49 protein-coding genes, 1 tRNA gene and 3 pseudogenes (2 of these 53 cut by a window edge) are annotated in these 57671 nt (G+C 59.4%); 20 read left to right on the top strand and 33 right to left on the bottom strand.

Features of this window, described 5'->3' with window-relative positions:
• The 5 genes from pstB to mshD all read right to left on the bottom strand — a co-directional run.
• Positions 1–91 carry the start of a phosphate ABC transporter ATP-binding protein PstB gene (gene pstB, locus ABRP95_RS02970; protein WP_005279626.1) on the bottom strand. It extends 683 nt beyond the left edge of the window, so only the first 91 of its 774 coding nucleotides appear in the window; it begins with the start codon at positions 89–91; its stop codon lies off the left edge, out of view.
• A gap of 52 nt (positions 92–143) precedes the next feature.
• The gene (pstA, locus tag ABRP95_RS02965) at positions 144–1058 is read right to left on the bottom strand and encodes a phosphate ABC transporter permease PstA (protein ID WP_284770385.1); all 915 of its coding nucleotides are present in this window, start codon (positions 1056–1058) and stop codon (positions 144–146) included.
• Between the two features lie 12 nt (positions 1059–1070).
• Positions 1071–2123, bottom strand: a complete 1053-nt coding sequence (gene pstC, locus ABRP95_RS02960; protein WP_284770384.1) for a phosphate ABC transporter permease subunit PstC — start codon at positions 2121–2123, stop codon at positions 1071–1073.
• Positions 2124–2258: 135 nt separating this feature from the next.
• Positions 2259–3365 carry a phosphate ABC transporter substrate-binding protein PstS gene (gene pstS / locus ABRP95_RS02955; RefSeq protein ID WP_284770383.1) on the bottom strand — a complete coding sequence of 369 codons (1107 nt, stop codon included), beginning with the start codon at positions 3363–3365 and terminating at the stop codon, positions 2259–2261.
• A gap of 224 nt (positions 3366–3589) precedes the next feature.
• Complete coding sequence (mshD, locus tag ABRP95_RS02950; RefSeq protein ID WP_349838935.1) at positions 3590–4492, bottom strand: mycothiol synthase; 903 nt, start codon at positions 4490–4492, stop codon at positions 3590–3592.
• Positions 4493–4525: 33 nt separating this feature from the next.
• On the opposite strand from mshD, the gene ABRP95_RS02945 reads away from it, so the two are divergent.
• The gene (locus ABRP95_RS02945; RefSeq protein WP_284770382.1) at positions 4526–5350 is read left to right on the top strand and encodes an LmeA family phospholipid-binding protein; all 825 of its coding nucleotides are present in this window, start codon (positions 4526–4528) and stop codon (positions 5348–5350) included.
• Here ABRP95_RS02945 and ABRP95_RS02940 read toward each other — a convergent pair.
• A complete protein-coding gene (locus tag ABRP95_RS02940; protein WP_410756190.1) occupies positions 5347–6372 on the bottom strand; it encodes a diacylglycerol/lipid kinase family protein in 1026 nt (341 codons plus the stop codon). The genes ABRP95_RS02945 and ABRP95_RS02940 overlap by 4 nt on opposite strands.
• Before the next feature lie 65 nt (positions 6373–6437).
• Here ABRP95_RS02940 and ABRP95_RS02935 point away from each other — a divergent pair, with 65 nt between their 5' ends.
• On the top strand, positions 6438–7133 hold the full coding sequence (locus tag ABRP95_RS02935) for a heme-binding beta-barrel domain-containing protein (protein ID WP_284782723.1): 696 nt from the start codon (positions 6438–6440) through the stop codon (positions 7131–7133).
• Positions 7134–7141: 8 nt separating this feature from the next.
• On the opposite strand, the gene ABRP95_RS02930 is transcribed toward ABRP95_RS02935, so the two are convergent.
• Positions 7142–8011 (bottom strand): aminodeoxychorismate lyase, encoded by an 870-nt coding sequence (locus tag ABRP95_RS02930; RefSeq protein WP_284770380.1) that lies wholly within the window; start codon positions 8009–8011, stop codon positions 7142–7144.
• Positions 8012–8041: 30 nt separating this feature from the next.
• On the opposite strand from ABRP95_RS02930, the gene ygfZ reads away from it, so the two are divergent.
• Complete coding sequence (gene ygfZ, locus ABRP95_RS02925) at positions 8042–9106, top strand: CAF17-like 4Fe-4S cluster assembly/insertion protein YgfZ (protein ID WP_296088968.1); 1065 nt, start codon at positions 8042–8044, stop codon at positions 9104–9106.
• A 140-nt stretch (positions 9107–9246) separates the two neighbouring features.
• Positions 9247–9444, top strand: a complete 198-nt coding sequence (locus ABRP95_RS02920; RefSeq protein WP_023023830.1) for a DUF3073 domain-containing protein — start codon at positions 9247–9249, stop codon at positions 9442–9444.
• Between the two features lie 65 nt (positions 9445–9509).
• Here ABRP95_RS02920 and purM read toward each other — a convergent pair whose 3' ends face one another.
• Genes purM through ABRP95_RS02905 form a run of 3 tightly spaced genes read right to left on the bottom strand, consistent with a single transcriptional unit; the run spans position 9510 to position 12498 of the window.
• Positions 9510–10562 (bottom strand): phosphoribosylformylglycinamidine cyclo-ligase, encoded by a 1053-nt coding sequence (gene purM / locus ABRP95_RS02915; RefSeq protein ID WP_284770378.1) that lies wholly within the window; start codon positions 10560–10562, stop codon positions 9510–9512.
• Positions 10563–10586: 24 nt separating this feature from the next.
• Positions 10587–12083: an amidophosphoribosyltransferase gene (gene purF / locus ABRP95_RS02910; protein ID WP_349838932.1), complete on the bottom strand. Its 1497-nt coding sequence runs from the start codon at positions 12081–12083 to the stop codon at positions 10587–10589.
• Positions 12084–12093: 10 nt separating this feature from the next.
• Positions 12094–12498 (bottom strand): sterol carrier family protein, encoded by a 405-nt coding sequence (locus tag ABRP95_RS02905; protein ID WP_239268336.1) that lies wholly within the window; start codon positions 12496–12498, stop codon positions 12094–12096.
• Positions 12499–12531: 33 nt separating this feature from the next.
• Here ABRP95_RS02905 and ABRP95_RS02900 point away from each other — a divergent pair.
• From ABRP95_RS02900 to ABRP95_RS02890, 3 genes and pseudogenes are all read left to right on the top strand, one after another.
• Positions 12532–13542: pseudogene (locus ABRP95_RS02900) on the top strand (acyl-CoA thioesterase).
• A gap of 89 nt (positions 13543–13631) precedes the next feature.
• A complete protein-coding gene (locus ABRP95_RS02895) occupies positions 13632–14861 on the top strand; it encodes an asparaginase (RefSeq protein WP_349838931.1) in 1230 nt (409 codons plus the stop codon).
• 38 nt (positions 14862–14899) lie between these two features.
• The gene (locus ABRP95_RS02890; RefSeq protein WP_349838930.1) at positions 14900–15448 is read left to right on the top strand and encodes a Panacea domain-containing protein; all 549 of its coding nucleotides are present in this window, start codon (positions 14900–14902) and stop codon (positions 15446–15448) included.
• Between the two features lie 72 nt (positions 15449–15520).
• Here ABRP95_RS02890 and trhA read toward each other — a convergent pair whose 3' ends face one another.
• The 3 genes and pseudogenes from trhA to ABRP95_RS02875 form a co-directional block, all read right to left on the bottom strand.
• The gene (gene trhA, locus ABRP95_RS02885) at positions 15521–16180 is read right to left on the bottom strand and encodes a PAQR family membrane homeostasis protein TrhA (RefSeq protein WP_232215157.1); all 660 of its coding nucleotides are present in this window, start codon (positions 16178–16180) and stop codon (positions 15521–15523) included.
• 167 nt (positions 16181–16347) lie between these two features.
• Positions 16348–21354 (bottom strand): annotated as a pseudogene (locus ABRP95_RS02880) (DEAD/DEAH box helicase).
• Between the two features lie 154 nt (positions 21355–21508).
• Positions 21509–22402, bottom strand: a complete 894-nt coding sequence (locus ABRP95_RS02875) for a LysR family transcriptional regulator (RefSeq protein WP_485874862.1) — start codon at positions 22400–22402, stop codon at positions 21509–21511.
• A 181-nt stretch (positions 22403–22583) separates the two neighbouring features.
• On the opposite strand from ABRP95_RS02875, the pseudogene ABRP95_RS02870 reads away from it, so the two are divergent.
• Together ABRP95_RS02870 and ABRP95_RS02865 are read left to right on the top strand one after the other, a co-directional pair.
• Positions 22584–23048, top strand: a pseudogene (locus ABRP95_RS02870) (SLAC1 family transporter); the annotation flags it as partial.
• A 77-nt stretch (positions 23049–23125) separates the two neighbouring features.
• Positions 23126–23590 (top strand): SLAC1 family transporter, encoded by a 465-nt coding sequence (locus tag ABRP95_RS02865; protein ID WP_349838928.1) that lies wholly within the window; start codon positions 23126–23128, stop codon positions 23588–23590.
• A 26-nt stretch (positions 23591–23616) separates the two neighbouring features.
• Here the strand turns inward: ABRP95_RS02865 and ABRP95_RS02860 are convergent, their stop codons facing one another.
• From ABRP95_RS02860 to purS, 7 genes are all read right to left on the bottom strand, one after another.
• Complete coding sequence (locus ABRP95_RS02860; RefSeq protein ID WP_349838927.1) at positions 23617–24795, bottom strand: alpha/beta hydrolase fold domain-containing protein; 1179 nt, start codon at positions 24793–24795, stop codon at positions 23617–23619.
• Between the two features lie 96 nt (positions 24796–24891).
• The gene (locus ABRP95_RS02855) at positions 24892–25617 is read right to left on the bottom strand and encodes a type IV toxin-antitoxin system AbiEi family antitoxin domain-containing protein (RefSeq protein ID WP_349838926.1); all 726 of its coding nucleotides are present in this window, start codon (positions 25615–25617) and stop codon (positions 24892–24894) included.
• Positions 25618–25772: 155 nt separating this feature from the next.
• A complete protein-coding gene (locus ABRP95_RS02850; RefSeq protein ID WP_239268362.1) occupies positions 25773–26021 on the bottom strand; it encodes a hypothetical protein in 249 nt (82 codons plus the stop codon).
• A gap of 113 nt (positions 26022–26134) precedes the next feature.
• Positions 26135–27340: a glycosyltransferase family 87 protein gene (locus tag ABRP95_RS02845; protein WP_349838925.1), complete on the bottom strand. Its 1206-nt coding sequence runs from the start codon at positions 27338–27340 to the stop codon at positions 26135–26137.
• Positions 27341–27563: 223 nt separating this feature from the next.
• A complete protein-coding gene (gene purL, locus ABRP95_RS02840) occupies positions 27564–29873 on the bottom strand; it encodes a phosphoribosylformylglycinamidine synthase subunit PurL (RefSeq protein WP_349838924.1) in 2310 nt (769 codons plus the stop codon).
• 13 nt (positions 29874–29886) lie between these two features.
• A complete protein-coding gene (purQ, locus tag ABRP95_RS02835; RefSeq protein ID WP_023029203.1) occupies positions 29887–30570 on the bottom strand; it encodes a phosphoribosylformylglycinamidine synthase subunit PurQ in 684 nt (227 codons plus the stop codon).
• Positions 30571–30813, bottom strand: coding sequence for a phosphoribosylformylglycinamidine synthase subunit PurS (gene purS, locus ABRP95_RS02830; RefSeq protein ID WP_005279580.1), 243 nt, complete (start codon positions 30811–30813; stop codon positions 30571–30573).
• Positions 30814–31092: 279 nt separating this feature from the next.
• Between purS and ABRP95_RS02825 the strand changes: the two genes are divergently transcribed.
• Positions 31093–33831 (top strand): ExeM/NucH family extracellular endonuclease, encoded by a 2739-nt coding sequence (locus ABRP95_RS02825; protein ID WP_349838934.1) that lies wholly within the window; start codon positions 31093–31095, stop codon positions 33829–33831.
• On the opposite strand, the gene ABRP95_RS02820 is transcribed toward ABRP95_RS02825, so the two are convergent.
• From ABRP95_RS02820 to purD, 7 genes are all read right to left on the bottom strand, one after another.
• Positions 33812–34477: a PIN domain-containing protein gene (locus tag ABRP95_RS02820; RefSeq protein WP_284796545.1), complete on the bottom strand. Its 666-nt coding sequence runs from the start codon at positions 34475–34477 to the stop codon at positions 33812–33814. The genes ABRP95_RS02825 and ABRP95_RS02820 overlap by 20 nt on opposite strands.
• Complete coding sequence (locus ABRP95_RS02815) at positions 34474–34923, bottom strand: excisionase family DNA-binding protein (RefSeq protein WP_284770360.1); 450 nt, start codon at positions 34921–34923, stop codon at positions 34474–34476. Before ABRP95_RS02815 ends, ABRP95_RS02820 begins: the two co-directional genes overlap by 4 nt.
• 92 nt (positions 34924–35015) lie before the next feature.
• Positions 35016–35699: a DUF2334 domain-containing protein gene (locus ABRP95_RS02810; RefSeq protein WP_005279578.1), complete on the bottom strand. Its 684-nt coding sequence runs from the start codon at positions 35697–35699 to the stop codon at positions 35016–35018.
• 89 nt (positions 35700–35788) lie between these two features.
• The gene (locus ABRP95_RS02805; RefSeq protein ID WP_284770358.1) at positions 35789–37912 is read right to left on the bottom strand and encodes a S9 family peptidase; all 2124 of its coding nucleotides are present in this window, start codon (positions 37910–37912) and stop codon (positions 35789–35791) included.
• A 63-nt stretch (positions 37913–37975) separates the two neighbouring features.
• Positions 37976–38866, bottom strand: a complete 891-nt coding sequence (locus ABRP95_RS02800) for a phosphoribosylaminoimidazolesuccinocarboxamide synthase (RefSeq protein WP_284782684.1) — start codon at positions 38864–38866, stop codon at positions 37976–37978.
• Between the two features lie 63 nt (positions 38867–38929).
• Entirely contained in the window at positions 38930–40369 is a 1440-nt protein-coding gene (gene purB, locus ABRP95_RS02795) for an adenylosuccinate lyase (protein WP_005279575.1), read from the bottom strand.
• Positions 40370–40402: 33 nt separating this feature from the next.
• Positions 40403–41677 (bottom strand): phosphoribosylamine--glycine ligase, encoded by a 1275-nt coding sequence (purD, locus tag ABRP95_RS02790; RefSeq protein WP_349838923.1) that lies wholly within the window; start codon positions 41675–41677, stop codon positions 40403–40405.
• Positions 41678–41711: 34 nt separating this feature from the next.
• Between purD and ABRP95_RS02785 the strand changes: the two genes are divergently transcribed.
• Positions 41712–42140 (top strand): HIT family protein, encoded by a 429-nt coding sequence (locus tag ABRP95_RS02785; RefSeq protein ID WP_023017943.1) that lies wholly within the window; start codon positions 41712–41714, stop codon positions 42138–42140.
• Here the strand turns inward: ABRP95_RS02785 and ABRP95_RS02780 are convergent.
• The 3 genes from ABRP95_RS02780 to ABRP95_RS02770 all read right to left on the bottom strand — a co-directional run bounded on the left by ABRP95_RS02780 (position 42137) and on the right by ABRP95_RS02770 (position 46342).
• A complete protein-coding gene (locus ABRP95_RS02780) occupies positions 42137–43663 on the bottom strand; it encodes a sensor histidine kinase (RefSeq protein ID WP_349838922.1) in 1527 nt (508 codons plus the stop codon). The genes ABRP95_RS02785 and ABRP95_RS02780 overlap by 4 nt on opposite strands.
• A 14-nt stretch (positions 43664–43677) precedes the next feature.
• Complete coding sequence (locus ABRP95_RS02775) at positions 43678–44382, bottom strand: response regulator transcription factor (RefSeq protein WP_005279568.1); 705 nt, start codon at positions 44380–44382, stop codon at positions 43678–43680.
• Between the two features lie 214 nt (positions 44383–44596).
• Entirely contained in the window at positions 44597–46342 is a 1746-nt protein-coding gene (locus ABRP95_RS02770; RefSeq protein WP_023029543.1) for a pyruvate dehydrogenase, read from the bottom strand.
• Positions 46343–46501: 159 nt separating this feature from the next.
• Between ABRP95_RS02770 and ABRP95_RS02765 the strand changes: the two genes are divergently transcribed.
• Entirely contained in the window at positions 46502–48016 is a 1515-nt protein-coding gene (locus ABRP95_RS02765; RefSeq protein ID WP_349838921.1) for an MFS transporter, read from the top strand.
• A 483-nt stretch (positions 48017–48499) separates the two neighbouring features.
• On the opposite strand, the gene ABRP95_RS02760 is transcribed toward ABRP95_RS02765, so the two are convergent.
• Both ABRP95_RS02760 and ABRP95_RS02755 read right to left on the bottom strand, forming a co-directional pair.
• Positions 48500–49195: a DUF3800 domain-containing protein gene (locus ABRP95_RS02760; RefSeq protein WP_349838920.1), complete on the bottom strand. Its 696-nt coding sequence runs from the start codon at positions 49193–49195 to the stop codon at positions 48500–48502.
• A gap of 89 nt (positions 49196–49284) precedes the next feature.
• Positions 49285–49357, bottom strand: a tRNA-Thr gene (locus ABRP95_RS02755).
• Positions 49358–49509: 152 nt separating this feature from the next.
• Between ABRP95_RS02755 and thrE the strand changes: the two genes are divergently transcribed.
• The 5 genes from thrE (at position 49510) to otsB (ending at position 54488) form a co-directional block, all read left to right on the top strand.
• Positions 49510–51240 carry a threonine/serine exporter ThrE gene (gene thrE, locus ABRP95_RS02750; protein WP_005284730.1) on the top strand — a complete coding sequence of 577 codons (1731 nt, stop codon included), beginning with the start codon at positions 49510–49512 and terminating at the stop codon, positions 51238–51240.
• A 62-nt stretch (positions 51241–51302) separates the two neighbouring features.
• Positions 51303–51659 carry a hypothetical protein gene (locus ABRP95_RS02745; RefSeq protein ID WP_005279562.1) on the top strand — a complete coding sequence of 119 codons (357 nt, stop codon included), beginning with the start codon at positions 51303–51305 and terminating at the stop codon, positions 51657–51659.
• A 14-nt stretch (positions 51660–51673) separates the two neighbouring features.
• Positions 51674–53143 carry an alpha,alpha-trehalose-phosphate synthase (UDP-forming) gene (locus ABRP95_RS02740; RefSeq protein ID WP_349838919.1) on the top strand — a complete coding sequence of 490 codons (1470 nt, stop codon included), beginning with the start codon at positions 51674–51676 and terminating at the stop codon, positions 53141–53143.
• Positions 53143–53718 carry an META domain-containing protein gene (locus ABRP95_RS02735; protein ID WP_349838918.1) on the top strand — a complete coding sequence of 192 codons (576 nt, stop codon included), beginning with the start codon at positions 53143–53145 and terminating at the stop codon, positions 53716–53718. Before ABRP95_RS02740 ends, ABRP95_RS02735 begins: the two co-directional genes overlap by 1 nt.
• Before the next feature lie 11 nt (positions 53719–53729).
• Positions 53730–54488: a trehalose-phosphatase gene (otsB, locus tag ABRP95_RS02730; protein ID WP_349838917.1), complete on the top strand. Its 759-nt coding sequence runs from the start codon at positions 53730–53732 to the stop codon at positions 54486–54488.
• Here the strand turns inward: otsB and ABRP95_RS02725 are convergent.
• Positions 54460–55614, bottom strand: a complete 1155-nt coding sequence (locus tag ABRP95_RS02725; protein ID WP_349838916.1) for a LacI family DNA-binding transcriptional regulator — start codon at positions 55612–55614, stop codon at positions 54460–54462. The two genes, otsB and ABRP95_RS02725, sit on opposite strands and share 29 nt — an antisense overlap.
• Before the next feature lie 39 nt (positions 55615–55653).
• Between ABRP95_RS02725 and ABRP95_RS02720 the strand changes: the two genes are divergently transcribed.
• The 3 genes in view from ABRP95_RS02720 to ABRP95_RS02710 are tightly spaced (each overlapping or abutting the next) and all read left to right on the top strand, a layout consistent with a single transcriptional unit that may run on beyond the window.
• A complete protein-coding gene (locus ABRP95_RS02720) occupies positions 55654–56664 on the top strand; it encodes a metal ABC transporter solute-binding protein, Zn/Mn family (RefSeq protein WP_349838915.1) in 1011 nt (336 codons plus the stop codon).
• Positions 56664–57365, top strand: a complete 702-nt coding sequence (locus ABRP95_RS02715) for a metal ABC transporter ATP-binding protein (protein ID WP_237792356.1) — start codon at positions 56664–56666, stop codon at positions 57363–57365. The genes ABRP95_RS02720 and ABRP95_RS02715 overlap by 1 nt, the downstream gene beginning before the upstream one ends.
• Positions 57358–57671: the beginning of a metal ABC transporter permease gene (locus ABRP95_RS02710; RefSeq protein WP_284624692.1), read on the top strand. It continues 586 nt past the right edge of the window; 314 of the gene's 900 nt are visible here — the first part of the coding sequence; it begins with the start codon at positions 57358–57360; its stop codon lies off the right edge, out of view. The genes ABRP95_RS02715 and ABRP95_RS02710 overlap by 8 nt, the downstream gene beginning before the upstream one ends.

Genomic DNA, 57671 nt, shown 5'->3' with positions numbered 1-57671 from the left:
CGGCTTGTGCCGGGATCTGCATATTTACGTTCTGTACGGCGTGGAAATCACCGTAGAAAATATCGACGTCATTGAGCTCGAGCTTAGACATTGTGGAGGTTTCTCCTCTAGAAGGGGTGTATAAGTGGCGGAATCGTGTGCGGCTATTTCTTGACCGAGAACTTCGCGGAAATTACTCGCGCCGCAATATTGAGGATGGCGATGAGGATAACCAGCGTCAGCGCTGCGCCCCACAGCTTATCCAGCACGGCGGGCTGCGCGCCGGCCTTGTACATATCAAGCATCATCAGCGGCAGCGAAGATTGCGAGCCCTTAAACGCGTCCCAGTTGATGACCGAGGAGGAACCAACCAAGACCAGAACTGGGGAGGATTCACCCATCACGCGGGCAATGGCCAGCATGATGCCGGTCACGATGCCGGATAGGGCTGTCGGCAGCACGATGCGTGCGATGGTCTTCCACTTGGGCACGCCGAGGGCATAGGAAGCCTCGCGGAGGTCCATGGGGACCACGCGCAGCATCTCTTCGGTATTGCGCACCACGATGGGGATCATCAGCAAGACCAAGGACAGGGCGACGGCCAAGCCGGAGCGGCCAAAGCCGAAGAGCGTGATCCACATGGCGAAGATGAACAACGCTGCCACGATGGAGGGCACGCCGGACAAGATGTCCACCATGAAGGTGGTGGTACGGCCGAGCCAACCACCCTTGGAGTATTCCACCAAGTATATGGCGGTAAAGATACCGATCGGAATGGACAGGATGGAAGCCAGGGCGGTTTGCACGAAGGTACCGACGATGGCGTGTGCGGCACCGCCGCCTTCGGCACTATTCATCACGCCGCGCTGGGACAGCGTCCACCAGTCAGCGGAGAAAATCACGCCGCTACCGCGAGAGATGAGCTCCCACAGTACCCAGATCAAAGGGACCATCGCCAAGGCCATAGCGCCCCATACAACGACGGTGGCAATGCTATTGGCCGCTTTGCGGGAACCGGAGATTTCCAGGAAGGTTGCCCCGCCAGCGGAGGCGGGCTTGTTATTTGTCGTAGTAGTCATTGTTGTCCTTCCTTACTTGCTCTTCACGATGGCGCGGGCAATGGCGTTGACCACAAACGTCAGCAAGAACAGCATCAAACCGGCGGCGATATAGGCACCGGCGCGCGTCTCGTTACCGAACTCGGCCGCGGCGAGGGCGATGGCGGTAGCGAAGGTGGTACCGCCATCGAAAAGCGAGAAGCGGAAGTCCACCAGCGGCGAGACCACCATGTACAGCGCCATGGTCTCACCCAGAGCGCGGCCCAAGCCCAGCATGGAGCCGGCGACGTAGCCGGACATGCCGAATGGTAGGACGGTCATGCGGATGACTTCCCAGCGCGTAGCGCCCAGCGCCAAGGCGGACTCGATCTGGCCCGGAGGGGTTTGCACGAATACCTCGCGGGCGGTAGCGGCGATGATCGGCAGAATCATCACGGCTAGCACGATGCCACCGGTAAAGAGGTTGCGGCCGGTAGCAAAGGCGGGCGAATTATCGTATTGGGTAAACAGGAAGAACCCGCCGGCCCAGGATTCCAACCATGTGTAGAAGCCGGACAGGGCCGGTCCGAGGACCTGCCAACCCCATAGGCCGTAGACGATGGACGGCACTGCGGCCAGCATGTCCACCAAGAAACCCAGCGGCTTAACTAAGCGGGCTGGGGCGTAGTTGGACAAGAAGATGGCAATCGCAAGTGCGACTGGCATGGCCAGAAGCAGGGCGAAGACCGAGATGAGGACGGTAGTGCCGAACATGGTCGGGATACCGAACTTCATCGCGGAAGTATCGGTGGTCTCCCAGCGTTCACCGTGGGTGAAAAAGCCCAATAGTCCATTCTCGTTCACGCTGAGCGCAGGAACGGCACGCCAGATAAGGAAGGCGGCAATCGCCGCGATCATCACGGTAATCAGCGTGGCAGAGGCCGTGGAGAGGAATTCGAAAATGCGGTCACCGGGGCGCTTGACGGAGCTACCGGAGCTGGAGGTAGCCAAGTCATTCTCGTTATCGCCACGGGTATGAGGCTGTTCGGCGCCAGAGACAGGAAGGGCCTCCGAGGTCGATGCCTGGGTGAGATTATTGTCTGCCATGAGACGTACTAATCCTTATTTGAAGTGGAACAAAGGGACATACGATGTACATGCCTGCGCCCCCAAAGCGCGTCTCGAGGGCGGCAGTGGGGGCGGGCGGAATGTTATTTCTCGAGGTAAAGCGGAGTTTACGCGTTACTGCAGTGCGTCAACAGCGCTCTTCAGGCGGTCAAGGTGGTCGCCCTTAACCGGGATGAAGCCCTGCTCTGCCAACTGGTCATCCTGGTGGTCCAAGACGTTGGTGAAGAATCCCTTGACCAGTTCAGCGGTCTCGTCATCGTAGCCGGCGGAGCAGACGATGTTGTAGGTGGTCAAGATGAGCGGGTATGCACCCTCAGCATCGGAAGCGAAGAGAGCCTTGGAGTCAACGACCATGTCATTCTCAGAAGCGGTGTCCTTGAACTCCAGGTTCTCCAGTGCCTTGTTGACGGTATCGTCATTCAGCTCAACCGGGCCGTTGCCAAAGTCGATATTGGCCTTCTTGACACCGTCAGCTTCCTTCTGGTCGGCGAAGCCGGCCTCAACGTAGGTGATAGCACCCTCGATGTTTGCTACCTGGTCAGCAACACCGGCGGAGCCGTTTGCGCCCTCACCTACAGCGTCAGGGAACTGCTTGCCTTCGCCGTCCCAGTTACCAGTGGAGGCGTTGAGGAACTTCTGGAAGTTATCGGAGGTACCGGACTCGTCAGAGCGGAAGATGACGTGGATGTCGGTGTCCGGCAGGTCTGCGCCTTCGTTATCAGCGGCGATGGCCTCGTCGTTCCACTTCTTGATCTCGCCCTTGAAGATCTTGGCAAGGGTATCGGTGGAGAGGTTGATCTCCTGATCACCCAGGTTATAAGCAATGGCAACCGGGCCGATGGTGGAAGGCAGGTGCCATGCGTCGTTGCCATCGCAACGCTCCTTGGCGGCCTCAATTTGGCCGTCGTCTTCCTTCAACGGGGAGTCAGAACCAGCGAAATCTGCCTGGCCGTTGATGAAAGCCTCAACACCCTTACCGGAACCGGAAGCGGTGTAGGACAGGTTTGCGTCTGGGTTGTCCCCTGCGAAGGCGGTGCCGAAGTAGGACATTGCGTTCTGCTGGGAGGACGCGCCCTCACCAACAAGCTCGCCAGCAACACCGCTGCCGTCGGAGGAACCCGAGGAGTCAGAGGAGGTGTCCTCAGAACAAGCTACGAGAGCGGTAGAGGTAGCGGCCACGAGGCCGAAGATAGCGGCAGAGCGCTTGAAGTTGCGAATCACGGGAAAACCCTTTCCGGTGCAGATCAGAGATTGATTGTCCGAGGAAACCGCATCCCCAGAAAAGGGGAACCTACATCCCACGTCCGCTTTTCGGGAGCGGGGTGCAGGTGCGCAGGTGCGGCTTTCTCACAATCAGTAAAGCTAACCGGAGGAATTAACCAGCAGGGTGCCGTGAGGTAAACAATTAATGAACAAGCTAGAAAGGTGACATGACCTTAATCACACTAACCCCAGACGACATGCTCTTCATCAACGGAAAAGCCTAGACGCTTGTAGGCCTTGAGCGCCGGTTCATTGTCCGCTTCCACGTACAAAATGACCCGCTGAGCCCCCTTTTCTACCATGCGGCGCAGGCCAATCTGCAGCAATGGTCCGCCTAATTTTTGGCCACGGTACGCCTCTGCAAGGCCCACCACGTAGACCTCACCAAAACCGGGATCTTCCTCGTCGTGCCACTTTGTCCAGTGGAATCCGGCAAGGGTCGGGTGCCCCTGCTCTTTCTCATCCCAGAAGAACAAGACATCTTGAGGATCGAACCACTCGGCCTCCATGCCGCGGTGCAGGCGCTCTAAATCCCAGCCGCCTTGCTCTGGGTGCCAAGAAAAGGCCTCGTTATTAACACGCAGCCACTCCTGTTCCACGGTGTCCTTACCCCACTTGTCCACTGCCTCGCTGTAATTGGCGGCCTGCAGCGGTAACTCGCCCACTTGTGCCGCGCTATCCAGATCCGCGCCATCGATACCCATGACCACAAGGGTGCGGGTGACTTTCAGGTCGCGGGAGTTAGCCAGGGCCTGGGCCGGCTTGCCATTGCCATGTGCCCAAGTCTCGAGGTTAGTGGTGGCGTTAGCAGTGGCATCGTAAAGCGCGGTGCCATAGCCTTTACCACGATAGTCTGGGGCGATAAAAAGCTCCGCGGTGGAATCCTCGCGGCTCGATACGCCAATAGGGGCGCCGTCCAACCAGGCCACCAAGTGCTTGTGGTGCAAGCGCTCATCGCGCAGGCCGTTGAGGAATTGCTCTGAAAGCGGGGCGATGCCATCGGCCTTTTCCGCGTGCGCTGCTAGTTCTTCCAGGGTGCCCGCCAACTCTGGGGAGGCGGGGAGGTTTTCTTCGGTGATATTCATGGTGTCCATGATACGTAGGCTAAATTTGAAGGTGTGAGTGTAGTCAAAGTCGACCGGCGCATTGTGCACGTCCTCATCCTGGTGGGCGTGGTCTTTGCTGGATGGGTGGCCGATGCCTGCGTGGCCATGCATTCTGAGCACAAGATTGCCCAGGAGGTAAAGGAGAACTCCCGGCTGGAAAACTCCCCTCAGGTGTATATCGGCGGCACCCCGTACCTGTTGGCGGCAGGCTCTAAAGAAATCCCCTATTTGCAGGTCAAGGCCCTCGACGTGGAGGTTCCCAAGCTGGGCATGGTCAATGCCTCGACCGTGCTGCGCGATATCACCGTTACCCCTGAGCAGGTAGTAAACGGCGATATTGAAGGCGCACCAGTATCCACGTATTCGCGCGGGATCTCCCTGGACGGCGTTGCGCTGGGACGCCTTTTGGGCATTACCGATCTCTCCATTGCCAACCCGGATGATATTTCGCCCTCCGGCGGCGTTTCTGCCGAGGCGGAGCTTACCGGCACTCTGCCCGGCGATAAGGAAAAATCCACCGCCATGGTCACGCTGCGCCTAGTAGGCCCGGAGTTTCGCATGGAGGTCTACGGCACCGATGATCCGCGCCTCAAGGAGGCGTTTTCCCTCAACTTCGATACGCGCGAGCTCCCCCTGCCGGCGCAGGCCACGATGGTAAGGCTGCAGGGCGGCACCATTTACTTTGAGGTCCAGCGCCGCAATATCAAGGTCCAGATGGCCCAGCTTTCCCCGCTGGAAATCGAGGGTTCGGAGCAACGGGCCGTGGAAGAGGCCGAAAAGAAGGCGGCCGATACCGCCAATAAGGTAGGTCCTGCCCCAGATGAGGACGAATCCTAACGAAGGCGAATAAAGTCCCGCAGCACTTCCTGCACGGAGCGCTGGGCCACCTGCCGCCTGTCTTGCGGCGCGTAGACCTCAATGGCATCGGCCACAGAGGTCAGCGTTACATGGCGGAAGGTCCCCTCGGATTCGCCATCGGCCTGGAAGCGCTGCGGGGTATGGCAATCGAGCTCGACGCGCTTGGCATCATCAAAGCCCAAGGTCTTTTCCTTCACCAGGCGTTTGAGCCAGCCGTGCTTATCGGCACCAAAGAGGTGCAGCAGGCCAATGACCCCACGCACGCCGCTGAGCTTCTCCAGCCCAAAAAGGGCTAGGCCCTCATCGAAGGAATTGCGCGGGTTGGTCACCACCGGCAAGGGGCCCAAGAAAGTCCAGGGGTTGGTATTAGAGGTAAATAAGAGTGGGAAGTCCTTCTTATGGAGCGTCTGCCCCAAACGGGATTCTGCGTACACCGTGATCTGCGGCGGGTTGCGGCGCGCGCGCAGCCAAGCCCGAATAGCCACGTTGAGGTAGCGCAGCGGGGTGGCGGAAAAGCCTTGTTCGCGGGCGCGGTCCACGCGTGCGAGGACGTCCGCGTCCATGCCAAAACCGGCGTTGACGGCAAACCAGCGTTCGTTCCAGGTGCCCAGGTAAATGGTGCGGCGCAGATCGCGCTCTAGCATGCGGGCCAAGACGTGGGTGGCCTCAACCGGCGTATTGGGAAAGCCGAGGGCGCGGACGAAGACGTTCGCGGAGCCGGTGGGAATGACGGCGAGCGCCGGGACCTCGTGCGGGCTGGGGAGATCTTCACCGGCCGACCCCAGCAGGCCATTGACGATCTCATTGACGGTGCCATCGCCACCCACGGCAATGATGACATCATAATCATCCCTGGTCAGCCCCCGGACGATGTCTTCTGCATGCCCTGGGTAATGGGTGAATTTCACCAATAGGTGCATGCCTTCTACGGCCCGCAGGGCGGGTACGATTTGGCGAAAGAGCCCGTTGGATTGCGAGGTCGAATTGGGATTGGAAATCATCAGCGCATGCACAACTGACTAGTCTAGTAGTTAAAGCACCCCCAGCACGACTAGGCTGGACGCCCATGAGCGAAAATACCGAGAACACCAATACCCCGAACGTCGAGACCGCCGCCGCGTCCCACCCGGAAAACACCTCCGGCGCGCTCAATGGCAATGACGCGGTCAACCAGGCCGCCGAGCAGTGGAAGGATGCGGCCAGCCACAATATCCCCGCCATCGAGCTTGGGGATGTCCCCGTCCCCGCAGATACCGCCAATCTGCGCCAGGGCCCTTCGCTGCACGATGGCCTGCTGGGGCTGCTCCCCCTCGTAGGCGTCTGGCAGGGCGAGGGCCAGGCCCACGACACCGATGGCAGCGAATACACCTTTGGCCAGCAGCTGGTCGTCGCCCACGACGGCGAGAATTACCTGACCTTTAGCTCGCGCACCTGGAAGATCGATACCGAGGGCAAGCCGCAAGGCCCGTCTACCCGTGAGACCGGTTTCTGGCGCATCTCCGCCAAGGATGAAATCGAGGTCACCTACACCTCTTCCACCGGCATCGTGGAAATCTTCTACGGCGAGCCCTTCAACGAGCGCGCTTGGCAGCTCGAATCCGCTTCCACCATGGTCACGGAGACCGGCCCGAAGAACCTGGGCCCCGGCAAGCGCATGTACGGCCTCATGCCCAATAACAACCTGGGCTGGGTAGATGAGCGCATAGTCGATGGTGAGATGCGCCCCTACATGTCCGCCGAGCTCACCCGCATCGCAGGCTAAGCAGCTGGCTAAGCCCCTAGCGCGGCATCGATAAGGCCTCGGATTTCTTCCTCGTTATCCGGGGCTTTTAACGTTTTTTCATTCAGCTTGGTCACCCGCACCGCCACGCGCACGGAAGAGACCAACCACACCGAATCGGATTTTTCTAAGTACTCCACCGTCAGCGGCTTGGCCTTGCAGCGGTAACCGCGGTCCTGGGCGTAATCAAAGAGCGCTGCCTGCGTGGTGCCGGGCAAAATGCCGCGGCCGGCGGCGGTGCGCAGTTTCTTTCCCCGCACCGCCACCACGGTGGAGGTAGCGCCCTCTAAGATTTCGCCGGTATCTGGATCCGTCAAGATGAGATCGTCGTAGCCCTTGTCCTTGGCCATGCGCAGCATCGCCATCGTCGCGGCGTAGTTGAGCGTCTTGGCCGGTAGCTCTTCGGCCACGTGCCACAGGCGCGGGCTCGTCATGACGGTGACGCCGGTGGCGCGTTGGCGCAGCGGGACATCGCCAAGCGGCTGCACCGTCACCCACGCGGTGGGCACGCCGGTCGAGGCCCGGCCGCGGGTATAGGTCCAGGTGCATTTGGCATCGGCAAGCTCGGTATCGGCGCCGCAATAATCCGCAATTGCCAGCCGGGTCGCCTCTTCCCACTTATTCATCGGCGGCTCCGGCAGGTCGAGCGCCCGCGCCGAATCGCGGAAGCGCTGCGCGTGACGAGCAAGGTTGGCCGCCTTCCCGTCCCGGACCAACAGCGATTCAAAGATGCCATCGCCGCGGGTCACGGCGGCATCATCGGCATAGACCAGCGGCAGGGAGGGCGAATGCTTGCGCACCGACCCACCAAAAGGTTCCACGACGTAGATGACCGGCTCTTTTCGCGGGGAAGGTTTCATACGCTCGATTATGCCCTACCATCGGTAGATGTGAGTTATTCTTCGCCACTTCTTCAACGCGCCGGTGCCGCCGAGCACCAGGACGCGACTGTACTCGATGCCCAAGGTGTGGCCTGGCACTATGGCAATCCCCTCGGGGAACAGCGTGCGGCCGAGACCAGGACCATCGCCATCGACCGCTCGCAGCGCCGCGTGCTGCGTGTAAGCGGGGCTGATGCGCCGGGATTTCTTAATAACCTGCTTTCGCAGAAGCTTGACGATGCCCCCTCCGGCTTCTCCGCCGGCGCCCTCGACCTGGATATCCAAGGCCACATTTTGCACCACATGGATATCACCCGCGAGGGCGAGGACTTCTACCTCGATCTGCCCGCCGCGCAGTTCGAATCCGCCCAGGACTTTTTTACCAAGATGGTCTTTTGGTCTGAGGTCACGGTCGAGGAAGCAGACATCGCCATCGTGACTTTGCTGGGTGAGGCCGATATTCCTACCCCACCCACCGTGGCTTTTTCCCGCGAGGTGCTATGGCCGGGAATCAAACGCATTGACCTGGGTATTCCGCGCGAAAAATTGGTGGAATCCATGGCTGACCTAGAGGCAGAGGGCGCGCGCTTGGCTGGGCTCATGGCCTTTACTGCCGAGCGCGTGCGCGCCCGCGAGCCGGAGCTGGCCGCCGACTTGGATAAGAAATCCATCCCGCACGAGGTTCCGCAGTGGATTAGCCGCAGCGATGCCGACCCCGCCCACGTGCACCTGAATAAGGGCTGCTACCGCGGCCAAGAAACCGTGGCGCGCGTGGAGAACCTGGGCCGCTCTCCCCGCCTCTTAGTGCTCCTCCACCTCGACGGATCCGCGCCGGAGCGGCCGAATGTGGGCGATGACATTTCATTTAATGAACGTAAGGTAGGTCGCATCGGCACCATCGTGGATGACTGCGATTTCGGCCCCATCGCCTTAGGCTTGGTCAAGCGTTCTGCGCTGGATGCAGGCACATTGGATATCGGCGATACCGCGGCGTCCATTGATGCCTCCTCCATCCCCGAAGATGAGGGCCCCAAGGCCGGGCGCGAGGCGGTAAACCGGCTGCGCGGGCGATAGATTTTCCACTCATCGGGGGCCGGTGCGGAATTTTTTCGTCACACGCGCTATTGTGTCTTACAGGAAGATACACAATTGACAAGCCGATGGGGCGCCCAAGAATCCCTGGAGCGCCCTACTAGCCCAAGGGGGTCATGCACATGGGACGCGGACGCGCTAAGGCAAAGCAGACCAAAGTTGCACGCCAGCTCAAGTACAACTCACCCGAGATGGATATCGAGTCCCTTCAGCGGGAACTCGCTGCTCAGCAGGAGGGTGACTCCCACGACTACGAAGAGGATGATCCCTACGCCGAGTATGTCGACGAATGGGATGAGGACAACGACGACGAGCGCTAATCTTCCGCTCGCCGGATAGATCCACAAAAGGCCTTAGGTTTTAACCTAAGGCCTTCCTCTTGTACCTAGAAGTTGGAGTGTTCGCCGTGCATGATAACGCGCGGTTCTTCGCCGTCTGCTTCGCGGACGCTGCCCAGCTCCCACGCATCGATGTGGCGGGCGGTAAGCATGGCCAGCGCGCGGTCACGGTCCTCCGGGTTGACCACGGCAATCATGCCCACGCCCATGTTGAAGGTCTTTTCCATCTCTGCCAGCTCAACCTTGCCCATGGAAGAAATGAGCTTAAAGATCTGGCCCGGATTCCACGTGGAGCGGTTGACCTCAGCGCTCAGACCCTCTGGAATAACGCGCTCCAGGTTGCCGGCCAACCCGCCGCCAGTAACGTGGCAGAAGGTGGATACGGAGCATTCCTGCGCCAGCGCTAGGCATTCCTTGGCGTAGATGCGGGTGGGTTCCAAAAGCTCCTCGCCTAGCGGGCGGCCGAGCTCTTCCACATAACCATCTAGCGGCATGCCCGCCTGCTCCAGCAGGACGTGGCGCGCGAGCGAATAGCCGTTGGAGTGAAGCCCAGATGAGCCCATGGCGATGAGCACATCGCCCTCGCGCACGTTTTCTGGGCCCAACACGCCATCGGCCTCGACCACGCCGACGGCGGTGGCGGAGACGTCGTATTCGTTCTCCCCCATCATGCCTGGGTGTTCCGCGGTCTCGCCGCCGAGCAGAGCAGCGCCTGCCTGCACGCAGCCCTCTGCAATGCCCTTAACTACCTCGGCTACCTTTTCCGGCACGACCTTGCCCACGGCAATGTAGTCCTGCAGGAAAAGCGGCTCGGCGCCGCAGACGACTAGATCGTCGACGCACATGGCCACCAGATCGATGCCGATGGTGTCGTGCTTATCCATGGCCTGCGCCACGGCGAGCTTGGTGCCCACGCCATCGGAGCCAGCCGCGAGAATCGGTTCCTTGTAATCGCCCAGCTTGAATAGCCCTGCAAAGCCGCCGAGGCCGCCCATGACCTCCGGGCGGGTGGCGCGCTTGGCGTGTGGGGCAAATAGGCTTACCGCGCGGTCGCCTTCTTCGATATTGACGCCGGCTGCGGCGTAGGTGTTGTCACTCATGTTTTAGAAGTTCCTTAGAAGTTTTTATTCGGTTCCGAGCAGGGTGCGCACGGCATCGGCATTGGGGTTTCCTGCGGGAAGACCCAGGGGATATTCGCCGGAGAAGCAGGCGGTGCACAGCTCGGAGCGGGGCTGCTCGGTGGCGGCGACCATTTCATCGATGGAGACAAAGCCCAAGGAGTCAGCGCCGATGGTCTCGCAGATGGTGGAGCAAATCTCGTCCGGATCATCGGACGGGCTGGCGTTGGCAATCAGCTCGCCGGGCGAGGCGAAGTCGATGCCATAAAAGCACGGCCACTTCACCGGCGGGGAGGCGATGCGTACATGGACCTCGGCGGCGCCGGCCTCGCGCAACATGCGGATAAGCGCGTGCTGGGTATTGCCGCGCACGATGGAATCATCCACCACGACGAGCTTCTTGCCGTCGATGACCTCGCGCAACGGGTTGAGCTTTAACCGGATGCCCAGCTGGCGCAGGGTCTGCGTGGGCTGAATAAAGGTGCGGCCCACATACGCGTTTTTCACCAAGCCGTGGGCGAAGGTGATGCCGGATTCGCGGGCGTAGCCCACCGCGGCCGGGTTGCCGGATTCCGGTACGGGGATGACCAGGTCTGCATCCTCAACCGGGTATTCGCGGGCCAGGCGGCGGCCGATCTCCACGCGGGAGGCGTTGACGGAGCGGCCCTTGATATCGCTATCCGGGCGGGCCAAGTACACGTACTCGAAAACGCAGCCGCTGCGCTTGACGGGTGCGAAGTTTTCAGAGCGGATGCCGGCCTCATCAATGGCGACGAGCTCGCCCGGCTCGATTTCGCGAATAAATTGCGCGCCACAGATATCCAGCGCACAGGTTTCAGAGGCAACGACCCAGCCCTTGGCCAGCCGGCCTAGCACCAGCGGGCGCACGCCCTGCGGGTCGCGCGCGGCGTACATGGTGTGGCCATCAGTAAAGGTCAAGCAGAATGCGCCCTTCACCCGTGGCAGGAGCTCGCGGGCGGAGTCGAAGACGGAGGTGGTGTCATCGACGCCATCGGCAAGCAGCATGGACAAACACATCGAGTCAGAAACCGATTCCTCGTGCGGCTTAATCAGGCCGCGCTCGACGGCCTCTGCGCGCAGCTCGAGGTAATTGACTAGGTTGCCGTTGTGGCCCAAAGCAATGTCCACGCCCGTCGAGGAGGTGGAAAACATCGGCTGCACGTTGGACCATTCCTTGCCGCCGGCCGTGGAATAGCGCGTGTGGCCCACCGCCACGTTGCCGGTTAAGGCAGAAAGGGTCGATTCATCGAAAATATTGGCCACCAGGCCCATGTCTTTGAAGACGACGATGCGGTCATCATCGCCCACCGCAATGCCGGCGGCTTCTTGGCCGCGGTGCTGGAGAGCAAAAAGGCCAAAGTAGGTAAGTTTGGAGACTTCCTCCCCGGGAGCCCAGACGCCAAAGACGCCACACTCTTCGCGGGGTTCCTCCTCGTTACGATCGTCAAGGTCAGTGATACTAGGAGTATGTACTTCTACCACGGCGTTTATATTAGCGCGTTGGGCCGTCGAAAACTAACGGAATGATGGGCAGCCACTGCGCAATCTCCCCTGAACGCGACCCGGAAGCATCGATGCGACCTGTGTTTTTGACCTCGTCCCAGTCCGTGACACCGGTGGCCAAACGCAGCCAAGTCTCCGCATCCATTTCCACCACATTGGGTGGGGTGCCGCGCGTATGACGAGGGCCTTCAATGCACTGCACCGCAACAAATGGGGGTACGCGCAGCTCCACCGAGTGCCCCGGCGCGTCGGCCTCGAGGGTGCGGGCGGTGCGACGGACGGCATCGGCAAGCAGGGCCCTGCCTGGCTTTTGTTGCCCGTCCGGGTCCTGAATCCAATCCTTGATGGCGATGACTGCCGCGCGCGTGGCAGCGGGATCTACGGGTTTAGGCATAGCCACAGCATAGCTACTGTTATCTTATTGTTTATGTCACCTACTGACGCTGCTGCGGAAACCCAAAAGTCCCCTACCCTGACGCTGCGCTTTATGGCATCGCCAACCGATGTCACCATGGCCGGCGCCCCCGGCATCAACGGCGGGCGCGTGCTGGAGTGGATCGATAAGGCCGCCTACGCCTGCGCCGTGCAGTGGTCTGGGCAGTACTGCGTGACCGCCTATGTGGGCCATATCCACTTCACCCGGCCCATTCCCTCCGGGCACATCGTGGAGGTGCGCTCGCGCATCGCGATGACCGGCCGGTCCTCCATGCACATCATCAACGAGGTGCTGTCTGCTGATCCCCGCGAGGGCATTTTCACCCGCGCCTGTGATTGCCTAGTCATCTTTGTGGCCAAGGATCCCGAAAGCGATAAGACCACCCCGGTTCCCACCTTCGTTCCCGATACCGATGAGCACCTGCGCGTGGCCGAGGCCGCGAAATCCCGCATCGAGCTGCGCAAGGCCATCGAGCTCGAGATGGACAAGCAGACCTACGATGGGCCTTCCGATGCCCCACGCATGGTCAACCGCTTCCTAGCCAAGCCCACCGACGTCAACTGGGGCGGCAAGGTACACGGCGGCACCGCGATGCAATGGATCGATGAGGCCGGCACCGCCTGCACCATGGAGTAGTCCGGCGAGCGCACCGTCGCCGTCTACGCCGGTGGCATCCGCTTTTATAAGCCCATTTCCATCGGCGATCTCATTGAGGTCGATGCCCGCATGATGCGCACGGACCGCCGCTCCATGCAGATGTCCATCCACGTCCGCGCCGGCGATCCCCGCGGCGGCCGCGATAACCTCAAAACAGCCATCCACGCCACCGTGGCCTATATTGCCCTGGACCGCGACGGGCAGCCGCTGACCGCGCGCACCTTTACCCCACAGACGGAAGAAGATATCCGCCTGGCCGAGCACGCCAATATCTTGCGCGAGCTGCGCGGCGAATATTCCCCGAAGCCGCTCATCGTGGCCCCGCACTACCAGCACGTGGATTAAATTTTCAGCACAATTTCTTTTGCGCGGCGCCCGCGCATCAGCGTGGTATTAAATTGGTTACTGAGACCACGCTAGAGAAATGAGTTGATATGTCTAACCCACGCCTGCGCCGCAGGGTGCAGTACTCCGCCGCATTAATTGCCTCCGCAGTGCTGCTGGCCTCCTGCCAGAACCCGGCCAACCAGGAGGATAAAGATGAGGCTTCGGCTACGCCGACGACCACCTCTTCTTCTACCTCCGCAGAAAAGACCTCAGAAGCATCTTCCACGGCATCGAGTTCTAGTTCCGCTACCAGCTCCAGTAGCGCCAGCAGCTCCGCCACTAGCTCTTCCACCACTTCCGCCAAGTCGAGCGGTACCCACGCAAAACAGCGCTCCGAAATCGAAGGACATGTGGTGGTGCTTTCTACCGGCGGCACCATCGCAAGCACCCACGATGACAAAGGCGCGGTGGTGCCCACCGTAAAGGGCTCTGATTTGGTAGACCCGCTGTACTCCGAGTTCGACAAAGACAAGCTGGAGCTCGAGGTCAAAGACATTGCCAACCTGGATTCTTCTGCGATGACTTTGGCCGATACCGATAAAGTCATCACTGCTGTACAAGAGCAGCTAGAACGCGATGACGTCGATGGCGTAATCGTCACCCACGGGACCGATTCCATGGAAGAAACCGCTATTGCGCTCGATACTTTCCACGACAGCGATAAGCCCGTCGTACTCACCGGTGCGATGCGCCCGTTCGATGACGATGATCCAGACGGCCTGGAAAACCTCGCTACCACGGTAGAGACCGTCACCAACCCGGACTATGCCGGCCACGGCGCATTCATCGCCTTTGGCGGCAAGGTTATCCCCGCCCGCGGCGCGTTCAAATCTGATACGGAAAAGGCCGATGGCTTTGCTACCAATAGCCAGGAGAAATTCCCAGAACGCCCCGAGCCGCTGAAGTACGCTCCGCTTGGCGATGTCCGCGTGGACATCATCGCCGCCTACCCCGGCGCCCCAGCGGATCTCATTGAGCAATCCTTGGCCAAGGGCGCGCAGGCCATCGTCATAGAGGGCATGGGTTCAGGAAATATCGGCCCCGATCTGGCTACCGCCGCCATGGAAGCCGCCAAGTCCGTTCCCGTCGTGCTTACTACCCGCGTGGATCACGGACCCGTCGAGGGTATCTACGGCGGCACCGGTGGCGGTGCCACGCTTGCCGATGCCGGCGTCATCCCTTCCGGTAACCTCCGCGCACCCCAGGCCCGCATGCTGCTCGCAGCCGCAGTTGCCACGGGAACGGATGCACAGAAGCTCTTTCCAACTGCAAAATGAGGCCGTATACTTTAGCGCGACGCTGAAAGGAGGAAAGCATGGCTGAAATTTTTGACGTTGGGCAATACATAACTGAGCGCATTCCCAACGTGGACAAGCTCAAGCTGTACAAGCTGTGCTACTTCTCCCAAGGCTGGCATCTGGCGTGGACGGGCCGACCATTATTCCAAGCGGAGTTTCAAGCGTGGCGGCACGGCCCTGTTTCCCGTGAGCTGCACATTCAAACCTGGCAGGTAGCGGGGGATGAAAACCCCTGGCCAGTACCCTATGTTCCCGGTGGTCAGTCCGACAATCTCAGCACATACGAACGTGAAGTAGTAGATAGCATCATTGCGTTCTACGGCGGAGTTGAATCGACCCGGCTTTCTGATTTGAGCCACGGCCTTGCCTGGAATGAGCTCCTCCAAGAGTTCTCCCAGGCGATGATCTCCAGCGAGCCCACCCCACGACCTCCGCTACAACCAGCAGAAGTTCTTTTGCCTAATGTTGACCTCGACGGAGACGTGGATGAAATCTTATCCTCACCACTGGCCAAGGAAATCGAACAAAACTGGTGGGAGACTTTCCGGATTCTCGCTGACCGTTAACCAGACGGGTTTGCGGCAAGAATTGATCATCCTGGCTCATGCCGCCCTGTTCAATAACACGGCAATTGCGGTCTAGGCAGCGCCAACGACCACTTGCCATACCGCCACGAGGTGCACCACTGCCGCCGCGATGGTCGCGGTGTGGAAGTGCTCGTGATAGCCGTAGTAGCGCGCATTACGTCCGGGCCACTTAAAGCCATAGACCAGCGCACCTACGGAGTAAACCACGCCGCCGGCCAGCAATAGCCAAACCACCGCTGCACCGGCATCACTCCACAGCGTGGGTAGTAGCGGCAGCACCAACCAGCCCAGCGCTAGGTACACCACGACGTCGAGCCACCGCGGATGCTCAATCCACACCAAGTTCAAAATCACGCCCAAGATAGCGCCCGCCCACGCAATGGCCAGCATCCACGCGGCCTGCGCTGGGGATAACGCAATCAAACACAACGGGGTGTACGTAGCGGCAATGAACACCGCAATCGTGGCATGGTCCGCCCGCCGCCACCACCGCACCGCCCGGGGGCTAGCCCACGGGTAGCGGTGGTAGAGCGCCGAGACGCCAAAAAGCCCCACCAAGCCTAGGCCATAAACGGTAACGCCCAGACCCTGCCACCAGTGCAGTGTCATCCACGCATATGTGATGAGAACGGTGGAGGCGATCACCGATAGCAACGCCGCCAACGCATGACCCCATCCACGGGTCAGCGGCCGCTCGCCACGATCCGCCATCCAATAGGTGCGCTGCACCAAACCTTCTTTCAAGGGATGCTCCCCCGCCTCTTGAGTTCCTTCAACATGTATCTGAGCCACAGCGATACTTCTTTCTCCCACCAGAGCTAAGTTACGTTACCGTAAGTCTACTGAGGGGAGTAAAGAGCTTCAAGGAAAAGGAGAATCTAATCCTTTTCGCCAGAATCCAGCCCGTCTACGATTCGCACGGTTTCCATTGCCACACGAGTAACCTTGCCAATTAAATCGACGATATAGCACGGGTTGCCTACTTCATCGGCCCAATCATTCGGGTCATTCTGGATTCCGGAAGCATCATCCGTTTTATCCCGGTACCGGTCAATCAACCATGCCAACGCCGAGCGCGAGCCGAGCATGTACTGGTCCGCTTCCGCCGGAATACCGGAAATGGTCACCTGCTCGTTGTAGATCAGCTTCGTCATATCATTGACGTTCTTGCCCGTTTCCGGATCCTTGCGCTTGGCCCACTTCATCTTGTCCACACGCCAAGTCTCCCGGTCAGTCTCATCGCCCTTGACCTGAATATCCAGCGGCCACGGTTCCACGGACTCATAATCTACGTGCAGCGCCATCAGTTCTTTGCCGGCCGCAGCAAAGTTATCGAACTCCGCACGCGAAGACGGTGTTTCAATATGAGGCAACACCTTCTTCAAATCCACTGCATACTGAGTGCGGTAGTTAGGGTCATGGAGCTTGCCATAGACAAAGTGGAAGATGTCATCACCAGATACATCACTGCCCAGAGCATCTCGGTAAATCTGCTTAATTTCATCGGTGATGTTGTCAACTCGCACATACCCGTCAATGACCTCGCCAATCTGCCCGTAGACACTGGCTTCATCTCGCTTAACGACGTTTCCTTCACCGAAGAGACTTCCATCTTCAGTATCTACCGAAGTCCAGGTAAAACGAGGAAAGAACTGGCCCGATCCTGATCCGCTAAGGCATAAATCAGGAAGTAAGTCAGTAGCAAGTGCATTGAAGTCGCGAGATGCACTACTAGCTGCCGGAAGATAGAAACCAATATTTTGATGCAAAGGTGTTGGGAAGATCGACGGCAGTTGATAACGCTCATGGTTTAGAAGGACATCAAAATAAACAAACTGAGAGCAGAAAGGTCGATACAGCCCAGTAACAACCCTGGAAATATCGAAATCGAATTCTTTATTTTGGTAGGCAGAATTTCTTAATGACCGACTCCATTTAATCTCCTTAGAATCAGCAAATTCAGGTTTACGTTTTAAGTAATCCGATACCTGTGCTTCGCCTTTTCCTCTCGTATGATTATTCTGACTATGGAATGCTTCACGGGTTCGCTCGTATGCCCTCCCTAAAGTTTCTACCTGACGCTCAATCTGATCTTTATTAAACGAATAGACCCAAACATCCCGGTTCGTCTGCAATCCAGCGGAAAATGTCGAAAAAATACGCGTTGATTTTCCCTTTTTCTCACCAACTACGGGCCATTTTTCAAACTCCTCGGATCGTTGGTTTAGCCAATCACCCTGTTTATTAGGCTCAATGGGTCGCCATTCAATGGTTTCAATCGCGGAGGAATCTACGATCTCGAGCTTTTCTTCAGCAGAGAGGTAGTCGCCGATATCTCGGTAGTACAGCTGAAAACCGGACTTTGTTGAATCCTTGATACCAACCATGACTGCAATGGTTGTGCGACCACCATCCCGGAAGACGTTTCCGGACTCTTTACGGCGCTGTTCACCTGCTGTGCGAGCATTTCCGCGCAAGTTAAATAAATAAAGATCGGTGAAGTCCTCAGCCATCGACAATCGCACGCCGTCGCCGGTATTACCGTCAATCCAGCCGCCGTTTGATACAAATGCCACGATTCCCTGGTCACCGATGCGGTCGGTGGCCCATCGGAAAGCGCGCAGGTAGGAATCGTACAAGGAATTCTTATTGGTAGCCGTGGACTTAGCCGCGTAGGTATCCGCAATGCGTTTATCCAGGCTCGGGTACTTCTGGTTGGCGTTGAGATCATTCGCCGATTTTTGTCCCGCAGAATACGGCGGATTGCCAATCACGACGTTGATCGGCGCGTTCTTCTGGCGCTCGATAGTGGCGTTGTTTTCGCGGAAGATGTTGAGGTCTGGAACATCGCCTTCTTCGTGGACCTGGAAGGTATCGGCAAGCGCGATATTCGTGAACGGTACATATTCCGGAGCCGGCTCGTCGTTGCGCTGCGCGGTCTCCTCACGCAGGGCGTTGTAGGTGGTCTCAATATTAACGGCAGAGACGTAGTACGCCAGCAACATGATCTCGGTGGCGAATAGTTCATTGGCATATTTGCGCGCCAGGTCTTCCGGCTTGATGAGGCCAGATTGCAGCAAGCGCACCATGAATGTCGAGGTACCGGCGAAGGGATCGAGGATGCTCACGCCTTCATCGCTAAGCCCCTTGCCAAAGTGCTTGCGGGAAACCTCATCAGACGCACGCAGTATGAAGTCCACAATCTCTACTGGGGTATAGACAATGCCGAGGGCCTCGGCCTGCTTCTTGAAGGCCTTGCGGAAGAAGCGCTCGTAGAGTTCCTTAATCACTTGCTGCTTACCGGAAGCGGAGGTCACCTCAGACGCGCGAATGCGCACGGATTCGTAGAACTTCTCCAGCGATTCAGTCTCCGTGTCTAGGTTGGCCTTGGATAGAGCTGCCACCATCTTCTCCATGACCTGGGCTACCGGGTTGTGGGTAATGAAATCATGGTTTTCAAAGAGGGCATTGAACACCGGTGCAGTAATCAGGTGTTGCGAGAGCATAGAGATGGCATCATCAGCCGAAATGCCATCATTCAAGTTATTGCGCAGGCCCTCAACAAACTCATCGAATTCTTAGCGCAGGTCCTCATCAGCGTTTTCTACCAGCGTGGTAATGCGGGTGATTTGGTTTTCTGCAATAGTGGCAACATCATCGGCCCAGTCCTCCCAATAGGTGCGGGTGCCGACCTTATCCACCAGCTTGGTGTAGATTGCCTCTTGCCATTGCTCCAAAGAGAACAAGGCAATCTTCTGGGTCATCGCGGAAGAATCATCCTCAAAGGCCTCAGGAGACTTGGTGCGTTCTACATCCTTCAGCTTTTCATTATCGCTTTTCTCCTTGTCCCCAGGGACATGGTTGACATCAATGGGTAGTTCTTCTTGTGCGTTGGCTCCGTTGAGCGCGATGGAATTGATCTTGGCGTTAAAGCGATCATCGTGTGCACGCAGCGCGTTAAGGATCTGCCAGACCACCTTGAAGCGCTGGTTATCATTGAGCGCCTCCGAGGGCGAGACATCTTGCGCGACGGCGACCGGCAAGATGATGTAGCCGTAATCCTTGCCCGCAGATTTACGCATTACACGGCCCACGGACTGGACCACATCCACCATGGAATTGCGCGGGTTGAAAAAGATCACCGAGTCCAGGGCAGGCACATCCACGCCTTCCGAAAGGCACCGCGCGTTAGTCAGTATCCGGGCTTCATTTTCGGCCGCGGGCGATTCAATCCAGGACAGTTTGGTGCCGCGCTCCATGGCGTTCATGCCGCCATCGACGTGCTGGGCAGCGACTTGAAGATCAACATTGGTCAAGGAGACATCATTAAGCACCGCCTTATCCTTCAGCAGCTCCTGGTGAGTCCTAATCAGGGAAGGAAAGCTCTCCGCAATCTGGGTAGAGGTCTTAATATCCTTGGCAAAGGCCACCGCGCGCTGCATGGGGTTGGCGTTTTCATCGAATCCACCCTTCTTTCCTTGCAGCTCACCAGAACGTTTGGCCAAGCCATTCCACGCGCCGATCATCGCGGAGGCAAGCGAGAGGTTGATCTGATTGTCTTCGCTATGGGCCATAGCGTTGGCAGCCACGGATTCATCGACGGTCATGACCAAGACTTTGTAATCCGTCAGCAGGCCCTTGTCCACGGCCTCGCCAAAGCCCAGCCGGTAGAACTCGGGGCCATAGATGCCCTCATCGTCCATAGAGGTCAGCTCGGCAGAGTGCTCTGCGGCCTTGCCTTTCACGGCGTCATCGAAAAGCCGCGGCGTTGCAGTCATGTACAAACGCTTAGAGGCCTTGATGTAGTCCGCGTCGTGCACGCGCACGAAGTTACTGGAATCCTCGCCGGCCAGGGTGATGCCGGTGGTGCGGTGGGCCTCATCGCAAATAACCAGGTCAAAGTCATCTAGGCCCTGCTGCTGTGCCTCGTGCACTGCCGCCAAGGATTGATAAGTGGAAAAGACGATGTTGAGCCCCTTGGCGCGTTTTCCAGACTCAAAACGCCGCGCAATATCCGCGCCCTCAGTAGAGACGGGAACTTCCAAGTCATAGACCGCGATATCCTCAGCTTTCTTGGATACCTTCGAATCCGAGCACACCGCGAAGGCGCGCATATCGAGGCGCCCTTGCGCCGTCCATTCCTTCAACGTCTGCGAAAGCAGCGAGATAGAAGGAACCAGGAACAGGATGCGCGCCTTGCCTCCCCTATCTTCGGCCACGCGCTCTGCGAGGCGCAGCGCAGTAAACGTCTTGCCGGTACCGCAAGCCATGATGAGCTTGCCGCGGTCATGCGTCTGAAATCCCTCGATGGCCCTGTCGATAGCCGTTTGCTGGTGCGGGCGCGGCTCGAAGGTCTTGCGCTGCGAGAGGTTGATTTGAATGTTTTTATCCTGCACCTCGGAGCCTGGAAAGGCGACGTCCCAGTTAATGGGCGATTCTGCGATGGCAGAAATACCAATGCGGCTGGTGGGGATAATCTGGTTGGCCAATGCTTCCTCGGCGTGCGAGGACCAGTGATCCGTGGTGGAAATGATCATCCGGCTACCGAAGTGCTCGCGGCCATGTTCCGTTTCAAAGGAATGCCCCGAGGCCTCAAAGAAGGAATCCAAGTGCGATTTCTGGATGCGCGCGGTGGACGCATAGAACTTGCACTGGATAGCGGTCCACGTCCCGTCATCGCGGCGGCGGGCCACCAAGTCAATTCCGGTATCGGCCTTGCCGCCGTTATAGCGCCAGTCAATCCACCGGCTGACCTCATCAAACTGTGCTTTGAGAGTGGGATCAGTCTGAAAATAGTTGACCATCAACTTTTCAAAGGCGATGCCATACTTCGCCTTTGGTTGGTTTTCGCGCAGCTGTTCCAGGACCTCAGAGAACTTTGACATAGAAACATTATGCCTGAGGGTGCTTCAGGTTTCCTTCGTTATTGCTGCATTTCGCTAGCTGTAGCCCGATGAAATGGCTTACTCAAGTGGTCAGCCCCGTTTACATAGGGAAATGATTGCCCAGGGTTGGATATATCTTGAGTCTTTACGCGTTTTAGTCCTTGCGCCCGTCCGCATAGTCCACAAGGAAGCGCAAAAAATATTGAGCCGGATCAGAAAGACGATTCTGCGCACTCCACACCACCCGTAGCGGCCGGTCAAAGCTGATTCCCACCACCGGAACCTCTACGTATTCACCTGTGGCCAGCTGTGGCTCCACCGCTCGCCGTGCGATAATCCCCGGCGCACCCAGAGCTCCTATCGCAGTACGTTGAGCTCCCAGAGACCCGAACTCCCCTGCCGGCGGGGCGAGCGTTCCCAGAATATCCGCCACCACTTCTCGTGTGCCGCTTCCCTGTTCACGCAGCACCAAGGGCGTGGATTGCAGCTCCTCCTTCGTCACCGGAGCTACCCTCGTTTCCGATGCAGACGCTGAGGGGCTCGCTGGCTGATTGTGATTGTGTGGCTTCGCCCAACGATGTTCTGCGGGGACAACAACCACGAGTTCATCGTGTCCGACCACACGCTCGTGCAGTTCGTGGGCCACCCAGTGGCCCTCAATAATCGCTAGTTCTGCCTGGCCTTCAACCACGTGGCGCTGCGCCTCTCGGCTGTTGAGCTGGCGCATGTGCAGATAAGCATGTGGGTGAGCGCGTTGGTAGGCCGCGGCCCAGCGGGGGTAGTCCACTTCGGCCACAGTATGAGAAACCACCAAGTTAATGTCTTCGGTGACCCCAACCCCAACGGCTGTTTCGAGGCCACGCGCGCATTCGTTCAGGGCGCCTTCTAGTCCCTCGAGTACACGGACGACTTGGCTGCCCACTTCTGTGACGGAACTACCCGCGGCTCCGCGCCAAAAAATGCGATTATTGAGGCGTTTTTCAAACTTGGCGATGCGCGTACTAACCGTTTGTTGGGAGACATTCAGATGTTTCGCAGCCTGGTTCATACCCCCATATCGAGCTACAGCAAGGACGGCATCAACTGTGAAAGCATCGGGAACGTAGCTGCGTCGAACGGGAGAGAATCCATCGTTACCATCTTCTCGTGAGGGGTACATTCATTTATTGTAACCCCGTTCGGATTATGCGCTCTCCCGCGCACATCAAGCAGTGCCTAACCTGAAAAATATGTTAAAGGTTCGCAATGAAATAGAACTTCCTCCGCTGGGTCCTGGCTGGGCCGGAGCAGTAATGGGGCTCGGAATCTCCTCGTCTCTCATCGATGCTCACCTGAGCCCAACCCTGGGCCACCTTCCCGCAGAAATCATGCTCGGCGTCGCAACGCTTGTCGCCCTAGCGCTCTCAATAAGTTTCATTAAGTACCGTAAGCCAGGGTTTAACGCCAAAGCCATGCCTGCGTGGGGCATGGTCTCCATGGGCATCCTGGCTTTGGGTAGTGCCTACTCCCTCATCTTGGATGCCTGGCTGATCCACACAGTGTGTTGGGCAATAGGAGGCGCTCTTAGCGTAATTACCTGTATAAAGTATCTAAAGTTCCTTGTCCTTGAACGCCCCGACTCTCCGGCGTTTACCTGGGGACTGCCACTAGTAGCGCCCATGGTTACTGCAACTTCCTCGGCGCAGCTGGCACCGCATGCAGGTGAGTGGGGTTGGATTGTCCACGGTATTGGCGTGTTCTGCTTTTCCTGGCTTTGGTCACAGGACTGCCCATGTTCGTCCTCGTTTATCGGCGAACCTTTCCCACGGTTCCCACTAGCTTGGCTGCCACCACCTGGATCCCACTGGGTCTTGTCGGCCAATCCACCGCGGCAGCCCAGCTACTCGCCGGCGACCAATGGCACTTCCGCGCCATGGTCTACGGTGTCGCGATGCTCAGCGTCGGTGTCCCTCTATCGATCTATGCAATTATCAAGCATTGGGGAACAACCCTTGGTAACACCCCAATGTCCTATAACCCCACGTGGTGGGCCAGCACCTTCCCCGTGGGCACCTGCTGCCTCGGTACACAGACCTTATCCACGCAACCCGCCGCGCTCGAGTGGGGTATGGGGTGGATGAATACCGTCAGCGCCGCCCTGCTAATTCTGCTCCTCCTCCACGTCACCTGGGCAGCTTTTGGAGCCATCAAGGTCAGCACTCTGAACCACGGGCACTCTTCCCTTCAGGCGGCCTAAACACGAAACCAAGGTTTACCAACCAATCATTGTTTCTTCGGGTCGTGCTCGCTGAAAAACGCGGGCATCGCCTGGAGAAGATGCTGGTTCCACACCTCGTGCGCGCTAAGGGCGGAAGCATGATCGGCGTGCGGACGCACATACTCGCTAAGCTCTACTCCTTTGTCCTTCGCCCGCTGGCGAAAGTCATCATAACTAGCCGGTGGAACAAGGCGGTCGTGGTCACTGCGTACGATCATGATAGGCGGCATATCCGAGGTCAGATGCGTCGCTGAAGTCACGAAGTCCGCGCGGTCGGGATATTCCTCGGGCGTTCCACCCAGGTATTTCTGCACGGTATCGCGGGAGCCCTGCGCGGCATAGGGATCGTCAGAATCATAGATGTGGCGGACATCGAGGGCTGGTGAATCCGCATACACGGCACGAGGAACGGCCGGCGTGCCGGGACAGTCGGTGGAAGGCAGCTGGGTGGGGTGTGCGGCGGCATCGGCAGTCGCGTTCAGGACCAACTGCCCACCGGCGGATTCACCATAGGTAAAGAAGCGCTCCGGGTCGCCGCCATAATCCGCGGCATGGGCGTTGACCCAGTTCATCGCGCAGCCCACCTGCCCCGCCGCGACCTTCCACGTGGGCTGTTCCCAGCTAGACAACGTGTAGTCAATAGATAATACGAGGTAACCGCGCTGGGCCATCTGCCGCATATTGAAAGCCTGAGAGCGCTTAGTCATCTGGTCCCAGCCGCCGCCGTGGACATACAGCATCACCGGGTGGGGCCCACTTTCTTGTGGCGTGTAGATATCCAAATCTAGATCGTCGCCGTGGAAGGAATCGTAGGCCACCGTATGGTCGGGGCCTTCGTCGGTGCTTTCCACTCCGGCCCAGCTAAAGGCAGCGGGAATATCAACATCGGTTCCCTGCCCCTTCGCGGCGTGAATCTGCGTGCCGAAAAGCACAAGCCCGGCGATGAGGGCGATCGCCGCGAATGCACCCGGCACATAGCAGCTGCGCGAGGCGAATCTTCCTAACACCGCAAGCAGCAAGAGAATAAGGGAAAAGATAATCACCGGCCCTACGTACTGAGGCCCGATAAGTGCGCCCGCGCCCCAATACGGGATATGCGGCGTAAACGGTGCAACCGCAAGCCACAGCGCGAGGAAAGCGACAAGCGCAAGCGGGACGGATAACAGCCGGGCAACGATCTTCATACCGGCAACGGTAGTCCTAGTTTCTGGGAATGCGTGGTGGAGATTGCAGCTCCAGTGGGCGTATTTTCTTCTATGACGTTTCACTGCACTCTGCGGCTAACGAGAGTCTCTAAAACTCCTTGTCTCCACACCAGTGCCCGCGCTGATAAAGAAGCGATCTCGGAGCTCTTCATTATCTTCGTCAGCCCCTGCTTCTTCCCAACACGCAGCCAAAAGATCGTTACCAGAATTGAATCCATAAGCTGCTGACACTGGGTCAAGCCGCTTTGCCAAGCTCTTTAATCGAACGCTTTCTTTTCGCAAGGAGTCCACGACGAGAGTCGCCAAATAATCGAATTCCATTATTTGGGAGGCCAGGTCCTCCACCGTCTTTTCTACTGATGTTACGGGCAATCCGTCTATACTTTCTATATCCCCGACCCCCATCTCACGATCGTCATAAATGTGGATATCATTCTGACTGGTTTGTTTCCGCAAGGAAGCCGAGAAAGTCTGTGTATTCGGAATCAAATCACCAATGCTATGGATAAGTGCTGCGGACTCATGAGACACAACGATCTTATTGTCGGCGTCTATACGTTCTACCGCAAATAGGTTTGGTTCAAGGGATATCCAGGCTTCCCTGACATCCGTTAATGGACCAAGCTGAACTGAGGGAAGAAAGTAGATGCCCCTGCGTGCGCGCGTTAGAATCTCGCTCCCTGCCAAGCGATTTATGTGGAGGCGAGAAATACCTTCGCGTTGAGCCTGAGCCGTAGTGATAATGCCCCACTGATTTGCTGCTAAGGATTCTAGCTGCGCCAGAATTTCTACAGCTTTCATTTCGACACCGAACCCCTCTACCCTTAACCTCCTTCTTTACTTGTATCAACCTGAGGGATACAAGTAAAGACGGATTGAGTACCTACGTTGCACAGCCTTGAAAGCAAAACGCCCGGCTGAAGCCGGGCTTGAGCTAGGCGATGCCAGAGGCTGGCTTACTCCGCAACAGAATTAGCGCCCACGACGGCGTAGCCGAAGAGCTCAGGCAAGGTGGAGAACCATGCTTCAACCAGCTGGGAGATGGCCACGGATTCACGGCCCAAAGTAAGCGCGCCGGTTTCGGTGGTCTCACCCACGATGGCCGCGATGGCGGCGCCCTCGTGCACGGCGGAGAGATCGAAATCGAGGTCGAGGTCGGCGGCATCGGCAAGCGCGTTCAGCACCATATGACCGGCCGTGGGCATACATCATCACTGAGTGGGTACCAGAATCATTGGGTGGATAGCGGCCGAGCAACGATCTTCAAGTCCTCGGTTCCGGAAAGACGTGGTGGCGGCTTTAGTGGAGAAACCCCCTACTAACTAGCCTTTTTGAAGGAAAGGCGGCGGTCTCGCAGAGGCAAGGCGTCCTTCCGGCTTAGCTCCGCGATACATAGTGCGATTACAAAGCCCACCAAGACGATCAATGAGGACCATGACAACCACATTTCAGAATCTGCCTTGGCCAGCGGTGGGAATGAGAAGAGACCCAAGACCGGCACAACATAAATGATGCGATTCTGCCCGCGGGCCAGAACGCCCAGCAGTGGCAATACGGCGCACAAGACGTAATGGTCCCACAAGATATTGGAGGTAGCCGTAAGAACCGTAAAGATGCCGACGGCAGCAATGCGCCACGGCTCCTGTGACCGCAAAGCGGTAATAATAACCAGCGCAATCAATGCCAGGGCTACAAAAGGCGGAATAAGGCTGGCAGCCAGTGAAGGATCATGAACGATAGTGACAAGAATGCTGTCATCTTCAACCCGATTGGTGCTCAGTTGGGAAGCAATCGACCCGTTGACAGGAGCGACCATTATTGCCGCCTTGATGTCCTGCAGGGTATCCCACCAAGAGGTAAACACGTCCCAGCCAGAAACGACGATTGAGTAGAGCACAGCAACGGCTCCTGTCCCGAGTGCTACCAATCCCGCTTTGCGCGCCCGCGGAAAGACCACACAGATGAGCACGAGGATAATGGGGGTTAGCTTTACTGCAGATACAAGTCCTAGTGCAATTCCTGCGCGTACTGGGTGCACGCGAGCAGCAGCAAGGCCGTATGCAACGCCCGCAAAAATCAGCGGGCTCGTCTGGCCAAGAAATAACGATGATTGAAAAGCTATCGATGCCCAGCCCAAGAGGATTCCGAAAAGCAAGGTAATGGTCGCTATCTCTTCCTCAAACCACAAGAACCAGGCGGAGACTATCAGCACCACCAACGCCCAACCGGAAGCAATCGCGAGCAATATCACGGAAACATCAAAACTCATGACTCGCACGACCAAGCTCATCACATCCGCGAGAAATGGGACGTGAACATAAGGGTGCGGGAATTCAGTGACATCAGAGTGGGCGATGGTGTCTAACCACACATCACCACGTGGCAGTGCGAAATCGCGTTCATCGATTCTATATAAATGCTCCCGATTTCCATCGCGGACGAGCAATCCAGCAATCCATAGCGCACCCCAGTCACCGTAATTCAGTTTTCCGGCGGAAATTACGGCAACCACGAGGCCAAACACCAGCCCAATACCATGGTGGTACCACCGCAGCACTGTTGTTGCGGGCGCGGAGGCTTGATGGCGGGAATGCGCGCTCATGGGACTCCTAATATAAAAATTACGATTCGAGACAGAGAGAAAGGGCGATGCTCATTGGGCAGCGACCCCGACCATCGAAGATAGTCTAAATGCTCCTCAAGCCCGGCCAAAGCCGGGCTTGAGCTAAGCGGTGACAGGGGCTGGCTTACTCCACAACGGAGTTAGCGCCCACGGCGTGACCGAAGAGGTCAGGCAAAGTAGCAGACCATGCCTCAACCAACTGAGAGATGGCCACGGATTCGCCACCCAAGGTAAGCGCACCAGTTTCGGTGGTCTCACCCACGATGGCTGCTGGGATGCCAAGCTCAGCGGCACGGGCGAGCACCTTATCGGCGCGGTCAGCGGTGGTGGCCACGAGCGCGCGGGAAGCGGACTCGGAGAAGGCCGCGGTGAAGGCGTCCTCGTGCAAGGCGGTGAGATCGAGGTCGAGGCCGAGGCCGGCGGCATCGGCAGGCGCACCGGCACGCTTGGCCATCTCAAAGGCGGCAACGGCCAGGCCGCCCTCGGAGACATCGTGCGCGGCGGTGAGCAAATCGTTGCCGTCGAAGAAATCCGCGAGGCGCTTCTCATTGGCCATGTCCACCTGCGGCGGCAAGCCGTTGAGGTTGTCCTTATCGGCGCCCTCGGCGCTCACCAGCTGCCAAATGGAACCGCCAAACTCATCCTTGGTCTCACCCAAGGCGATGAGGACTTCCTTCTCATTGACGGTGCCCAAGTTATTGCCAATGGCTTGGTGCACATCGTCGATAACGCCGAGCACGCCCACGACAGGGGTGGGCAGGATGGGCTCGGAGCCGGTCTGGTTGTAGAAGGAGACGTTGCCGCCGGAGACGGGGATGGAGAGTTCAACGGCGGCATCGGCAAGCCCATGCACGGATTCGCGGAACTGCCACATCACGTCCGGGTTTTCCGGCGAACCGTAGTTCAAGCAGTTGGTAATCGCAACGGGCTTCGCGCCGGTAACCGCGACGTTGCGGTAGGCCTCCGCCAAGGCCAGGCGCGCGCCCATGTTCGGATCCAGCTTGGTGTAGCGGCCGGAAGCATCGGCGGAAACGGCGACACCGCGGCCGGTCTCCTCATCAATGCGCAGCACACCCGCGTCCGCGTGGTGGGACTGGACGGTATTGCCACGCACGTAGCGGTCATACTGATTCATGATGAAATCGCGCGAGCACAACGAAGGCGAGGAAATGAGCTTCTGCAGGGATTCCACCAGGCCGCGCTTGTCCGTGCCCTGGTATTTCTGCAGCTCATCCTGCCACTCGGGGCGGGCGTAGGGGCGCTCGTAGACGGGTGCTTCATCCGCGATGGTGCCAGCCGGCGCATCGACGACGACCTCACCCTGGTGGCGGATGACCAAGTGGTCACCTTCAGTAACCTCACCGATTTCGGCGCAGGTGACCTCCCAGTGCTCGCAGATTTCGCGGAACTTCTCCACGTTTTCCGGCGCCACGACGGCGCACATGCGCTCCTGGGACTCGGAGGCAAGGATTTCCGCTGCGGTCATGTTTTCCGCGCGCAGCGGTACCGCATCGAGGTTGACCTCCATGCCGCCATCGCCGGAAGCTGCCAGCTCAGAGGTGGCACAGGCCAGGCCAGCGCCGCCCAAGTCCTGGATGCCCACCACAACGCCGGCGTGGTAGAGGTCCAGGCAGCATTCGATGAGCACCTTTTCCGCGAAGGGGTCGCCCACCTGCACGGCCGGCAGCTTCCGCTCCGCGCCGTCCTCAAAGGTATCGGAGGCCAGCACGGATACGCCGCCGATGCCATCCAGGCCGGTGCGGGAGCCAAAGAGCATGACCTTATTACCCTTGCCGGAGGCGAAGGCGAGTTTCAGGTCATCGACCTTGAGCGTACCCACACACAGGGCGTTGACCAGCGGGTTACCGGCATAGGTTTCATCAAAGACGGTCTCGCCGCCAATATTGGGCAGGCCCAAGGAGTTGCCGTAGCCGCCCACGCCAGAGACGACGCCGGGTAGCACGCGCTTGGTATCGGGGGCATCGGCAGGCCCAAAGCGCAGCTGATCCATCACGGCGATGGGGCGCGCCCCCATGGCCATGATGTCGCGGACGATGCCGCCCACGCCGGTCGCCGCGCCCTGGTAGGGCTCCACATAGGAGGGGTGGTTGTGCGATTCCACGCGGAAGGTCACCGCGTTGCCATCGCCGATGTCCACCACGCCGGCGTTTTCACCAATGCCGGCGAGGATCTTCTCCCCCATCTCCTCCGTCATGGTCTCACCAAAGTAGCGCAGGTGCGTCTTGGAAGACTTATAGGAGCAGTGCTCGGACCACATCACGGAGTACATGGTCAGCTCCGCGTCGGTGGGGCGCCGGCCCAGAATATCGTGGATGCGCTGGTATTCGTCATCCTTTAGGCCAAGCTCAACGTACGGCTGCTTTTCATCCGGGGTAGACTGCGCCTTGTCTACGGTGTCATTAGAAACGGTCATGTAGGTGGCCTCCTTAAACCGCCGGCGCTTCCGCGACGGCCTTGATGGCGGATACGAATAGTCCCAATCCGTCGGTGGATGGGCCGGTCAGCGGGTCAATGGCGTGCTCTGGGTGCGGCATGAGGCCCACGATGCGGCCGGACTCATCGCTTACCCCAGCAATGCCATTGATGGAGCCGTTGTAATTATCGGTATAGCGAAAGACCACGCGGCCTTCGCCCTCGATACGGGCGATATCGTCATCGCCTGCCTGGAAGCGGCCCTCGCCGTGCTTGGCGGGCACTAAAATCTTTTGGCCTTTTTCAAACTCGCTGGTCCAGGCCGTGGTGGAGTGCTCCACCTCCAGGTAAGTATCGGTGCAATGAAAATGCAGGCCCTTATTCCGGGTCAATGCGCCCGGCAAGAGGCCTGCTTCAGTCAAGATTTGGAAACCATTGCAAATGCCGAGTACCGGCATTCCTGCCTTAGCGCGGTCGATAACGCTGCGCATGACGGGGGCGAGCGCCGAGATAGCACCCGAGCGCAGATAGTCACCATAGGAAAAACCGCCCGGCACGACTACCGCGTCCACGCCGCGCAGATCAGCATCCGCGTGCCAGAGGTTAATGACCTCGGCGCCGGCGGTGCGGGCTGCGCGGGCGGCATCCACATCATCCAGGGTGCCGGGGAAGGTGATTACTCCGATTTTTGCGGTCACTTACTTGACCTCCAGCTGCGTAACCTCGTAGTCCTCGATGACGGTATTAGCCAGCAGCGTTTCTGCTACCTTATCCAGTTCCTCTGCGGTAACGGAATCATCTACCTCGAGTTCGAAGCGCTTTCCTTGGCGCACATCGCTGACACCGGATACTCCGATGCGACCCAATGCGCGGACGACAGCTTGGCCCTGCGGATCCAGAATTTCCGCCTTGGGCATGACATTGACAACTACACGAGCCATGAAATTTTTGCCTTACTGTATGGGGCTTAGGTCTGCCCGATTCAGTGTAGTCATACCCCCGCCCAATCCCTAGATATACCCCCACTGCAGGGTTTTCACCCCGGTAAAGCAAACTCCGCGTAAATTACCACCAACAGGAAAACGAATTTTGCGCGGCACCCAGGTTTCACAGCCTGCTCGCGCGAAACCCGCCCAAAGCGGTCCCGGGTACACCGATTGTTCAGCGAGTAAAAATAAAAGGCGTCCATGACAACTTTCTCTATGATTAAGGTGACTTCTATGGCTCTTCGCCGCCTTGGCAGGGTAGCCCTCGCTGCCGGTTTCTCCACCCTCTCCCTATCCGTCGCGGTTCCTACCGCCTTGGCCGCCCCGGATAATTCCACCGCGGTCATCTCTGAGGTCTACGGCGGTGGCGGAAACAAGGGCGCGAGCTTTTCCAATGATTTCATCGAGCTTTATAACCCCACCGATGCCGCGATCGATCTCACCGGCTGGTCCGTGGAGTACTTTGCCTCCAACGGCAATAGCGGCGGCAAGATCACCCTGTCCGGCACCATCGCTCCCCACGGTTACTACCTAGTACAGGCTGCCGCCGGCAATGGCCAGGCCCAGGCTCTTCCCGCCCCGGATGCAGAGGGCAAGGTCAATATGTCCGGCACGAAGGGCTCGGTGCAGCTTGCCGATGCCACCGGTAATACCATTGACCTCATAGGTTACGGTGCCGCCTCCAAGTCTGAAAGAGCTGCCACCGGCGCGCTGTCCAATGACACCTCCGCTTCCCGCAACGCGGCGGGCACCGATACCGATGACAACTCCGCGGACTTCACCGTCGGTAGGCCAAATCCCACCAATTCCGGCAACGAGTCCCCCTCCCCGCAGTCAGGCGGATCGGGTGACTCGGGCAGCTCCGATGATTCCGAGAACCTTCCCGCGCCCGAGGGCATTACCCCGATCGCTGAAATCCAAGGCACCGGCGATGCCTCCCCGCTCGAGGGCAAGAACGTTGCTACCCAGGGCGTTGTCACCGGCGTGTGGAGCGAGGGCGGCCTGAACGGCTTTACCATTCAGACCGGCGGCACCGGCAAAGAAGCCACCGATACCTCCCAGGCGCTTTTTGTCCACATGGGCAAAAAGGGCGCCGATAAATACCCCAGCATCGGCGATTCCGTAGAGGTCACCGGCCAGGTATCCGAGTACTTCGGCGCCACCCAGGTCAGCGCTTCTTCCCTCAAGCAGCTCGATACCGCATTGGAAGCGGTCACCCCGCTCGCGGTGGACGAGCTCCCCCAAGGCGACGGCGCCCGCGAGCCCTTTGAGCACATGCTCATCCAACCCGGCACGCACACCGTGACCAATAACTACTCGCTCAACCAGTACGGCGAGGTCGGCCTCGCCCCGGGCGAGGAAGCCTTCCGCCAGCCTTCCGATGTCCATTCCCCTTCCACCGACCCTGATTCCGAGCTGCACAAACTGGCCAAGGATAACGCTGAAAAGCTCGTTACCTTGGATGATGGCCGCACCCGCGATTATTTAAGGACCGATAAGGACACCCCGCTGCCCTATATCGCCCAAGATGGCGGCAAGACCATCAAGTCCCTGCGCACCACCGATACCATCGAATTCCAGCACCCGGTCATCGTGGGCTACTCCCACGAGCAGTGGCGCTTCCAGCCCACCGAACCGGTCACCGGTGAGACCGCCGGTGCCGATCTCCCCATCTCCTGGGAAGAATCCCGCGATGCGGAGCTGCACGCCGTCGATGATGTCAAGGGTGAATACACCATCGGTGCCTTTAACGTGCTGAATTACTTCACCTCCCTGGGCGAGGAATTCGGCGGCAGCGCCTATACCGACCGCGCGGGCAACAAGGTCACCGTCAACCGTGGCAAGACCCGCGGTGCCTATACCGAATCCGCCTTAAAGGACCAAGAGCGCAAGATCGTCGCCGCCATCAATGGCCTGGATGCCGATGTCATTGGCCTTTCCGAAATCGAAGATGGCTACGCCGTCACCGGGGACTTTAACCAGCGCGATAAGGCGTTGAAGCGCCTGACCGAAAAACTCAACGAGGCCGCGGGCTCAGAAAAGTGGGCCTTCGTTCCCTCCCCTTCCAAGGATCAGGTTCCTGAGCGCCCCGATGTCATCCGCACCGCGTTTATCTATCACAAGGACGTGGTCAAGCCCGTAGGCGAATCCCGCATCTTCCAGGATTCGCGCTTTTCCGGCACCGCCCGTGAGCCGCTGGCCCAGGAATTCCAGCCGCTCACTAGCGATGACGAGTCCTTCGTCGCCGTGGCCAACCACTTCAAGTCCAAGGGCTCGGTGGCCAAGGGCGATGAAGATTCCGGCGATGGCCAGGGCAATAACCCCAACGTCCGCAACGCCCAGGCACAGGCCGTGCTCGATGCCCTGCACAAGCAGGACGATTGGAAGGATAAGCCGCTTTTCGCCCTGGGTGATTTCAATGCCTACACCCACGAAACCGCACTCGATGTCTTCCGCAACGATGGCTTCACCGTGCCTGCGGAAAAGTACGGCGCCGATACCTCTTACCAGTTCGGAGGCCTGCTCGGCACCTTGGACCATGTCCTGGCCAATGAGGTTGCTTCGGGCGCGCTTGCCGATGCCCAAGTGTGGAACATCAACGCCGACGAACCCGTCGCCTTTGAGTACTCCCGCCGCAACTACAACGCCGTGGATTTCTACGACGACTCCCCCTTCCGAGCCTCTGACCACGACCCCGTCAAGGTCGGTTTTACCCTGGGCGAGGATGAATCCACCGTTGCCCCGGGCGGCGACGACCAGGGCAACGATGACAACACCGATGGTCCAGGCTTCGGGTTCGGCTCTAGCTCCTGGGGCACCGGCGCCATTATCGGCTTTGCCATCCTGGCCGGCCTTCTCGCCATCCCCGGCTTCATGGCGGCCACCGGCAACCTACAAAAGATCATCCCCGCTGGAATCTGGGGCATGCTCCCGCAGCAGGCGAAGGACTTCATTAACGGCCTGAATAAGTAATAATTAAATCCCAGTTCAAAGCCCTTTCTTTATGAAGGACAAGAACTGGGATTTTACTTTTGTAGGCTATCTCCTTGAAACAGATTCTTAGCCTAACGGCGAAGTAGCTCGGCAGCCTCAGGTGCTCCAGCCTTTGCCAGTGAATTAAGCACATCATTGATGGTTCTTGGCGGATTCTTAAGGGCCGCGGTTGCGTAGGTGATTGCTTGGTGCACCCGCGGGGCGTAGAGATCGATTTGATTACACAAAACTCATCCGCTGATTGAGCTTCAATGTCGAACGGCATCAGGGCAGTCTTGGGAAAATCGCGCTTATTCTCAGTGACAATAACTTGTGCACCGCACCGAATCGCTGCAGCCAAGACATGCCGATCATCGCGGTCTGGCAGAGAAAGGGATTCAATCAAATCCTCATACCCGGTAACGAGGCAATCATCTACAGCCTGGCACATCAAAGTCCTAGTTCTAGCTAATTTTGTCGGATCAAGGTCCGGACGATTGCTTTTCAAGTTACGGAAGACTTCATCGAGTATCTTATCCGTCCAGCGGGCACGAAAATAGCCACTTCCCGCTAGCCGGACCAGGATATCGCGAAGCGTACTGGGATAAAGTACGTTCGCGTCATAGACCACCGTAAAACCACTCACTCGTACAAGCCCATCTCATCAGAAAGTACTGCGAGCTCATCTGCCGCAGCGCGCTGTTCAAGATCTCTATGACGCTTAAACTCCTGCACGCTGGAGGCATACAGGCGGCGGTGGGTGCCAACTTTATGCCCCTTCAGGATTCCTTCGTCCATGAGCTTGATGACATGCGGCCGAGAGACATTCAGGAGGTCTGCAGCCTGTTGCGTAGTCAGTTCCGCGTTCATGGGGATTACATTTACTGTCTGCCCAGCGGCCGTGTTTACAAGGATTTCACGAAGTAATTCAGCGACATCGCGTGATAACCGAATAGGTTCATCTGATCCTGGAGTTACTATATCGATTTCTCCGTGTTCGGGGCCACTAGCGAGCGTACGGTTAAGCTTTTGAAGGGCATCGCGCGCTGTGGCCTTGGCGCGGTCAATGCTTTTTTCTTGCGGGTTCGTCATAACCTACACATTAGCCCCTAAACGAAATAAACGAAAGGGGTAATTTGCTATACCTAGTTCTAGAGCTCGAAAACTCTATAGGCCCCGTGGATCTAACGCGGCAGGTAAATGCTGTAATCTGCGGGAGTAGCGCCCGCATCGAGGGCGCGGCGGGCTGCCTTGACAAAGTCCTTAATGACCTTGCGGTCATCCAGGTTGCGGGCGGAGATGGAAAGGCGCACGGTATTGCCGCGCTGGGCGGAGCGCTCTGCCGCGCGGATGATGTTCTTGCGCCACCACTTGGCAGAACCAAAGCCCTCACCAAAAGAAAGGTTGCGGGCTTGGTGGAATTTCCCGGTGGGTACCTCCAGGATGCCGCGGGTAGAAGCCGCCGCCTCAAAGGGGAATTTGGGCAGGACCTGCAATGTTCCAGGAGACATGCGCCAGCGCGGGGGCGCAAAGATGGTGGGTTCGAAACCAATTTGCGCCATCTGCCGGGTCGCACCGGCTAGGCGCAGCTTCGCCTCGTGAGAATTGAGGTTGGCAAACTCCGCGCGGCGGCCTTGGACTGCTTGGTCAAAGCCATTGAGGATAAGCGGACGGCCAGCGGCCGCCTGATCCTTGAGCCACTGTTGGGTGTCCTTGTCCTTGGCCAGGTGCCAATTGCCATCGATATGCGGGGCGATGAGCAGGGAGACGGGAATTTCCTCCCGGTCCAGAACCGACAGGAAGCTTGTAGCCTGCTTCCGAGTGTCCTCAAAAATACTGGAGATAGAAACCAGAAGGTGGCTAGTCATAGCTCAAATTATCGCACAGTACCGCCAGATCCGCGCGCTGGCCAGAACGCTGGCCAGGGTGCCGGCCAGCGCGCGACTTCGGTGTGCGGTTACTCCGTCAGGCCGGTGGCCTTATTGATGGTCCAGGCGTATTCGAAGGCGTTTTGGCGCCACTTATCGTAGCGGCCAGATACGCCACCGTGCCCGGCGGCCATTTCCGTCTTGAGCAGGAATTCGCCGCCGGTGGCCGTAGCGCGCAGCTGCGCAATCCACTTTGCCGGTTCCACGTACAGCACGCGGGTATCGTTCAGTGAGGTGATAGCCAAGATATCCGGATAGTCCTTGGCCTCGACATTCTCGTAGGGCGAGTAGGACTTCATGTAGTCGTAGTACTCAGGATCGTGGTACGGATCGCCCCACTCTTCCCACTCGGGAACGGTAAGGGGAAGCTCCGGCATGAGCATCGAGGTCAGCGGATCCACGAAGGGGACGACGGCTTGGATGGCGGTAAAGCGGTCAGGTGCCATATTCGCCACGGCGCCCATGAGCATGCCGCCGGCGGACCCGCCTTCAGCCACCATCTGGTCCGGGGTGGTCACGCGGCGCTCGATGAGGTCATCTGCCACAGCGATGAAATCGGTGAAGGTATTTTTCTTCTGCAGCATCTTGCCATCGTCGTACCACTTACGGCCCATCTCGCCGCCGCCGCGCACGTGGGCAACCGCATAAATCATGCCGCGGTCCATGAGCGATAGCCGGGTCGCGGAGAAGTACGGATCCATGCTGGCCTCGTAGGAGCCGTAGCCATACAACAGCGTCGGGTTGGGCTTGGTGCGGTCTAAGTCGGAACGGTGCACCACGGAGACTGGGATCTTGGTGCCATCGCTGGCAGTCGACCAGATGCGGTAGGCCACGTAATCATCCGGATCATAGCCACCGGGGACTTCTTGTTCCTTCAGTAGCGTGTACTCGCCGGTATCCACGCGGTAATCGAAAAGCTGCGCGGGCTGAATATAAGACACGTAGTTCACGCGCACTACCGGCGCATCCCATTCCGGGTTACCGGCCACGGCGACGGTAAAGAGTTCCTCGTTGAAATTGAGTTCTTCGAATTCTCCGAAGTCATCGCCAACGTGCATGATGGCGGCGCGGCCGATGCCACCGCGGCGGTAGCCCACCACCATGTGGTCACGGTAGGTATCCACGCCCTCGATGCGGGTGGTGTCATCGTGTGCTAGAAGCTCCGGCAGATCGCGCAGAGCGGGAAGTTCCGCATCCACTTTGGCATAGCCCACTGCGAAGTTCGGGCCGGTGGCGTTGTGGGTGACAATCCAGTAGTCCTCGCCGCCCACCACGGCATGGTCTACGTCGTAGTCCACACCGGTCTCGCGCTGCCACAGCGGGCGGAATTCGCCTTCGGGGTTCTCCGTATCCAATACCCAGGCTTCCGAGGTAATCTTCGACCCCACCCCGATGAAGAGGTACTTATCGGAGCGGGCACTGCCGATGCCCACGTTAAAGTGCTCATCTTCCTCGTGGAAGACGCGCACATCCGCGGACTGCTCGGTGCCTACCTTATGGCGCCACACCGCATCCGGGCGCCAGGCATCATCCACCGTAGAGTAGAAGATATAGCCATCGCCCGCCCAGGTAGCGCCGTAGAAAATTCCGGTGAGGTGATCTTCTAGAAGCTCTCCCGTTTCGAGGTCCTTAAGGGACAGCTCAAAGCGCTCGTCGCCGGCAAAGTCCACGGAATAGGCCAGGTAGCGGCCAGAATCTGAGATGGAGGCCGCACCAAGGGCGAAGAAATCCTTGCCCTCTGCCAAGGCATTGGCGTCCAAGATAATCTCTTCGCCCTCTGGGCTGCCTTCTTCTGGAATCACCGGCGCGGTCCAGGGATCGCTGCCTTCTTCTACCGGGATGCGGCAGGAATAGCCGTAGTTCTTCCCCTCTTCGGAGCGGCCGTAGTACCAGTACTTACCGCGGCGGGCTGGCACGGACATATCGGTTTGTTTAATGCGGGATTTAATCTCTTGGAAGATATTTTCCGTCATCGCATCCAAGTGCCCGGTATGCGCCTCGGTGTAATCATTTTCGGCGTTGAGGTAATCCAGGGTTTCCTGCGATTGCTTATCGCGCATCCACTCGTAATTATCCACGAATTCGCGGCCGTGAAATTCGCGTTTTACGGGGTGGACTGGGGCTACCGGTGCGGTCGTCTTTTCATCGCTCATGCCCTACTACTGTACGCGTCACCGCCGGTTCCCTAGCGGCGGGCAACAGCCGCAGGCAACCAGCTAACGCGGCGCAAGGAAGTCCGCGAAGCGCTCACCCGATAGCTTTTCGTAGGCCTCGATATAGCGCAGACGGGTGGCGGAAACGACGTCATCGGGAAGCGCGGGCGGGGTGGTCTCAGAGGACTTATCCCAGCCGGAGGCATCAGAAGTCAGCCAATCGCGCACGTACTGCTTATCAAAGGAGGGCTGTACCTCGCCTTCCACGTAAGAATCTGCGGGCCAGTAGCGGGAGGAATCGGGGGTGAGGACTTCATCGGCAAGCACGAGCGTGCCATCTGCATCGAGGCCGAACTCGAATTTGGTATCGGCCAAGATAATGCCCTTCTCCTCCGCCAATTGGGCGGCCTTCGCATAAATGCGCAAGGTAGCCGCGCGCAGTTCCTCGGCGCACTCGCGGCCGAGCTTGTCTGCCACGTGTTCGAAAGACACATTCTCATCGTGATCGCCCTGCTCAGCCTTGGTGGCCGGAGTGAAAATGGGCTCGGGCAGGCGGGAGGCCTCCACCAAGCCGGCGGGCAGCTCGATGCCGCACACGGTGCCGTCTGCCTGGTATTCCTTTAAGCCGGAGCCGGTGAGGAAACCGCGCGCCACGCACTCGAAGGGCAGCATGTCTAGCTTCTTGACCACCATGGCGCGACCCAAGCACTCTTCCGGAATGCGCTCATCATCGAGCGGTCCGGCGAGGTGGTTGGGAAAATCGATGGCATCGAAGAAGAACTTCGAGGTGGCCGTGAGAACCCGGCCCTTGTCCGGGATGGCCGGTTCCAAGGCAAAGTCGTAGGCGGAGATGCGGTCAGAGACCACCATCAGCAGGGTGGTGTCATCCACATCGTAAATATCGCGGACCTTGCCGGAGGCTACATGGGTATAAGAAGAAAGCTCAGGACGCATGGTCCTCATCATAACGCGCGGGTGTGCGCGGGCGTGCGAGGGCATGTAAGCCCGCGCACAACGCTAAAGAATCTCGCCCGGCGTATAGGCAGCGGCCTTGGGGTGCTCACCCACGAGGGCCTTGATGCGGTGCAGGACTTGAGAGACCTGGGATTCAGCGGCGCCGATGAAGGCGTGCTTATCCTCGAGGACCCTTTCGAGCTCGGCCTCGTCCATGGGCAGGCGGTCATCTGCGGCAAGGCGCTGGACCAGGTCTTGGTTGCCACCGTTTTCGCGCATATTCAGCGCCACGGCCACGGCGTTTTCCTTGATGACCTCGTGGGCGGTCTCGCGGCCCACCCCGGCGCGCACCGCGGCCATGAGGATGCGGGTGGTGGCGAGGAAGGGCAGGTAGCGCTCCAGCTCGCGGTCGATCATGGCCGGGAAGGCACCGAATTCATCGAGCACGGTGAGGAAGGTTTCGAATTGGCCGTCGATGGCAAAGAAGGCATCGGGAAGCGCCACGCGTCGCACCACCGAGCAGGAGACATCGCCCTCGTTCCACTGGCTGCCGGCGAGGTCTGCGGCCATGGTGAGGTAGCCGCGCAGGATGACCTGCAGGCCGGTCACGCGTTCGCAGGAGCGGGCGTTCATCTTGTGCGGCATGGCGGACGAGCCGACCTGGCCTTCCTTGAAGCCCTCGGTGACGGTCTCGTTGCCGGCCATCAGGCGGATGGTGGTGGCCAGCGATGCCGGGGCGGTTCCCAGGGAGACGAGGCAGGAGATGGCATCGAAATCCAGCGAGCGCGGGTACACCTGGCCCACGGAGTTGAAGATGCGGCGAAAGCCCAGGTAATCCGCAATATTGGTCTCTAGGGAGGCGAGCTTATCTTCGGAACCGCCCATGAGATCGAGCATGTCCTGCGAGGTACCCATGGGGCCCTTGATGCCGCGCAGCGGGTAGTGCGAAAGCAGGTCTTCCACGCGTTCGATGGCCAGCAGCATTTCATCGCCGGCGGTGGCAAAGCGCTTGCCCAGCGTGGTGGCCTGTGCGGCCACGTTGTGTGAGCGCCCAGCCATGACTAGGGATTGGTACTCGGCGGCGTGACGGCCGATGCGCGAGACCACGGCGATGGCCTTATCCCGGATAATTTCCAGCGAGGTGTGGATCTGCAACTGCTCCACGTTCTCGGTGAGATCGCGGCTGGTCATGCCCTTGTGGATGTGCTCGTAGCCGGCCAGCGCATTGAATTCTTCGATGCGGGCCTTCACATCGTGGCGGGTGACGCGCTCGCGCTCAGCAATGGATTCGAGGTTTACGTCCTCGATAACGGCCTCATACGCGCTAATGGCCTTGGCGGGGATGTCCACGCCCAGGTTCTTCTGGGCGTGCATCACGGCGATCCATAGCTTGCGCTCGAGGATGATTTTATGCTCCGCGCTCCAGATATTGGCAAGCTCTGCGGAAGCATAACGGGAGGACAGGACGTTGGGGATATTCTTCTTCTCAGCCACGTGGCTTATTATTCCATGCCTGCCCTCCCCCGTGGCTACTTGCTAGATAGAAATTTCCCCGGCTGCTGCGCGCTTGCCGATGTCCCTCCGGACAAACCCGCCCGCAAACTCAATGCCCTGGGCGGTGGCGTAGGCATTCTCGCGCGCGGCGTCTAGCGTTTCGCCCTTGCCCAGCACGTTGAGCACGCGGCCACCATTGCTCTGGAATACTCCATTGGAGCGTTTCGTGCCGGCGTGCAGCACGCGCTCTGGATCCTCGAGGCCCTCGCCCGTGATGGCATCGCCCTTGCGGGGCGAGGCGGGGTATCCTTCGGCGGCCATGACCACGGTGATGGCATAGCCGTCTTCCCACTGCAGCGGCTCAAGTTCTGCCAGGGTGCCGGTGGCGGTGGCGTTGAGCGCTTGCGCCAGCGGGGACTTTAGGAGTGAGAGCACCGCTTGGGTCTCTGGGTCACCAAAGCGGCAGTTAAATTCCACCACTGCCGGGCCCTCGTCGCCCCAGGCCAGCCCGGCATAGAGCAGGCCGGAATAGGGGGTGCCGCGGCGCACCATTTCCTTGGCAACCGGGGTGCATACCTCGTCCACGATGCGCTGCACGTCGTCCTTGCCCAGCCACGGCAGCGGTGTGTACGCGCCCATGCCGCCGGTATTGGGGCCCTCGTCATTATCGTAGGCGCGCTTATGGTCCTGGGCGGGCAACAGCGGCACGACGGTTTCGCCATCGACAAGGCAAAACAGCGATACCTCGGGGCCGGCGAGGAACGATTCCAGCAGCACCGGGTTGCCGGCCCCTAAGACCGCATCCACATGGGCGCGGGCATCGGCGCGCTCGCCGGTGACCACGACGCCCTTGCCACCTGCCAGGCCATCGTCTTTGACCACGAACTGCGGCCCGAAATTATCGAGCACGGCCTCAATATCGTCCTCGCTAGCCCCTGGGCGCAGCTGCTGCGCGCGGGCCGTCTTGACCCCAGCGGCCTCCATGACTTCCTTGGCAAAGGCCTTGGAGCCTTCAATCTGGGCGGCGTCCTTATTCGGCCCGAAGACGGCGATGCCTTCTGCGCGCAGCGCATCCGACACACCGGCAACCAGCGGTACCTCGGGGCCGATGACCACGAGCTCAGCATTGATCTCGCGGGCCAGTTCCACCATGCGTTCTGGGCTATCTACCTGGGAGTATTCCGGGTGCAGGGTAGCCAGCGGCGCCATGGCCGCGCTGCCCGGCGCGACGTGGATCTCCGCAGCCTGTGGATCAGCGTGTAGTCCTTTTACGAGGGCGTGTTCACGGCCGCCCGAACCAATTACGAGAATGCGCATGCCCACCATCATAGCTGGGGGTAGCCTGGCAGCTATGGCTTCTGTATTTAGCAAAATCATCACTGGTGACCTACCCGCCCGCTTTGTCTACCGCGATAAGACTTGCGTGGCTTTCTTATCCATCGAGCCGCTGCGCTACGGCCACACCCTGGTCGTGCCCGTCGAGGAAGTAGATAAGTGGACCGACCTGGATCCACAGACCTGGACGCACCTGAACGAGGTGGCCCTAGAAATCGGTGAGGCCATCAAGAACGCGTACGATACCCCGCGCACCGGCTACGTCATCGCCGGCTTCGATGTGCCGCACACCCACATCCACCTCTTCCCCACCGAGAAGATGGAAGAATACGACTTTGCCAAGGCCTATGCCGCCGAGGACACCGATGATGCCGCCATGGATGAGGCGGCCGCGCGCATCCGCCAGCACCTGGGCACCAACGAGGACGGCTACCGCGAGGACTAATCCTCCGGTTCCTCCAGCGCGGGCAGGCGCACCGTAAAGGTGGTGCCCTGGCCCATCTTGGAGTCCACGCTGATGCTGCCGCCGTGCTGTTCCACTAGGGAATGCACAATGGCAAGGCCCAAGCCGGATCCGCCGGTATCGCGCGTGCGCGAGGAATCCGCGCGGTAGAAGCGCTCGAAGATGTGGGCGGCGTCCTCAGACGACATTCCCTTGCCGTCATCGATGACGTCTACCAGGATGTCCTTGTTGTCGCGGCGCAGCTGCAGGGTGACCGTGGCATCCTCGCCGCCGTGGCGCAGGCCATTGGAAATCAGGTTGAGCAGCACCTGGTGGAGTCGGTCTGCATCGCCATTGACCACGGGGATGGACTGCGCATTATTAACCACCTTGACCTCGCGCTCGGGGAAGGCGGCTCGCGCGGACGATCCCACCGAAAGGGAAAGCTCCAAAAGGTCCACCGGCCGCAGGTCCAGGCGCGTTCCTTCCGCGCGGGTCAGCGCCAGCAGGTCCTCTACCAGCAGCGACATGCGCTTGGATTCCTTATCGATCTTGGAAAAGACCAGATCGACATCGTTTGTCGCCCCAGAGCGGTAGAGCTCCGTGTAACCGCGCAGGCTGGTCAGCGGGGTGCGCAGCTCGTGGGAGGCATCGCCGACAAAGCGGCGCATCTGTTCCTCTTTTTCTTGCGCCGTCACGACGGAGCGTTGCAGGTGGCCCAGCATGATATTAAGCGCGGCGGCCAATTGGCCGACCTCTGTATGCAACGGCCATTCGGGCACGCGCTTGTCCAGGTCGCCTGCCGCGATTTCCGATGCCGTCGATTCCACCACCCGCAGCGGCCGCAACGCCCTGCGGATGAACCAGAAGCCCACGCCAGCCATGGCCGCCAAGGCGATCGCTGCAATGGATACCTGCACCATGGCTAGGCCGTGCAGGATTTCCTTTTCATGGGTCATGTCCTTGGCAATGACGGTGATAACGCCATTGGAATCCGCAAAGGCCAGTGCGCGCCACTTGGTGTTATTTTCAATCGAGCCCACCGTCGTGGGGTACCCGCCCAAGGGAACACCCTCCACGTCCGGGGTGGTGGACGTGGGCCCCGAATAGCGAATCGTGCCATCCGGAAGGTAATTGAGCACGACGTATTCCGTGGGCGGGCGCTTGGTGTGATCACCTAGGAAGAAGTCATTGCCCACATCGCGGGCCCAAGAGGACGACGCCGAGCGCAATTCGCTATCGACGTTGTTATAGAGCACGTTCCGCATGATCGAGTTCACGGCAAAGGACGATCCCGTTAGCCCGAGGCCGGAGATAACCACGAGGAGAACCACAAGCCAGGTGCGAAGCGGCATCGCCTGCGGAATCTGCTTGATGTAGTCGCGCTTGGAGCGCTTCTTTTTTCCCTGCCCCTGCTGCGGCAGCTGATCCAGCTGCTCATGCCACTTCTTGGGCGGCTGCTGGGTTTGCTGGGGCCTAGCCTGCGCGGGCCTGCCAGCAGCGGGGTTCTCCTGTGAATCTGCCATTATAAAAAGTCAGTTTAGGATCGCGGGGTGCGCAGCACATAGCCAACGCCGCGCACGGTGTGGATAAGCTGCGTATCGCCGGTATCGATCTTGCGACGCAGGTAAGAAATATAGGATTCCACGACGTTGCCATCGCCGCCGAAGTCGTAGTGCCAAACGTTGTCCAGGATCTTGGACTTTGACAACACCACTTCCTTGTTTTGCATGAGATAGCGCAGGAGGTTGAACTCCGTGGGGGAAAGCTCGATGAGCTCGCCGCCCTTGGTGACCTCATGAGTATCGTCATTCAAGGTCAGATCGGCATAGCTCATGGTGGCGTCGTTAGAGGACTCCTCGGCGGCACCGCCGCGGCGCATGATCACGCGCAGGCGGGTAATGACCTCTTCGAGGCTAAAGGGCTTGGTAACGTAATCGTCCGCGCCGATGGTCAGGCCGTGGATGCGCTGATCCACGCCGTCCTTGGCGGTCAGGTACAGCACCGGGCCATCTAGGCCTTCCTGGCGCAGCTTGCCCAAGAGCTCAAAACCATCCATGCCCGGCATCATGACGTCCAAAATATAGGCGTCCGGATTGACCTCGCGCGCCACGCGCAGGGCCTCATTGCCCGAGTTAGCGCTGTAGACCTCAAAATTTTGGAACTTCAACGATACCGTTAAAAGCTCCACGATATTCGGCTCGTCATCAACGACGAGGACTTTGGCAAGTTTATTGTCTTCCATGCGTCCTGTAGCTCCTATTACTTCCTATCATCTGCACACCTGCGTGCGTGCAAGCTTCACTAAGCCATCATGGCAAACCCAGTTTCTAGCCTACTGATAAGTTTCTGATTGAAACCTGTGAAAGCAAAAAGCCACGCTCCCCCTTTCCAACCGTGGAAAGAAAACCTCGGTGGAAAAAGGAAGCGTGGCTAGCGCGCTATTGGGCAGTTATATCTTAGAAGTCCTGCGGGCGCGGGATATTGCGCAGGTTGGACTTGGCCATGGACAACATGGAGCCCACGCCGCCGCCGAAGACGGTGCGGGTAGCGGCCTTGGAGAAGCCCAGGAGCTGGTCGAAGGTCAGCGTCGGTGGCAGGGACAGGGCGTTGGGGTCGGTGACGACATCGATAAGCGCAGGGCCGTTATAAGCCAAGGCCTTCTTGATCTGCTTCGGAGCCTGCTTCGGATCCTCGATGCGGAAGGTCTTGATGCCGGCGGCTTCTGCGATCTTGGAAAAGTCCACGGACTCGTGGTCGGTCTCGTGCTCCGGGATGCCGCCCACCAGCATCTCCAGCTTGACCATGCCCAGCGAGGAGTTATTGAATACGAACATCTTGACCGGCAGCTGGTGCAGCTTGACCGTCAGCAGCTCGCCCATGAGCATTGAAAGCCCGCCGTCGCCAGAGAAAGTAATGACCTGGCGGCCAGGATTAGCCTGCTGCGCGCCGATGGCCTGCGGTAGGGCGTTTGCCATGGTGCCGTGGCGGAAGGAACCGATCTGCTCGCGCTTGCCATTCGGGGTGATGTAGCGCGCGCCCCAGACGTTGCACATGCCCGTATCGACGGTGAAGATGGCGTCATCGTCGGCCTCTTGGTCAATGAGATCCGCGATGTACTCAGGGTGGATCGGGGTGTGCTTTTCCACGTTGGAGGTATAGGCTTCCACGACGTGCTCCAGCTTGTCGTAGTGCTTCTTCAGCATCTTATCCAAGAAGGAGCGGTCCTTCTTCTCCTCCACGTGCGGCAGGATGTTCTCGATGGTGGCGGCAACGTCGCCGGTCACGGGGTAGGAGATCTTCGTGCGGCGGCCGATGTGGGAGCCGTTGATATCGACCTGCGCCACGTTGCCCTTAGGCAGGAAGTCGTTATACGGGAAGTCCGTGCCCAAGAGGATCAGCAGGTCCGCCTCGTGGGTGGCCTCGTGCGCGGCGCCGTAGCCGAGCAATCCAGACATGCCCACGTCAAACGGGTTATCGTACTGGATGTACATCTTGCCGCCGAGCGCGTGGCCAATGGGGGCCTTGACCTTTTCTGCCAGCTGCAGCACCTGCTCGCGGGCATTTTTCGCGCCGGCACCCACGAAGAACGCGACGGACTCGGCCTCATTGATGGCCTGGGTCAGCGCTGCGGCCTCGGCCGGGTCCGGGTAGACCACGGGGCGGCCGGTGGAGATCTTGGATTCTACGAAGGTGTCATCGTCCACCTCTTCGGTAGAAACGTCGCCAGGGATAACCAGCACGGAGACGCCATTGCCGGCCATGGTGGACTGGATGGCGTGGTGGAGTACTACCCCGCCCTGGTCGCCGGACATGACCATTTCGCAGTAGCCGGAGCACTCCTGGAAGATCTGCTCCGGGTGGGTTTCCTGGAAGAAGTGGGAGCCAATCTGGCGGGAAGGAATGTGCGATGCCAGGGCCAGCACCTTGGCGCCATTGCGGTTGGCGTCATAAAGGCCCTGGATGAGGTGAGTATTGCCCGGACCACAGGAGGCCGCACACACGGCCAGCTTGCCGGTGGTCAGCGAGTCTGCCTCTGCGGCAAAGGCCGCGGCTTCCTCATTGCGCACGTGGATCCATTCAATGGAGGAGCGGCGCACCGCGTCCACGATCGGGTTGAGGGAGTCTCCCACGAGGCCATAAATGTGCTCGACGCCCTGCTTTTCTAGCGTCTCAACAAGTTGTTCTGCGTAATTACGTGCCATTAAACATCATCCTTAACTCTTTAACTGTTCTAGTACCACTGTGCTACTAAACGTGCAGGAAAGTCCAGCAATTCCTACATACTCACACCACCCGCCTACTTGTGAGGAAGGCAATACTAACCTGAAATATCACAGGCGTATTCGCTACGGTTCCTAGCGATGAGCATCGAGTCACCTGATACTGCCACTAAGCCCCCGCACCACGCGGCCGCGGCGTCCTCTACCCCGGCGCAGCGGTGGTCCTTCTTTGCCGTGGTGTCCTTGGGGCTGCTCATGGTGGGCCTGGATAATTCCATCCTTTATACGGCGCTGCCGCAGCTCACACAGCAGCTGCACGCCACTGACATGCAGCAATTGTGGATCATCAACGCCTATACGCTGGTTCTATCGGGCTTGCTCCTTGGCACCGGCACCTTGGGCGATCGCATTGGCCACCGCCTGATGTTCCTCATTGGCCTGGCCACCTTCGGCACCGCCTCCCTCGTGGCGGCTTATTCGCCGAATGCCTGGTTGCTCATTGCCGGCCGCGCCTTGTTGGGCCTGGGTGCTGCCATCATGCTGCCTTCCACCCTGGCGCTTATCCGCCTGACCTTTCCCAACGAGGTCGAGCGCAATAAAGCCATCGGTATCTGGAGTTCCGTCGCCGTCGTGGGCGCTGCCGCAGGGCCCACCGTGGGCGGATTCCTCTTAGAGCATTTCTGGTGGGGCTCGGTGTTTTTGATCAACGTGCCCATCGTGGCCCTCGCCATTATTCTTACCTTCCTCCTTGGCCCGCCGAACCTGCCGAACCCGCACAAGCACTGGGATTTCCCGTCCTCGTTCTACGCGCTTATTACCTTGTCCAGCCTGGTCCTGGCCATTAAGACGGCGGCGGCCACCCAGATCAATGTCGCGCTGCTAGTCTGTTCCATTGCCGCTTTCTTACTCGGCGCCGCAGCCTTTGCCCACCAGCAAACCCGACTTAGTGATCCGCTTTTGACCTTTGACATCTTCTACTCGCCCACCTTTACCGGCGGCGTGCTCACCGCCGGTGGCGCCATGTTTGGCCTTACGGGGCTTGAACTGGTTACTACCCAAAAGCTGCAGCTTGTCGATGCCCTCTCACCCCTCGATGCCGGCCTTTTCATCTCCGCCATGGCGGTTGCGGCCATCCCCACCGCCATTGTGGGCGGCAGCGTCTTGCACCGCGTGGGCTTTTTGCCCATTATCAGCGGCGGTTTCCTCAGCATGGGCATCGGCATGCTGGGCATCATCTGGGCCGACCGCGCCGATAACCTCGCGGTCTTTATTACCGGCCTCATCCTCACCGGCTTAGGCGCCGGCTCCTCGATGTCCGTTTCTTCCACCGCCATCATCAATGCCGCCCCCTCCCACCGCGCGGGCATGGCCTCTGGCGTGGAAGCCGTCTCCTACGAATTCGGCACGCTGCTCTCCATCGCCATTACCGGCTCCCTCGTGCCACTACTGATGACGCACAAGCTTCCCGATGCCCTCGCCCCGCAAGGCACCGACGCCCTCCTATCGCCCGCCACGCACGACACCGCCGCGGCGGCGTATGATTCCGCGTATTTCCTCACCGTCGGCGGGCTTGCCTGCCTGGCCCTAGTCTTCGCAGCACTGACCGCCTGGTGCTTCCGCGACAACCCGAAGTCCGGGGCGCTGTCAGCGCACTAATATTGCTTCGCTAGCCGTTCTATCCGTCCCCAACACGCTACGACTGGGTGCCTTCCGCTAGGTCCCGCTGGAAAAACACGGCACTGACTCTCCCGGTATGCTGCACGCAACTTAGGAATCCCGCTAGTAGGAACCAGTGATTCATAGCTCACACTCGACTACGCAATAACCCAAAATTAGAGAGGTCGGTCATCCCATAAGGAGCAGTAGCCGCAGACTTACCATCGGTGCCTAAAATACGAAGAAATGTCGAATTCGAAGGCACTCCTCAAGTCGTTTCAGCTACACGTCATACGGTGACAAATTTACGCCTACATTAAAATCCATTGGAGCACGCGGTAAGCCATGTGCATGAGATAAATTCCGGAAGCAACCCACTTTGCATTATTACCGTTGTCACACTATAGTTAGAGACACCGAGGCCTTTCTACCGAATAGTCACCGTATGGTGTGCGTGCGTCAGCTAGGTAGCTAGGCCGCTTTTCATTTTTTCATTCTCCAAGGCTGAACGTATTTATCTTCAGCTATAGCGTTTCTAACTTCCTTAGTCGTAAAGTCCCAATTTGTGCCCCCGACTTTTCTCCGAGTTTTCGGCTCGACTAAGCTAAAAAGCTCATTTTTCCCACAGTCAAGTGCTGAACGGCATGCCCCCGCTACCAGATCTGCGACCTGAATACCAACGTTTTCCTTTGAATCAACAAATCGAATCTGATTAGCAGTATTCTCGTATTTCCGATTGCACATACGAAGAAAATAATCTTCATCAGACCGTTCCGTGGAAAAACCTTTAGTATCTTTCCCGTCGATGAAAATCTTTGCATCCGATATCGTACCGTCATGCTCGGAGAGCAACATTCTAATTAGATATGACTTGAGAGCTGCAGGATTCTGACGTAAATGTTTTTTATATATAAAACGCTTATCCGCACTAATTATCCGAATACGACAATCACTTTCCCCAACCACTCTCAAGAGGGCCCCCCTAGCTTCATCAGAGAACTTGTTGAATTTAATTTCACCTTGATAGTTATAGGCTTTTTTCTTTTCAGCTATACCGTTAGACAACCTTTCTAATGAGGCTGGATCATCAAAAATAATGGCTGCAAATACCAAATGAATAGACGACCCTAGGCCAAACTTAAATCCACCACAACCCGAATCATCAATATAGATATTCATTGAACAACTACCCGAAAATTTAAAATCTGTCAGATATCAAACCTTAACAAGAAAACTCCCTCAGTTTGACCATCCTGTTAACGAGGTTGAGCTGGAGACGAGACTTGAACTCGCAACCTACGCATTACAAGTGCGTTGCGCTACCAATTGCGCCACTCCAGCACCGCGGAATTTCTTCCGCTCGTTGCATGGTACCCGAGGACCTCGCCCAAGTGGAAAGCCGGTCCCCCTTGTATGCATTTGCGCCCCACAAGGGTTAAAGTTCAGGCTGAAATTATTACTAGTGTCCCACCGCTTTTTCGAGGGTTATTTTCGTGTCACTACTGTCCGCTATGCGGGAGCGCCTGCGCGTATCCGCAGGCCAAGTCGCCATCATTGACGCGGCCAAAGCCGCACCCCCACCATCGCCACTCGCCCCGGTCGATCTGACCGATGCCGCCCAGGTCACGGGCGTGATGGAGATTGCCGCGCGCATCGGCGAGCTGCTCATTAGCGCTGGTTCCGCCAACTCGGATGCCCGCGCGCAGGTGCACCTGGCGGCGTCGTCGTACGGCCTGCACTACTGCCACGTGGATATTTTGATGAATACCATCACCATCCACACCGCGATTGGCACGGGCGATAAGCGCCAGAACCTCCACGTCTTTCGCGTGGTGCCGGATGTGGGCGTGAACTTTTCCAAGCTTTCGGAAGTAGACCGCCTCATCCGCGATATCCACTCCGGTAGGGTGCCGCCCGCGATGGCGGAAAAGCGCCTGGATGACATCGACCGCATGCCAGCGCCGTATAAGCCGTCCACGGTGATGCTCGGCTGGGGCGGCATGGGTGGCCTGATTTCCATGATGCTTGGCGGCGATCTCCTCGTCGGCCTCATTGCCTTCGTGGTTTCCGCGTTGATTATGGGGCTTAATGACTGGTTGGCCAATTACCGCCTGCCACCCTTTTATCAAAACGTCGTCGGCGGCTTCTTGGCAGTCTTTCCAGCCGCGATTTTGTATAACGTTGCCGCCGCCTTTGGCATTAATATGTCCCCGGCGCAGATCATTGCCTCCGGGATCATCGTGCTGGTGGCAGGGCTGACGCTGGTGCAGTCGCTTGTCGATGGCATCACCCGCTCCCCCGTGACCTCTTCCGCGCGTTTTTTCTCCGCGCTGTTATCCACGGGCGCGATCATCGCCGGCGTGGGTGTGGGCATCCAGCTGGCCTCCGCCATGGGCTTTGACCTGCCGCCGATGGGCACGTTGGCGCCGCCGGTCTATCACAAGATTCCGCTTTTGGTGCTGCTCGGCGGCACGGGTTCGGCCGCATTCGCGCTGGCCTGCGGGGCTAATTGGATAGAAATTACCCTTTCAGGCCTCACCGCAGCCGCCGGTATGGTCTTCTACTACTTCGTGGTCGTGCCCTTCGGCGTCGGCCCGGTGATTGCCTCCGGTATATCCGCCATCGTGGTGGGCCTGGCCGGCGGTTTGATGTCGCGCCGGTGGGGCATCCCGCCGCTCATTACGATGATCGTGGGCTATACGCCCATGCTGCCGGGCCTCATGCTGTATCGCGGCATGTACGCCTCCATCAATGAGCAGATGATTACCGGCTTTACCAACCTGGCCACCGCGCTGGCCATCTCCGGCGCGCTGGCAGCCGGCGTCGTCTTTGGTGAGCGCGTCGCGCGCCGCCTGCGCCGCCCGAAGTACTTCCGCCCGTACTCCGCCTTCAAGCGCATCGGCCGGTTCTCCTTCCACAAGGCAACGAACCTGGCGCGCAAGGCCCCGCGCATTCCGCGCGTGCCGATGTCCCCCTTCGCCCCGCGCGTTAACCGCCCCGAATTGCCGCCCACGCTGGGGCCAAAGCCACCGCAACAGGCACAGCCCCAGCAGCACGCGCCAGGAACCACTCCAGCGGAGGAGTTGTGGCCGGCGGGCTCCCAATGGCCGGCCCAGCCGCAGGATACCGAGCGCACCACCTACACGGTGCCCGGCCAGAAATCGCCCGCGCCGGAAGAATCCGGATCCGCCAAGCCCGGCGGGGAGGAACCCGAAGAGCCCTAAACGCCGCCGGTAGCGTACAATATTTAGCCTGATAGCTTTCCCAACATTCAGGAGGACTCGCCGTGCCACCCAAGGTCCAAGACACGCACCCACAGGCAGAACAAGATATTGCCCTGGCAGAGGAAACTGCCCGCGCCGCCCGCCGCGTGGTGGCCACCTACTCCCAAGACTTCTTGGACGGCGTGACCTTGATGTCCATGCTGGGTGTCGAGCCCAAGGGCCTGGTGCATAAGAAGGTATTGGCGGAACAGGCCGATTCCGCGCCGAAGAAGTCGACAAAGAAGGCCACCAAGAAATCGACCTCCAAGGCTTCGAAGAAGTCCACTAAGAAGTCGACCAAGAAGACCACTAAGGCGGCCAAAAAGTCCACTAAGAAGTCGACGAAGAAAGCAACAAAGAAGTCGACCAAGAAGTCTTAAGCTAGTCTTGGACTATGAGTGAGCGCGGCAATGACTTCGTAGTAGTGGCAAACCGCCTGCCGGTAGATTTAACTACCGCGGCCGATGGCAGCCAGACGTGGACGCCCTCGCCAGGCGGCCTGGTCACCGCGCTCTCGCCGGTGCTGGAAGCGCACCAGGGCTGCTGGGTGGGGTGGCCCGGCGTCGCCGATGCCGCGCCGGAGCCCTTCCGCACCGAGGCTGGGGTGCTCTTGCACCCGGTCAGGCTTACTGAGGCCGATTTTGAGGCCTTCTACGAGGGCTTTTCCAATGCCACGCTGTGGCCGCTCTACCACGATCTCATCGTCACCCCAACCTATGACCGCGACTGGTGGGATGCCTACCGCGAGGTCAACCTCCGCTTCGCGGACGAGGTAGCCCACGTGGCCGCAGAAGGCGCGACGGTCTGGGTGCAGGACTATCAGCTGCAATTATTGCCGGGCATCCTGCGGCAAATGCGCCCCGATCTCACCATTGGGTTCTTCCTGCACATTCCGTTCCCCTCCCCCGATCTCTTCCGGCAACTGCCCTGGCGGGAGGAAACGGTGCGCGGCATCTTGGGAGCAGACCTGATCGGCTTCCACTTAGAGGCCAATGCCCGCAATTTCTTGGAATTGGCCCGCCGCCAAGGCCTTGAGGTGCGTGGGGAGGCCACCACCCGCGATGTCACCGCCCATATACACCTCCCCGGGGGCCGCACCGTGGGCGTCGGCGCATTCCCCATTTCCATTGCCGCGCAGGATTTCGGCCAGTTTAGCGCCGAGGATGAACGCCGCGTGGCCCAATTGCGCAAGGATTTGGGCAGCCCCAAGCGCATCATTTTGGGCGTAGATCGCCTCGATTACACCAAGGGCATCCTGCAGCGCCTGACCGCCTTCGAGGAGCTCCTGGAAACCGGCGCCCTGGATCCGGAAGAGGTCACCTTGGTACAGCTGGCCACGCCCTCGCGCGAGCGCCTCGATCATTACAAGGCCACCCGCTCCCAGGTGGAAGAGGCCGTCGGCCGCATCAACGGCCGCTTTTCCCGCATGGGCCACCCCGTGGTGCACTACCAGCACCGCGGCGTGCCCAAGGACGTGCTGCGCTGCTATTACCGTATGGCCGATATCATGCTGGTCACGCCTTTTAAGGACGGCATGAACCTCGTGGCTAAGGAGTTCGTGGCCTGCCACGATGACGGTTCTGGTGCCCTGGTGCTCTCCGAATTCGCCGGCGCCGCCGCGGAGCTGGATGAAGCCTACCTGTGCAACCCTTTTGATATCGAGTCCGTCAAACGCGCCTTACTCAATGCCGTGCGCGCGCTTTCCGATGCCCCCTCCACCATGACCCAGCGCATGCTCACCATGCACAAACAGGTCACCACGCACGATGTGCGGCTGTGGTCGCAGTCCTTTTTGGGCTGCCTGCCCGCCGTTCGGACCGAAACCGCCTCGCAAGCTCCCGACTCACACGGAAAGGACTCCTAATGCCTCCTTCCCTCCCCCGCGTACGCACTGCCGCTGCGGCCGGTGCGGGTACACCCGCTGTGCACAAAGGCATCGGCAAGCATGCCGCCGCCGTGGCCGCACTGGGCGCCGTCACGCTGCTTGCTGCCTGCGGTTCCGAGGACGATGCCCCACAGCCCGCGGGCGATGACCGGATTGTGGACAAACACTGGCAGGTCGTCTCCATCAATACCGCGCCAGACGCAGCATCCACCATCCCGGAATCGATTCCTCACGCGCCGGAATTTAGCTTCGGCGAATCCACCATGGTGGGCACCACCGGCTGCACTCGGCTTGCGGCCCGGCTGACCTACACCACCGATGACGAGCGCGAGAATATCCGCGATGGCAACAAGCTGCACTTCGATGAGGTCAAATACGACGACACCGATGAGGACTGCGAAGGCAGTTCCGTGTGGGCCGATAACCTGCTGCGCAACCTCATTACCTCGGATAATGATTTTATCTACACCGTAAATAGCAATAACCAGCTCATCTTGGAGCTCGATACCGATGAGGTAGATTCACCCTCCATCAAGCTGGTCTCCCGCGCGTAGCATGGGATACCATGACGCTTTCTACCACCATTAAGGCCTTGGCCGCGGCAGAAGAGCTCGCCGTGGTTTCTGATTTTGACGGCACGCTATCCCCGTTTGCCACAGCCATTTATGACGTGGAAATCAACGCCGATGCCGCCCGCGCCCTCGACCAGTTGGCCCACCTGCCGCGCACCACGGCCGCGGTGTTGTCTGGGCGCCACCTCGAGGGCCTCGAGCGCGTGTGTCCCCTGCGCCACCCCGTCCTCTTCGGCGGGTCCCACGGCGCCGAGTCCTCCTGGCAGCAGACCAAACTCACCGCCGCTATGCGCGAGCACCTTGCGCGCAAGGAGGAAGAAATCCGCGGCATCATAGACCGCTTCCCCGGCGCAGAGCTCGAGGTCAAGCCCTTCCAGCGCGTGCTGCACCTGCGCTCGCTCGAGCTTGAGAATCCGGAGCAGGCTGCGGCCGCCTATGAGGCAGGCTTGGCGCTAGATACCGCTGGTTTCCCGCGCACCGCCGGCAAGTCCGTCATTGAGTTTTCTGCCACCACCGCCACCAAGGGCACGTGGCTTGAAACCCTCCGCGAGCGCACCGGCGCCACCGCCATGGTCTTTCTTGGCGATGACGTCACCGATGAGGACGGATTCCGCGCCCTCCACCAGCCGCCGGACGTGGGCGTCAAGGTGGGCGAGGGCGATTCCATCGCCGCAGTGCAGCTTGCCGATGTCGACGCCGTCGCCCACTTCCTCACCGAGCTCGCTACCGCCCGTGCGGCCGCGGTGCAGTAACCGATTTCCCCGGCGCGAACCGCGTCTGTAGCACCCGGCGCGGCACCGCCTCTGCCCCTTCAGCGCCCTGTGTCCCCGCACCAGCCTTCGCGCTGCCTACACCGGCAGAATCACTTGTCGCGCTAGCGATGAGCTTTTCCAGCATGTGCCCGGCCGCGGCCCCCTTGGCCTTATTGGGCTGGATGACGGTGGCCAGGTCGAGGCGCCGCGCCGCATCGATGCCGTCAAAGCCTGTCACGGATAAATCCTCTGGCACTCTGAGCCCCCGCTCGCGGGCATAGGCCAGCACGCCGAGCGCCATGGAGTCGGTCGTGCACAGCACGGCCGTAAGCTCCGGGTGCGCCTCGAGCAGGAGCTCGGCGGCGGCGCGGGTGGTATGGGCATCGTTAATGTGCTGCGTGACCACGGGCACGGATTCGGGCGCGATACCCGCCTCGGCGAATACGTCGAGCGCACCCATCACCCGCGAGCGCTGCACGTGCATCTCCGCATCCTGGACTTCCTGCCAAGAAATCGGGCCGTCGTGGCGCTGCAGGCGCAGGCGGATGGCGAGGATGCCGATGTGGCGATGTCCGGCATCGACAAGCGCACGCGCTGCCGGAGCTATCGCCGCGCGATCATCAATGCCCACGAACGGCAGCCCCGCGTCCGTGGGCTGATCACAGACCACCAGCGGCAGGCCTCGGCCCCGCGCGGCCGCGAGGTAGGCATCGCCCGCGGCGACCGAATAGACCACGAAGCCATCGACCGCGGCCGAACCCACCAGGCTGGTCGCCTCCGCCTCGCCTTCTGGGCCGGCGGGAATCAGCGTCAGCGTGGTTTGCGCGCCTGCCGATGCCTCCGCCATACCCGCCAAGAAATCCACCGACGCCATGTCCTCGAAGGCGTAGGACAGATGCTCGGTTAGCAGCACGCCTACCGACCCGGCGCGGCGGGTGCGCAGGCTGCGGGCCGTGGGATCGGGGCCCGGGTAACCGCGTGCCTTGGCCGCGGCCAAAATGCGCTCCCTTGTCGCCGGGGAGAGCTGGTCAGGGCGGCTATAGGCGTTGGATACGGTTGTGCGCGAAACCCCCAGCTCCGCGGCGAGGGAGGCCAGTGTCTTCCGGGTGGGGCTGCGTTTAACCATGCCTGTTACCTTACCCTGCGCCCCGCCGCTGGATTTTCAATGCATATTCAATTGACAATGATTGCCAGCAAACACACACTGGAGGGTATGCACACGTCGCTACGCGCAACAACAACCCTACTCGCAGCAAGTGGCCTCCTTTTCACCGCCGCGTGCTCCGCAGATTCTGGATCTGGCTCCGGATCCGACTCCGGCGAAAAGAAGCTTTCCATCGTCGCCTCCACATCCATCTGGGCCGATGTTGCCCAGGCGGTGGCCGATACCGCCTCCGGCATCGACATCGAGGTAAAACCCATCGTGGAAGGCAATGACACCGACCCACACCACTTCGAGCCCACCGCGGCCGATGTAGCCAAGGCCAATGACGCCGATATGCTCGTGGTCAACGGCGGCGGCTACGATGCCTGGATTTACCAGGCCGTCGCCGATCAGGACAACATCATCTCCGCCCTGCCGCTGACGGACCACGGCAAGCTGGACGAGGACCCCGATGTCATGACCATCGATGCCGCGAAGGCCACCGCCAAGGATGACCCGGACAAGGTCACCAATATCGAAGGTAACGAGCACATCTGGTACGACCCCGCCGCCCTGGAGGAGGTCGCCGGATCCATCGCGGACCAAATCAACGAGGAATACTCCGACGCCGGCGCCACCACCGAGAAGATCGACTCCCACGTGGACCAGCTGCGCGATAAGCTCAAGCAGCTTCCCGATGGCCTGAATTACGCGCAGACCGAGCCCATCGCCGATTACCTGATGAAGTACACCGACACCAAGGACGTCACCCCCGAGGGCTTCCGCAAGGCCACCATCTCCGAGGGCGAGCCCGCTACTGCCGATGTCGCCGCCTTCATCAAGGCCATTGACGATGGCGAGGTCGATCTCCTCATCTTCAACCCCCAGACCGAAACCGATACCGCCAACCGCATCAAGTCCGCCGCAGAGGACAATGACGTCGATATCGTAGAAATCGGCGAAACTCCGCCGGACGGCAAGAAGTTCTGGGAATACTACGACGAAGTCACGAGCAAGCTGGGGAAGCACTAGTGCTCGTTGAATTCCATGAGGCCGCAGTAGACCCGCTGTGGTCACAGCTTAACCTCGCCGTGGACCGCGGCGAGTTTATCGCCGTTTTAGGCCCCAATGGCGTGGGCAAGTCCACCCTGCTGGGCACCATCCTCGGCACCCGCACGCTGACCAGCGGCCGCGTCGACGTCAACTGCCGGGTCGGGTTCATCCCCCAGCAGCGCATGTTCCCCGCTGACCTTCCCCTGCGCGCCCGCGACTTGGTCTCGCTCTCCGTGGCGCACGGGGTGTTCCGGCACCGGCACCCACCCCGTGGACGGGTGGACGAGCTGTTGGAAGAGGTGGGTGCCACGGGGCTGCGGGACCGGCGCGTCGGCCAGCTTTCCGGCGGCCAGCAACAGCTCATCCGCCAGGCCCAGGCCCTGGCCAATGACCCGGACCTCATTCTTGCCGATGAGCCCCTCCTCTCCCTCGACCCCGCCCGGCAAAACGCCACGGTTAACAAGCTGGACTCGCTGCGCCGCGAGCGCGGGACCTCCATTATCTTTGTCACCCACGGCATCAACCCCGTGCTCGGGGTGACGGATAAGGTCCTCTACATCGCACCCAATGGCCACACCTTCGGCCCGGTGGATGAGGTCATGCGCTCCGAGGTGCTTTCGGAGCTGTACGGTTCCAAGGTCAATGTCTTAAACGTCGACGGGAGGCTCATCGTTGTCTAGCTTCTGGGAAGATACCCAATACCTACTCAGCGTGGACTTCGTGCAGTCCTCGCTCATCGCCTCTGCGTTGCTGGGCATCCTGTCTGGCGTGATGACCTCGCTCATCGTGCTGCGCCAGATGTCCTTTTCCGTCCACGCCACCTCTGAGCTGGCGCTCATGGGTGCCTCCGCGGCGCTGCTTTTCGGCCTCAACCTGGGCTTCGGTGCGGTTGCCGGCGCCATCGTCGCCGCCATCATCCTGGCCATGCTGGGCTTTAAGGGCCAGCAAGATAGCGCCATCGGCGTGGTCATGAGCTTTGGCCTGGG

It is taken from the genome of Corynebacterium sp. KPL2895, from assembly GCF_040225815.1.
Classification (GTDB): Bacteria; Actinomycetota; Actinomycetes; order Mycobacteriales; family Mycobacteriaceae; genus Corynebacterium; species Corynebacterium rhinophilum.
The sequence above is the reverse complement of the archived record's forward strand: the minus strand, read 5'-3'. Positions and strand labels throughout refer to the sequence as shown.

Excerpts from the sequence above, each read along its gene's own strand:
- ABRP95_RS02720 (WP_349838915.1), top strand. The coding sequence starts at position 55,654 with ATGCATATTCAATTGACAATGATTGCCAGCAAACACACACTGGAGGGT.
- ABRP95_RS02930 (WP_284770380.1), bottom strand. The coding sequence starts at position 8,011 with ATGAAACCTTCCCCGCGAAAAGAGCCGGTCATCTACGTCGTGGAACCT.
- ABRP95_RS02805 (WP_284770358.1), bottom strand. The coding sequence starts at position 37,912 with ATGAGCGATGAAAAGACGACCGCACCGGTAGCCCCAGTCCACCCCGTA.
- ABRP95_RS02735 (WP_349838918.1), top strand. The coding sequence starts at position 53,143 with ATGCCTCCTTCCCTCCCCCGCGTACGCACTGCCGCTGCGGCCGGTGCG.
- ABRP95_RS02810 (WP_005279578.1), bottom strand. The coding sequence starts at position 35,699 with ATGACTAGCCACCTTCTGGTTTCTATCTCCAGTATTTTTGAGGACACT.
- ABRP95_RS02800 (WP_284782684.1), bottom strand. The coding sequence starts at position 38,866 with ATGCGTCCTGAGCTTTCTTCTTATACCCATGTAGCCTCCGGCAAGGTC.
- mshD (WP_349838935.1), bottom strand. The coding sequence starts at position 4,492 with ATGAATATCACCGAAGAAAACCTCCCCGCCTCCCCAGAGTTGGCGGGC.
- ABRP95_RS02865 (WP_349838928.1), top strand. The coding sequence starts at position 23,126 with ATGTTCGTCCTCGTTTATCGGCGAACCTTTCCCACGGTTCCCACTAGC.
- trhA (WP_232215157.1), bottom strand. The coding sequence starts at position 16,180 with ATGGCGGATCGTGGCGAGCGGCCGCTGACCCGTGGATGGGGTCATGCG.
- ABRP95_RS02770 (WP_023029543.1), bottom strand. The coding sequence starts at position 46,342 with ATGGCACGTAATTACGCAGAACAACTTGTTGAGACGCTAGAAAAGCAG.
- ABRP95_RS02920 (WP_023023830.1), top strand. The coding sequence starts at position 9,247 with ATGGGACGCGGACGCGCTAAGGCAAAGCAGACCAAAGTTGCACGCCAG.
- ABRP95_RS02935 (WP_284782723.1), top strand. The coding sequence starts at position 6,438 with ATGAGCGAAAATACCGAGAACACCAATACCCCGAACGTCGAGACCGCC.
- purD (WP_349838923.1), bottom strand. The coding sequence starts at position 41,677 with ATGCGCATTCTCGTAATTGGTTCGGGCGGCCGTGAACACGCCCTCGTA.
- ABRP95_RS02825 (WP_349838934.1), top strand. The coding sequence starts at position 31,093 with ATGGCTCTTCGCCGCCTTGGCAGGGTAGCCCTCGCTGCCGGTTTCTCC.
- ABRP95_RS02815 (WP_284770360.1), bottom strand. The coding sequence starts at position 34,923 with ATGACGAACCCGCAAGAAAAAAGCATTGACCGCGCCAAGGCCACAGCG.
- ABRP95_RS02775 (WP_005279568.1), bottom strand. The coding sequence starts at position 44,382 with ATGGAAGACAATAAACTTGCCAAAGTCCTCGTCGTTGATGACGAGCCG.
- purL (WP_349838924.1), bottom strand. The coding sequence starts at position 29,873 with ATGACCGTTTCTAATGACACCGTAGACAAGGCGCAGTCTACCCCGGAT.
- ABRP95_RS02875 (WP_485874862.1), bottom strand. The coding sequence starts at position 22,402 with ATGAACCAGGCTGCGAAACATCTGAATGTCTCCCAACAAACGGTTAGT.
- ABRP95_RS02740 (WP_349838919.1), top strand. The coding sequence starts at position 51,674 with ATGAGTGAGCGCGGCAATGACTTCGTAGTAGTGGCAAACCGCCTGCCG.
- ABRP95_RS02780 (WP_349838922.1), bottom strand. The coding sequence starts at position 43,663 with ATGGCAGATTCACAGGAGAACCCCGCTGCTGGCAGGCCCGCGCAGGCT.
- otsB (WP_349838917.1), top strand. The coding sequence starts at position 53,730 with ATGACGCTTTCTACCACCATTAAGGCCTTGGCCGCGGCAGAAGAGCTC.
- ABRP95_RS02905 (WP_239268336.1), bottom strand. The coding sequence starts at position 12,498 with ATGCCTAAACCCGTAGATCCCGCTGCCACGCGCGCGGCAGTCATCGCC.
- ABRP95_RS02860 (WP_349838927.1), bottom strand. The coding sequence starts at position 24,795 with ATGAAGATCGTTGCCCGGCTGTTATCCGTCCCGCTTGCGCTTGTCGCT.
- ABRP95_RS02940 (WP_410756190.1), bottom strand. The coding sequence starts at position 6,372 with ATGATTTCCAATCCCAATTCGACCTCGCAATCCAACGGGCTCTTTCGC.
- ABRP95_RS02850 (WP_239268362.1), bottom strand. The coding sequence starts at position 26,021 with ATGCCCACGGCCGGTCATATGGTGCTGAACGCGCTTGCCGATGCCGCC.
- ABRP95_RS02725 (WP_349838916.1), bottom strand. The coding sequence starts at position 55,614 with ATGGTTAAACGCAGCCCCACCCGGAAGACACTGGCCTCCCTCGCCGCG.
- ABRP95_RS02890 (WP_349838930.1), top strand. The coding sequence starts at position 14,900 with ATGGCTGAAATTTTTGACGTTGGGCAATACATAACTGAGCGCATTCCC.
- pstC (WP_284770384.1), bottom strand. The coding sequence starts at position 2,123 with ATGGCAGACAATAATCTCACCCAGGCATCGACCTCGGAGGCCCTTCCT.
- ABRP95_RS02760 (WP_349838920.1), bottom strand. The coding sequence starts at position 49,195 with ATGAATATCTATATTGATGATTCGGGTTGTGGTGGATTTAAGTTTGGC.
- purS (WP_005279580.1), bottom strand. The coding sequence starts at position 30,813 with ATGGCTCGTGTAGTTGTCAATGTCATGCCCAAGGCGGAAATTCTGGAT.
- ABRP95_RS02855 (WP_349838926.1), bottom strand. The coding sequence starts at position 25,617 with ATGAAAGCTGTAGAAATTCTGGCGCAGCTAGAATCCTTAGCAGCAAAT.
- ABRP95_RS02765 (WP_349838921.1), top strand. The coding sequence starts at position 46,502 with ATGAGCATCGAGTCACCTGATACTGCCACTAAGCCCCCGCACCACGCG.
- ABRP95_RS02895 (WP_349838931.1), top strand. The coding sequence starts at position 13,632 with ATGTCTAACCCACGCCTGCGCCGCAGGGTGCAGTACTCCGCCGCATTA.
- purM (WP_284770378.1), bottom strand. The coding sequence starts at position 10,562 with ATGAGTGACAACACCTACGCCGCAGCCGGCGTCAATATCGAAGAAGGC.
- pstA (WP_284770385.1), bottom strand. The coding sequence starts at position 1,058 with ATGACTACTACGACAAATAACAAGCCCGCCTCCGCTGGCGGGGCAACC.
- ABRP95_RS02785 (WP_023017943.1), top strand. The coding sequence starts at position 41,712 with ATGGCTTCTGTATTTAGCAAAATCATCACTGGTGACCTACCCGCCCGC.